Annotated in this window: 37 protein-coding genes; 23 read left to right on the forward strand and 14 right to left on the reverse strand. The window is 45.5% G+C overall.

The window, feature by feature from the left end; genetic code table 11:
- Positions 1-138: 138 nt before the first annotated feature.
- The 3 genes from BLV62_RS01425 to BLV62_RS01435 are packed head-to-tail and all read right to left on the reverse strand — an operon-like array spanning position 139 to position 2617.
- Positions 139-480 (reverse strand): hypothetical protein, encoded by a 342-nt coding sequence (locus BLV62_RS01425; RefSeq protein ID WP_089757890.1) that lies wholly within the window; start codon positions 478-480, stop codon positions 139-141.
- 42 nt (positions 481-522) lie between these two features.
- Complete coding sequence (locus BLV62_RS01430; protein WP_089757892.1) at positions 523-1065, reverse strand: TlpA family protein disulfide reductase; 543 nt, start codon at positions 1063-1065, stop codon at positions 523-525.
- Positions 1066-1075: 10 nt separating this feature from the next.
- Complete coding sequence (locus tag BLV62_RS01435; protein WP_089757894.1) at positions 1076-2617, reverse strand: hypothetical protein; 1542 nt, start codon at positions 2615-2617, stop codon at positions 1076-1078.
- 230 nt (positions 2618-2847) lie between these two features.
- On the opposite strand from BLV62_RS01435, the gene BLV62_RS01440 reads away from it, so the two are divergent.
- From BLV62_RS01440 to BLV62_RS01470, 7 genes are all read left to right on the forward strand, one after another.
- Positions 2848-6195 carry a SusC/RagA family TonB-linked outer membrane protein gene (locus BLV62_RS01440; protein WP_089757897.1) on the forward strand — a complete coding sequence of 1116 codons (3348 nt, stop codon included), beginning with the start codon at positions 2848-2850 and terminating at the stop codon, positions 6193-6195.
- Between the two features lie 37 nt (positions 6196-6232).
- Positions 6233-7675 (forward strand): RagB/SusD family nutrient uptake outer membrane protein, encoded by a 1443-nt coding sequence (locus tag BLV62_RS01445; protein ID WP_089757899.1) that lies wholly within the window; start codon positions 6233-6235, stop codon positions 7673-7675.
- Between the two features lie 45 nt (positions 7676-7720).
- Positions 7721-10384 carry a glycoside hydrolase family 2 protein gene (locus BLV62_RS01450; RefSeq protein ID WP_089757902.1) on the forward strand — a complete coding sequence of 888 codons (2664 nt, stop codon included), beginning with the start codon at positions 7721-7723 and terminating at the stop codon, positions 10382-10384.
- Positions 10385-10624: 240 nt separating this feature from the next.
- Complete coding sequence (locus BLV62_RS01455) at positions 10625-11626, forward strand: helix-turn-helix domain-containing protein (RefSeq protein ID WP_089757904.1); 1002 nt, start codon at positions 10625-10627, stop codon at positions 11624-11626.
- 164 nt (positions 11627-11790) lie between these two features.
- Positions 11791-12612 (forward strand): SDR family oxidoreductase, encoded by an 822-nt coding sequence (locus BLV62_RS01460; protein WP_089757906.1) that lies wholly within the window; start codon positions 11791-11793, stop codon positions 12610-12612.
- 403 nt (positions 12613-13015) lie between these two features.
- Positions 13016-16114, forward strand: coding sequence for a SusC/RagA family TonB-linked outer membrane protein (locus BLV62_RS01465; RefSeq protein WP_225889567.1), 3099 nt, complete (start codon positions 13016-13018; stop codon positions 16112-16114).
- Positions 16115-16124: 10 nt separating this feature from the next.
- Positions 16125-17906, forward strand: coding sequence for a RagB/SusD family nutrient uptake outer membrane protein (locus BLV62_RS01470; protein WP_089757910.1), 1782 nt, complete (start codon positions 16125-16127; stop codon positions 17904-17906).
- Positions 17907-18123: 217 nt separating this feature from the next.
- Here BLV62_RS01470 and BLV62_RS01475 read toward each other — a convergent pair whose 3' ends face one another.
- A complete protein-coding gene (locus BLV62_RS01475) occupies positions 18124-18897 on the reverse strand; it encodes a 3-keto-disaccharide hydrolase (protein WP_211117717.1) in 774 nt (257 codons plus the stop codon).
- 136 nt (positions 18898-19033) lie between these two features.
- On the opposite strand from BLV62_RS01475, the gene BLV62_RS01480 reads away from it, so the two are divergent.
- From BLV62_RS01480 to BLV62_RS01510, 7 genes are all read left to right on the forward strand, one after another.
- A complete protein-coding gene (locus BLV62_RS01480; RefSeq protein WP_089757914.1) occupies positions 19034-20581 on the forward strand; it encodes a tetratricopeptide repeat protein in 1548 nt (515 codons plus the stop codon).
- Positions 20582-20817: 236 nt separating this feature from the next.
- Positions 20818-23577 (forward strand): TonB-dependent receptor, encoded by a 2760-nt coding sequence (locus BLV62_RS01485; RefSeq protein WP_089757916.1) that lies wholly within the window; start codon positions 20818-20820, stop codon positions 23575-23577.
- Positions 23578-23589: 12 nt separating this feature from the next.
- Positions 23590-24852 carry a right-handed parallel beta-helix repeat-containing protein gene (locus BLV62_RS01490; RefSeq protein WP_089757918.1) on the forward strand — a complete coding sequence of 421 codons (1263 nt, stop codon included), beginning with the start codon at positions 23590-23592 and terminating at the stop codon, positions 24850-24852.
- Positions 24853-24861: 9 nt separating this feature from the next.
- Positions 24862-25911 (forward strand): phytase, encoded by a 1050-nt coding sequence (locus tag BLV62_RS01495; protein ID WP_089757921.1) that lies wholly within the window; start codon positions 24862-24864, stop codon positions 25909-25911.
- A 16-nt stretch (positions 25912-25927) separates the two neighbouring features.
- Positions 25928-27496 carry a purple acid phosphatase family protein gene (locus BLV62_RS01500; RefSeq protein WP_225889566.1) on the forward strand — a complete coding sequence of 523 codons (1569 nt, stop codon included), beginning with the start codon at positions 25928-25930 and terminating at the stop codon, positions 27494-27496.
- Positions 27483-29300, forward strand: coding sequence for a cytochrome-c peroxidase (locus BLV62_RS01505; protein ID WP_089757926.1), 1818 nt, complete (start codon positions 27483-27485; stop codon positions 29298-29300). Before BLV62_RS01500 ends, BLV62_RS01505 begins: the two co-directional genes overlap by 14 nt.
- Positions 29301-29402: 102 nt before the next feature.
- The gene (locus BLV62_RS01510; protein ID WP_089757928.1) at positions 29403-30464 is read left to right on the forward strand and encodes a hypothetical protein; all 1062 of its coding nucleotides are present in this window, start codon (positions 29403-29405) and stop codon (positions 30462-30464) included.
- A gap of 65 nt (positions 30465-30529) precedes the next feature.
- Here the strand turns inward: BLV62_RS01510 and BLV62_RS01515 are convergent, their stop codons facing one another.
- On the reverse strand, positions 30530-31450 hold the full coding sequence (locus tag BLV62_RS01515) for a hypothetical protein (RefSeq protein WP_139169880.1): 921 nt from the start codon (positions 31448-31450) through the stop codon (positions 30530-30532).
- 140 nt (positions 31451-31590) lie between these two features.
- Between BLV62_RS01515 and BLV62_RS01520 the strand changes: the two genes are divergently transcribed.
- Together BLV62_RS01520 and BLV62_RS01525 are read left to right on the forward strand one after the other, a co-directional pair.
- Entirely contained in the window at positions 31591-32391 is an 801-nt protein-coding gene (locus tag BLV62_RS01520; RefSeq protein WP_089757933.1) for a HipA family kinase, read from the forward strand.
- Positions 32369-32752, forward strand: coding sequence for a DUF3037 domain-containing protein (locus tag BLV62_RS01525; RefSeq protein ID WP_089757935.1), 384 nt, complete (start codon positions 32369-32371; stop codon positions 32750-32752). Before BLV62_RS01520 ends, BLV62_RS01525 begins: the two co-directional genes overlap by 23 nt.
- Positions 32753-32819: 67 nt before the next feature.
- Here the strand turns inward: BLV62_RS01525 and BLV62_RS01530 are convergent, their stop codons facing one another.
- The 6 genes from BLV62_RS01530 to BLV62_RS01555 all read right to left on the reverse strand — a co-directional run bounded on the left by BLV62_RS01530 (position 32820) and on the right by BLV62_RS01555 (position 44512).
- On the reverse strand, positions 32820-35294 hold the full coding sequence (locus BLV62_RS01530) for a glycoside hydrolase family 95 protein (protein ID WP_089757937.1): 2475 nt from the start codon (positions 35292-35294) through the stop codon (positions 32820-32822).
- 14 nt (positions 35295-35308) lie between these two features.
- Complete coding sequence (locus BLV62_RS01535) at positions 35309-37552, reverse strand: DUF7133 domain-containing protein (RefSeq protein ID WP_089757939.1); 2244 nt, start codon at positions 37550-37552, stop codon at positions 35309-35311.
- An 11-nt stretch (positions 37553-37563) separates the two neighbouring features.
- On the reverse strand, positions 37564-37971 hold the full coding sequence (locus BLV62_RS01540; RefSeq protein ID WP_089757941.1) for a c-type cytochrome: 408 nt from the start codon (positions 37969-37971) through the stop codon (positions 37564-37566).
- A 436-nt stretch (positions 37972-38407) separates the two neighbouring features.
- Positions 38408-40906 carry an AfsR/SARP family transcriptional regulator gene (locus BLV62_RS01545; protein ID WP_089757943.1) on the reverse strand — a complete coding sequence of 833 codons (2499 nt, stop codon included), beginning with the start codon at positions 40904-40906 and terminating at the stop codon, positions 38408-38410.
- Positions 40907-40993: 87 nt separating this feature from the next.
- Positions 40994-43375: an ABC transporter permease gene (locus BLV62_RS01550; protein ID WP_089758167.1), complete on the reverse strand. Its 2382-nt coding sequence runs from the start codon at positions 43373-43375 to the stop codon at positions 40994-40996.
- Between the two features lie 555 nt (positions 43376-43930).
- The gene (locus tag BLV62_RS01555; RefSeq protein ID WP_089757945.1) at positions 43931-44512 is read right to left on the reverse strand and encodes an RNA polymerase sigma factor; all 582 of its coding nucleotides are present in this window, start codon (positions 44510-44512) and stop codon (positions 43931-43933) included.
- Between the two features lie 158 nt (positions 44513-44670).
- Here BLV62_RS01555 and BLV62_RS01560 point away from each other — a divergent pair, with 158 nt between their 5' ends.
- From BLV62_RS01560 to BLV62_RS01590, 7 genes are all read left to right on the forward strand, one after another.
- Positions 44671-45255 (forward strand): RNA polymerase sigma factor, encoded by a 585-nt coding sequence (locus BLV62_RS01560; protein WP_089757948.1) that lies wholly within the window; start codon positions 44671-44673, stop codon positions 45253-45255.
- Between the two features lie 69 nt (positions 45256-45324).
- The gene (locus tag BLV62_RS01565; protein ID WP_089757950.1) at positions 45325-46344 is read left to right on the forward strand and encodes a FecR family protein; all 1020 of its coding nucleotides are present in this window, start codon (positions 45325-45327) and stop codon (positions 46342-46344) included.
- Positions 46345-46595: 251 nt separating this feature from the next.
- On the forward strand, positions 46596-49961 hold the full coding sequence (locus BLV62_RS01570; protein WP_225889565.1) for a SusC/RagA family TonB-linked outer membrane protein: 3366 nt from the start codon (positions 46596-46598) through the stop codon (positions 49959-49961).
- A gap of 16 nt (positions 49962-49977) precedes the next feature.
- Complete coding sequence (locus tag BLV62_RS01575; RefSeq protein ID WP_168927810.1) at positions 49978-51396, forward strand: RagB/SusD family nutrient uptake outer membrane protein; 1419 nt, start codon at positions 49978-49980, stop codon at positions 51394-51396.
- 18 nt (positions 51397-51414) lie between these two features.
- Positions 51415-52311, forward strand: coding sequence for a substrate import-associated zinc metallohydrolase lipoprotein (locus BLV62_RS01580; protein ID WP_089757957.1), 897 nt, complete (start codon positions 51415-51417; stop codon positions 52309-52311).
- A 26-nt stretch (positions 52312-52337) separates the two neighbouring features.
- Complete coding sequence (locus BLV62_RS01585; RefSeq protein WP_168927809.1) at positions 52338-53726, forward strand: DUF4302 domain-containing protein; 1389 nt, start codon at positions 52338-52340, stop codon at positions 53724-53726.
- An 11-nt stretch (positions 53727-53737) separates the two neighbouring features.
- The gene (locus BLV62_RS01590; protein WP_139169882.1) at positions 53738-54130 is read left to right on the forward strand and encodes a hypothetical protein; all 393 of its coding nucleotides are present in this window, start codon (positions 53738-53740) and stop codon (positions 54128-54130) included.
- Between the two features lie 47 nt (positions 54131-54177).
- Here BLV62_RS01590 and BLV62_RS01595 read toward each other — a convergent pair whose 3' ends face one another.
- From BLV62_RS01595 to BLV62_RS01605, 3 genes are all read right to left on the reverse strand, one after another.
- Complete coding sequence (locus BLV62_RS01595) at positions 54178-54729, reverse strand: YceI family protein (RefSeq protein WP_168927808.1); 552 nt, start codon at positions 54727-54729, stop codon at positions 54178-54180.
- A 128-nt stretch (positions 54730-54857) separates the two neighbouring features.
- Complete coding sequence (gene aspD / locus BLV62_RS01600; protein ID WP_089757965.1) at positions 54858-56501, reverse strand: aspartate 4-decarboxylase; 1644 nt, start codon at positions 56499-56501, stop codon at positions 54858-54860.
- Between the two features lie 20 nt (positions 56502-56521).
- Positions 56522-57568, reverse strand: a complete 1047-nt coding sequence (locus BLV62_RS01605) for a type II asparaginase (RefSeq protein ID WP_089757967.1) — start codon at positions 57566-57568, stop codon at positions 56522-56524.
- Between the last annotated feature and the right edge of the window lie 103 nt (positions 57569-57671).

A 57671-nucleotide genomic window follows, 5' to 3' on the forward strand; every position in this document is an offset into this window, starting at 1 on the left:
GGAGAAATACATAAATCATATAAATAATATACAATAAGTTGAAATAAACATCAATATAATACGAAGGGCTAGCCAACAAATTTTGGCTAACCCTTTAAAACCTGACAGAAGTTGTCAGGCTCCATTAGCAACATTATACTATTCGTTAGCAGTTTTGCTTACTCTTGTAGTAATAATGCAAGGACCAGAAACTGTTGCGTAAGACAGTAATGGAACTACGGTAGATGCTGCCGGATAAGTAGAGAATACACCTACTGATGGCACAGTACATGCTCCGCCAGCTTTAGTGAAGATTGTTTTCTGATTGCTACGAGCATTTAATGCTACTGCAGCGCCAACTACTGCCAGTACTGCTGTTGCAGTAAATACAAATTTTGCTTGTTTCATAATGATAGATGCTTTTTGATAAAAAGCTAACTTAATGATGAAAAAAACGCCTACTCTTTTATAATGGTTTTTGGCTCCCCCATTTGATTGCATGAATTACAAACAATCTGTGTTGCGCAACGAATTTTCGGTCGGTTAATACAATGATAGTAACTGCTCAAGTTTAACCAGACCCAAATAACTATCTTTCATAATCATATTTTTATCGTAAACCACTAGTAACGGAACTGAAGAAACTCCATAATAGTCGCCATATAAATGATCGTTATCTCTGCCAACCAAAATATTTTCATATCTGAGTAACGAAAATTCATTTATAGTCTTTGATATCTGATAAGATGGGTACGGAGATATAAATATGAAATAAATACTCTTGAGCTTTTGAATATTTGCGGTTATTTCCTGTATTTCTTTTTTGCAAGTTGGGCAATAGGGGTCGAAATACAAAACAACTGTATTACGCCCTCTTGCAAAATCAACCGGAACAACTTTGGCACTATCATTTTTCACCAGCAAAGGGAATGAGGGAAACTTCTTTCCTTTTGCCTTGTTAGGCAATGGCTTGTTATAGTTTTCAACTTCTGATTTCTTTTTAATTAATTCGCTTGTAGCCACATCAAGCATAAAAAAAATTGAAAAACTAATAACTACAATAATAAATACTTTACTATTCAACATAAAAAGACTATTAACACGCGTGTATTCCAATATTAGATGAATCTAAATTCATCACCGGTTGCTTTTTAAACGCAACAACAATAAGCTTTTCCATCAACAAAAAAACTAACGCCATGCTTATCAATATTGGAAACAGCTGAAATCGTAAGGCAATAGGTGCAGAAAAGACACTAAATCCAAAATTTATTAACCACACCACAAAAACTATGGAAATAAATTCTAATAACTCAGGAAACTGCCTGTTCATTTTTAGAACGAAGAAAGAAATTATGTTTAAAACGATTAATACATTCATTACCGCAACTAAAATAGGAAAGTAGTCGAGCATCCTGATTTCCAATCCCTTTACCCTATTCGTAACCTTACTTGATTTAAGATGAAACCATTTTTTTGCAATAGGGTTTACATATCCTACGCCCGAGTTATACACTTCCATAAACTCGACTGGCGGTGTATAATATTTAATACTATTCGGAATAATATAATATCGGAAAAACTCGGTTGGATAAGTTTTAATCAATTGTATCCCGTAATCGTTCATCATTGGCGCCGCAACCGCCCATGTCTTAAGTCCCCCGTCGGTTGTATCCTTTCGTACAAGTGTTCTTGCATAAATATTTAGCGGTGAATTGAGATCCCACATATATACGGTACTAGCTTGCAACTCCTGAAAGGGAAATCTTTTAATGTCCCTTGTAGTATCAAAATAATTTCTAACCATTTGGTCAATCAGCCTATACTTGACAGGTAATGTTTTCATCTTAGAGCTATCGACATATTTATATGCATATAGTGCATTATTTGCCAATTGCCAACCGCTAAATGGTGTAAACTGACGAACGCCAGATAATTTATAATATTCTTCTTTAGTATTTCTAATAAAAAATCCAATTAATATTAGACTTATTAGAAGACCAAATATCCTCACTTTGACATATGCTGGTTTAATAAATAAAACTATAACAGTAATTACTGGATAATAGAGTGCATTATATCTTATAGTAAACAGTATAAAAAGCAGAACAGCGTTGATGATTATCAAATTTAATGTCGGATTCCTTTTCATCCATATTAACTGTGCAAACCAAATAATACTTAAAGAAAGAAACAGGCAATCACTTGACACAAAATTGGCCAGGTTAAAGGATACCGGATTTACAATAAAAAAAATAAACATCATTATACGTGTGATCCTATTTGGCGTATAGAATAAAAATATTGTAAATAATAAATATAAAATAGAGAGCTGAAGCAATCCATATTGAATTGAAACAAGAACAGTATGCGAAGTAGAAAAAACACTCACCATTCGTAAAAACATCGGATACCCGATAGGATATGTATCAATGGATAAATTTTCAGCAGCCATCTTCAAATAAACAAACGAGTCTCCGTGTATAAAATTTGGATAAGGATAGTAATATTTGAACACGGCAAGCTGGATTACCGACAACACACAGGTTAATAGTATATAGATTTTACATTCATGTTCTTGATTTACATATTTTTTTAACGTTAAATTTTTTATTGAGTGTCTATTAATGGTATTCATAAAAAAGTGCTTCTTAGGATCTTCAATAACTTTCAGCTATAATATAATAGGCGTTAACACCACTTGTAGCAAAGTTTCTCAAAACTAATATAAGCGACTGCAATTTGCACACAGCAGCCAAAATATCTACTTGAGAAAAAAAATCAAGGCAGATAGTACCTTTTAAAATTGACTGGTGTATTTACTTATAGAGCAGTAAACAATCGTTCTATAAGATTAAAACTTCAGTTATGTCAAGAAAAATACTTTCAATATTGTTTAAGAAGTATTTGTCAATATTTATTGTTTTATGCATGTCATCCACTAGTATATATGGATTAGCAGCAGGTCAATCGTCAAAGGTCACTATAAATGGCAAAAATCTCTCGATCATAAGCATTTTATCTTCAATAAAAAAGCAAACTGGCAAGAAGATCAAAATCAATGTTGACAGCGATTTAATAAATAAAAAAGATGTCACCATCAATTTTGTCAATGCCGATCTGGATGAGGTCATTAAATATCTTAATAATATATTATCATCCTTTTACCTCAAACATACCAATAATACAATCCTTCTAAACTCATTAGAAAATACAACAGTAAGAATTGATTCTATTCCACAAATGGTAAGTGGATGGGTAAAAGACAATCAGGGTAATGCAATTCCTGGTGCAACCATTAAAATTAAGAACAGTATTAAAGGAACAACGACCGACGATAATGGAAAATTCACGCTAGCGAATGTTTCGACTGGTTCAAAACTAATCATCTCTTCTGTTGGATATCAAACAAAAGAGCTTATTGCTACTGAAAGAAATATTGTAACAGAACTGTACCCATTTGTTAACAACCTAAATGAAACCCAAATTATAGCTTATGGAACCAGAACAAAACGTCTAAATACAGGCAACGTAAGCACACTCAAGGCGTCACAAATTCAAGATATGCCTGTCAGTAATCCTTTATTAGCCATTCAGGGCCGCCTTCCGGGTGTCGAAATCACCCCTGCGAATGGATTGCCCGGTGCAGGTATCAAAGTTAGAGTACAAGGTACCAACAGCATATTAAACGGTAGTGATCCATTAATAATCATTGACAACGTTCCATTCCCTTCCCAATCTATAGCGTTCGGACCGTATGCAAACGATGCTGTATCAACGATACTGGGAACCAGTGGAGGCAGTTCCACGCAGCTTGGCAACCCATTGAGCTTTTTAAGTTCGGGCGACATTGAAAGTATTGATGTATTAAAAGGCGCAGATGCCACGTCAATTTATGGTTCCAGAGCAGCAAATGGGGCCATTCTCATCACTACAAGGAGAGGGAAAGGCGGCAGCAAGACGTCAGTCACTGTAAACATTCAGGCAGGCTTTACCGAAGTAGGGAGAAAGCTAAAGCTGCTAAATAGTTCCGAGTATCTAAATATGCGAAGAGAGGCTTTGAAAAATGAGGGAATAGCTGTCGGGCCGAGAGATTATGATTTAAACGGCTTCTATGATACTTCAATAGTTCACGATTGGCAAAAAGAACTTGTTGGAAACAAAGCGTTCAATAGCATTGCGTCTCTAAATATAGGAGGAGGTACCGACCTCATTTCATACCAATTAAGTGGAACATATATGCGGAATAATACAGTTTATCCCGAATATTTTCATCCACTCCATAATGATCAAGCCAGCCTGGCAACCAATATTTCCGGTAGCTCACCCAATAAAAGATTTAAGTTTAACTTTTCGTCGTATTATACCTACGGCTCCAACAAGCTACCGACTCTCGACTATATGTCTCCCGCGCTCAGCCTACTACCTGTAGGTGTAAACCTTCTTACTCCCGATGGAAAATTAAACTGGCTGCCTAACTCTTCAGGTACCGAAACCTGGAATAATCCGATCGTAAACAGCGTAAAAACATACGAAAGAACAACCAATGTGATATTAGAATCGTTGAGTTTATCTTTTGAAATACTACCCGGCCTTAAACTATCCAGCAATTTTGGATATAATAAGAATATAATCGAGGACATCGGTACCACACCACTGGCAGCGTTAAGCCCATCGCAGATAAGCCTCGGCCAGCAAAGTCAGCTAAAGATTCAGACCGGGACCAGTACTTCTATCAACATAGAACCAATGCTAACATATTACAAGACTTTCAAAAAAAGTACAATCGAAGCGTTAATAGGTGGAACTATAAATAGATCAAGTCAGATTTTCAGAGGTTACGTTGGTCAGGGATTCAGCACTGATCTACTGATTAAAGACATTCAATCTGCAAATTCTATAATAGGAGTTTTAACAAATGAATCAATCTACAAATATTTCGCCGGATTTGGACGGGTCAATTACAATTTTGACGGAAAATATATTATCCAATTGACCGGGCGGCGGGATGGAAGTTCAAGATTTGGTCCGGATAATAGATACCATTCCTTTGGATCCATTGGGGGAGCGTGGATTTTCTCTGAAGAACAGGCAATAAAAGAAAAACTGCCGTGGTTATTCTTTGGTAAATTGCGGGGCAGCTATGGTACAAGCGGAAATGATCAAATAGGAGACTACACCTATTTGACCTTATATGCACCAATACCCACAAGCCGCCCATATCAAGGTGTTATTGGATTATCCCCATCTGCGTTAACTAATTCGTCTTTACAATGGGAAGAAGTAAAAAAACTGGAAGTAGGTCTCGACGTTGGATTCCTCGAAAATAGAATATCTGTAAATGCGAATTATGCACAAAACAGATCATCAAATCAATTGCTTCCCCTAACCCTTCCTTCAATTTCTGGTTTCTCATCTGTCTATGTTAATTTCCCTGCAAAGGTCCAAAACAAATCGTGGGAGCTTACACTTAATACAATCAACATCAAAAAACCTAATCTATCCTGGTCAACCACCGCTACGCTAACTATTCCTAAAAATAAATTACTATCGTTCCCCGGCTTGGAGGAAAGTCCATTTTCAAACACCTATGAAGTCGGCCAACCAGTTGTAGGCTTTCAAAAAATATTCAAAACCGCTGGCATTAACGATACAACTGGCGTATTTCAGTTTTATGATAGCAAAGGAAATATAACTAGTAACCCAGATTACATAAAAGATGCAATCCATCCTGGAGTAGCAATTTCTAAGCTTAACGGCGCATTAGTAAACACCATTTCTTACAATAACTTTTCGTTTAGCATCCTTTTCACCTTTAACAAAGGAACTGTTCTTACTCCGGCAATAACTCCTATGCCTGGTACATTTGGAAAGAACTTTCCTCATTATTACTTGAATAGATGGCAAAAACCTGGAGACAAGGCAGAGTATCAGAAATATTCAATATATAGCAATTATACCCCATACTATTATTATCTGGCGCTTGGGGACAATGCATATATTAATCAATACTATTTGAGATGCGGTAACATATCTCTATATTATGAAATTCCATCAAAACTGAGGAAAAACTTATCCATGCAGGCTTGCAATATATATGCTCAAATAATGAACCCGTTTGTCATCACCAACAATAAAAAGGTATTAGATCCTGAGACATCTAATAGTCTTCCTCCGTTAAAAGCTTTTAATATTGGTATTAAAGCAACTTTTTAGCATCCAAAAACTTTAAGCGATTTAATCTCCTATTATCATGTTTAAACTGTCAATATATTTCAAAATAATTTTACTTTCAGCGCTCCTCCTCGTTGGCTGTAAGAAATTAGTAGACGTTAAAAATCCAAATAATCGGTTATTAAAGGAAGTCGTCTTTTCGACAGATCAAGCTGCTATCGGTGTACTCAATAACCTATTCATAGGTATTTCTACAGGACTTTATAGTGGCGAGTTAAGCAGTATTCCTTTAATAACCGGTTTATCTTCCGATGAACTGATCATATATGATTTCAATATAAATCAGGAATTTACCTGGTATTATCAAAACAATTTTACCCCACAACTTTTCCAAACCAATCCTTTAATATGGGGAAATGTATATAGTAAAATATATACTATCAATGATGCGATATCGGGTCTGTCTGAAGCCACTAAGCTCACGGCATCAGTTAGAAATCAACTTCTGGGAGAAGCAAAATTCTTAAGAGCCTTTTGTTATTTCTATTTGACGAATCTCTTTGGTGATGTCGCATTAGCCATCACTCCAGACTATAAAGTAACAGGACAATTATCAAGAATAAGCCAAGACGAAATCTTCAAACAGATCATAGATGATTTACTTGATGCCCAAAGTTTACTGAGTGACAAATTTCTGGATGGTACCTTATTAAAAGAGACGACCGAAAGAGTAAGACCGACTAAATGGGCTGCGACCGCATTACTCGCAAAAGTTTATCTATATACCAAAAAGTATGATCTGTCTGAACAAGAAGCAACTAAAGTTATTTCTAACAATACTTTATTTAGACTGGACAGCTTAAATATGACGTTCTTAAAAAACAGTAATGAGGCTATATGGCAGATACAACCAACACAGGATATATTTAATACTATGAATGGAAGCTTCTTTGTATTAAGCGATGGAATTGGACCTGAATTTTCCAAACCAACATATTTGAACAATAGGCTGGTAAAAAGCTTCGAGATTGGAGATAGAAGGAAAGCAGTATGGACCGGCGTAGCTAGGGATACAGCCAATGGCATTGACTATTATTATCCTTATAAGTACAAAGCCTACCTTCCTATCCAGCCTTCAGACCCACTGACAGAATATTATATGATGTTAAGACTCGGAGAACAGTTTTTGATTAGGTCGGAGGCCAGAGCAGAACAGAATAAGTTGTCCGATGCGCTTGAGGACCTAAAAAAAATCAGGAATAGAGCTTGGCTTCCTGATATCAAACCAACGAACAAATCTGAGTTACTTTCGGCGATTCAACATGAAAGACAAGTGGAATTATTTGTTGAATGGGGTGATAGATGGTTCGATTTGCGCCGGACGGGAAATATCGATAAAGTAATGAGTATTGTTACTCCCGAAAAAGGAAATTCACAATGGAGCAACTATAAAAAATATCTTCCGATTCCAGTGAGTGAGATACGAGCTAATGCACATTTGACTCAAACACAAGGCTACTAAGTACGTTTAATAGACGCTAATAATAGATAGTTTAAAATAATTTAAATGGACAGAATAATAAAAAAAGAGGTTCTATTTATATTAATGTTAGTTGTTACTTTCAGCAAAAGTACATATTCACAAAAGGAAGGCATGAAAACCAGATGGTTTGGTTTCGTTCCTTCAAATGATTTGTATCCTCGCCCTCAGTTGCAGAGAAGTAATTGGACCAACTTGAATGGCAAATGGCAATATGTAATAACTGATACTTTAACAACTCAACCAGTTTTTTCGAAAGATTCAATTATTGTCCCATTTCCAATTGAATCTATGTTGTCGGGAGTACAAAAAACGATATATCCTAATCAGTTATTATGGTATAGAAGAGTTTTTACAATTGACGACACAAACGAATCATATCTTTTAAACTTTGGTGCAGTTGACTATTTCAGTAGCGTTTTTATCAATGGCAAGTTTGTTGGATCCCACAGTGGCGGATATCTCCCATTTGGTTTTGACATTAGCAAATTTATCCATAAGGGAGAAAATGAAATTATAGTAAAAGTTGCTGATCCAACGGATACGGGAGTAAATCCCCATGGAAAGCAGGCCCTCTATCCAGAGAACATATATTATACATCCAGTACTGGTATCTGGCAGACAGTTTGGCTGGAACATGTAAGTAGAAACCATGTTAGATCAATTAAAACCACTCCCAATATTGATGAAGAATCTGTCGAAATAAATATTAATTTGACTACAACTGACAGAATAAATAACTTAAAAGTCCAAGCTGTTGTCCGGTCAGGATCTTTACAAATCGCAAAAAAAACCATAGCCATAGTCACGGGCGAAAATGAAAGTAAGTTCATCTTAAATATTCCAAATGCGCGTCTCTGGTCACCTGAAGATCCACATTTATATACATTATCGGTGACGCTGATAAGTAATGAAAAAACTTTAGACAATGTAGAAAGTTACTTCGGGATGCGAAAAATTGATATTCAGAAAGATGAAAAAGGAATGGATAGAATCTTTCTGAATAACCGGTATACATACAATCTTGGCACCTTGGACCAAGGATTTTGGCCAGACGGGTTATATACTGCTCCAAGCGACGATGCACTCTCATACGATATAAAGGCTATTAAGCAAATGGGGTTCAATACAATACGTAAACACATAAAAGTCGAGCCGGAACGATGGTATTATTATGCCGACAAACTTGGCATACTTGTATGGCAAGACTTTGTAAATCCACCTCATGGCTTACCAGAAGGATCAAGAGCTGTGTTTGAAAAAGAAATTAAAGAGACAGTTGACCATTTATATAATCATCCTTCAATCGTAACATGGGTGTTATTCAACGAGGGCTGGGGAGCTTATGACCAAAAAAGGCTCACAAAATGGATAAAAATTTACGACCCATCTCGTTTAGTAAATGGACACTCAGGAGAAATGCTGTTTACCGACAACCACTTAAGGAGTATGCCGAATGATCCCTGGGTTAATAGTGATATGGTTGATATTCACTCCTACCCATTCCCTAGAAACACACCAAGCCTCCCTGGAAAAGCTAAAGTTATAGGAGAATTTGGAGGTATAGGTGTATCCGTCAACAACCATGAATGGAACGATATGCAAGGCTGGGGATATGTTCAAGTAAATGCTCGTGACCTCATAACGCAATATAGAAGAATGACTGACTCACTTAAATATTTGGAGAGAAACGGTCTAAGTGCGTCGATTTATACACAGCCATTTGATGTAGAAGGTGAAGAAAATGGGTTAATCACTTATGATAGAGAAATTATAAAATTACCGTTAGATTCTATAAGGTTATTAAACCAAATATTAGCTCGTCCGACAAGAGAAATTACAGAACCCAATTTTTTTATTGCTCACAACTTAGATGTGAATGACAACGACGGAAAATTTGAGGAATTACTTGTAAAATATAAAAATGGAGATAGAGATTCTAGTATTCTTAGAAGATTAATACTAACAGCGTATAGACAGAAAAATCAAGAATTGGTGACTCAGATTGGTAAAGATTTTATATCCTGTATGTCCGCCCCCTTTAGTAAAAGTAATCTAATATTTATTAAATATATCACAAGAACTCCTCAAGACACAGGATTTCAATTATTCTTAAACAATGTTGAAAAAATTGACCTTGTGATGGGAAAAAATGTATCGCGAAATACAATTAAAGACATACTCAAAAAAAGTGTTGTTCCTGAGTATAAGATTGATACCACCAGAGTGTATGATTGGAATAAACTGGAAAAAGATATATCTGAAAAATATGGTGAGATAGGAGAAGAAACTATTCTTGGGCGCATTATGATCGAATACAGTGGGCTATTAGGCAATATACCTGATTGGGAAAAATTCGGCAAATATTATGTTTTATATTTTCAAAAAGCGCTCGAACACCCAGAATTTAATATAAATGCTATTTCTTGGCCACTTTTTGAACATGTGACAGATCCAACAGTTCTTACTTTTGCCACTAAAGTAGTAAAATACAGCATAGATAATTGGGACAGGTCCCCCGAAATTCTGGACACCTACGCCAATCTGCTCCACAAAACTCAGCAAACACAAAAAGCAATAGAATGGGAAAGCAAGGCATTAGAATTGACCAAAGGCACTCGTGACGAAAAACTTTTCGCTGAAACCCTCCAAAAAATGAAAGACAACAAACCTACCTGGCCTCAAAACTAACGCGGTTAGAACAAAGCCCATTTTGGGATTCCTACTTTGTTCTTCCATTTATAGATAGTCGCCAATATTCTTGTTGGCGACCTTTTTAAAAAAATTTTAAAACATCCTTAAAAAAATTTCTAAAAAAAACTTTAAAACTATGGTACCTTTTAAATTTCACAAGTGTATTTACTATAAACAAGAGTTCTTTTTTCTAAACAAAATAAAACTTCATTCATTAACCCTAAATTTTTTGGTAAAATGAAATCAAGAAGAAGAAGTCGAATAGATTTTCCGATTGAAGCTAAAGTAACCAAACTTAGCTCAATCGATGACCTTCCTGAGGAATTCAGTCATCTGTTGGTTGGCAACCCTGAAGTAATTAGCGTTTCCGACGAAGATGTTGAAATGGTACACCAGATCATGAGGCTCGAAAACATGACTGTATGGTATCATGATGTTTTCCCAAGAACAGCCCTAATCCTGGCCCCATACACCGACAGGAAGGTCATTTCTTTTAGGTTCCTCGCCCGGAACATTATCCTCGAAACCATGGAAGACGGTAAACCATACCGCGTAGCAGAAAGAGAAATTACCATCTACCAGGTAGAAAATACCGCTCCAGAAATCTATGTTGGAGATGTAGACGTACTCTTTATTTGCGCCATCAACATGGATCAAAGACAATTAGCAAACATCGTAGCCCAACACCCGGAACTCCAATGCTTCCTGGACCGCTACTCCAAAGATGAAGCCTATAAAGAAATGGTCGACCAACGATTTATCATCAGCAAATTTGCTGAATGGATGATGGAAGTAGTCAGCAAATTCAGAGGGTCGCTTCTCGCTACCACCCTCCTGAAACAAAAATGCGCCACCAACATGTTATTGAACGTAGCAGCACAGTTTCACCAGTCGCATAAATCAGCCCATGTGCCCAAACGCATGCAGAAAATCTTAATCCGCGCTGTAGAATACCTGGACGACCATCTCAGGGAACCTATAGACGTCGAAAAGATGGCCGCTGCCTTGGGCACTTTTCCTGGCCTGCTCGTCAACAACTTCATACGCAGAAACGCCATGACAATGGAAGAATTCCAGTTCCATCAAAGAATGATCAGAGCCTTTCATCTCGCCGCTAATACAAGCCTCTCTGCAGAAGTGATCAGCGACATCGTCGGCATCTTCGATGTCAATATCCTCTCAGAAAAGTTTACAGCATATTTCAACTGTTCCATCGAAAGCCTTAGAAGTGCGCAATGAAGAGGTATGTCCTTTCCAGGGGAAAGGTCGTAGACACATTGGGTTACAATTAAGTGGGGCTAGTCTTGGCCCTACATCTTCTTTCCCCTCAAAATAACCCTTCGCTTTTTCAGTTAAAAAGATTCAGTAAATTACTGTTCTTTCAAAACTAAAAAGCAAGGGTTATGTTATTTCAACAACGTACGGTTTTCATAACCGGAGCCAGCAGAGGCATAGGTAAAGCAATAGCACTACGATTAGCAGCCCAGGGCGCCAATATCGTAATAGCCGCAAAAAGCGTTACAGAAGATCCCCGCTTAGGCGGAACCATCTACTCCGCCGCCCAGGAAGTGATCGACGCCGGCGGACAAGCACTCGCCGTACAAGTCGATATCCGCGAAGAATCACAAATAGCTCAAGCCGTTCAACAAGCTGTCGACAAATTCGGCGGAATAGATATCCTGATCAACAACGCATCCGCCATCCAACTAACCAATACCGAAGAAACACCCGCCAAACGGTTCGACCTCATGTTCGATATCAACGTACGCGGCACCTTCCTCGTTACCCAACATTGCATCCCACATCTCAAAAAAGGCAATAACCCGCATATCCTTACCCTATCCCCTCCCCTTAACCTCGATCCCCGCTGGTTCGGCCCTCATGTTGCCTACACCATCAGTAAATACAATATGAGCATGCTCGCCATCGGATGGGCCAACGAACTGGAAAAATATAAAATCGCATCCAACGCCCTCTGGCCGGTCACCACCATCGCCACCGCCGCCGTTAAAAACCTCCTGGGCGGAGATACACTGATCAACAAAAGCCGTACAACCGATATATTAGCCGATGCCGCCGAATATATTCTCCAGCAACCCTCCCATACCTATACAGGCCATACCTTCCTCGACGAAGAAGTACTGCAGGCCGCAGGGATCACCAACTTCGATAAATATGCAGTAGTGCCAGGCGCCCAACTGCAACGCGACCTCTTTATTTCCTAACCCCTCCCATTTGCCTCCCTGGCAGCTGGCAGGCTGCCAGGATACCGCAGTCAACTCCCGTTCAATTTTCTAAAAAACTGTAGATCAAACAATAATAAAATTCCAGCAAGTCAATTAACTGTCATCTCAACACTTAATTTGTATATTAATTTTATTTGGGTAATTTTATATATCCACGATATACATATTTACACCCACGATGGCATAACATACCAGGAATTTGTGCAGGAAAAACAATTTCGAATCATTAATCACTCTAAAACCACGGCTTTAATTATGACATAAATGGTGTTCTGCACAAAACACTAATTTTTCTCACCTCTTATCATTCCATGTTATGCAAAAATCGACGCATTGGTGCGCTGAACGCAGTCGCACGCCCTTACTTTTGCTCACGCTATTTATGGTACTATTTAGCTGGCAAAGGTCAAAGGCCCATCCTTTCCAGGCTTCGCCTGTTTCCGGTACCGTTAGGAACGAAAAGAATGAACCGCTGATCGGCGTATCTGTAAAAGTGCAGGGCGGCAACACCGGTACTGTTACAAATCAAAGCGGGCATTTCGAACTGAATGTTCCCGCAGGCGCTACCCTGGTGTTTACCTATGTCGGATACGAACAGCTTACTCAAAAGATCACAGACCGGAATCCTTTAACCATCACCCTGAAAGAAAGCGCCAGCGGCTTAAACGAAGTAGTGGTAGTAGGATACGGCACCCAGAAGAAAACTTCCTCTACTGCTGCTGTTGCCGCCGTTCAGGGTAAAGAACTGGCCAAATCGCCTGTGGCCAATATCTCCAATGCCCTGGCAGGTAATATCTCCGGCGTCAGCATGCGCCCTAACGGAGGACAGCCGGGCCGCGATAACCCGGATATTCATATCCGCGGTATCGCCACCACCGGCAGCAACGCCCCGCTTATCGTAGTAGACGGTATTATCAGGAATAACATCAACGATATTCCTCCCGACGCTATCGCTACGGTTACTGTTTTGAAAGACGCCGCCGCCGTTGCCCCATATGGATTGGGAGGCGCCAACGGGGTTATTCTCATCACCACTAAAAAGGGTCAATCCGGCGTTCCTACCCTCTCCCTGAATGCCTACTACGGCATTCAAACGCCTACCTACTACCCTCGCATGCTGAATGCACAGGACTATATGCGGCTGAGGAATGAAGCCTATCTTAACGAGAATCCCGGCGGTACTCAACTTCCTTTTGCCCAGGACCTGATAGATAATTATGCCGCCAAAAACGCGGAAGACCCGGATAAGTATCCCATCAGCAATACGAAAGACCTGGTTCGCATGCACGCTCCTATGCAGCATTACGATATGCAGCTGTCGGGCGGTAATAAAACAGCGCGTTACTATGCGGGTTTAGGTTACCTGCGGCAAGACGGGATGTTTGAACCCATCAATTACCAACGGTATAACTACAACGTAAACCTGGATGTAAGCGCTACGCCCACTACTACAGTCAATCTTTCGCTGCTGGGAGCGATCGGTAAAACAAACAGCGTAGATGCTGCTACCACGCCCGGGCAATTGTTCAGGGCGGCTTATAAACTGATCCCCATCACGAACCTGTACTATAGTAATGGGCTCTGGGGCGAGTTTGCAGGAAACTCTCCTGTCGGCATCCTCAAAGCAGGATATTCGCACCGTACCGATAATAACCTGCTTACTACTTTAAGCATAGAACAGCAATTGCCATTTATAAAAGGATTAAGCATTAAAGGAACGTTCAGCTACGATCCTAACGAATCGACCGTTAAAGGCTGGCATACTCCTTTTTATTTCTACTCTCAAAATACTTCTACCACTCCTTATACTTATACCAAACAGATATCTACTTCCGAAGGAAACGCCGCTGCCTACACCTGGTTGAACCAGGAATATGCTAAACGGCAATACTTCACCTACCAGGGATTTATCAACTATCATAATACCTTCGGGAACCATGATATTTCTGCGTTGGTGGTAGCAGAAGCCAGAACCACCGACTCTACCGGCTTCTCGGCCCGCCGCAACAACTTCGCTGTAAATATTGATGAATTGGGAATGGGTAGTTCCAACAAGAACGATTTTGACAACAACGGCTCTACCCTCACCGGCAGCCAACTTGGCTTCGTTTACAGGTTTGGTTATATCTATAAGAACAAATACCTCCTGGAAGCGGCAGGACGTTATGACGGGCATTACTACTTCGCACCGGGCAAACGATGGGGTTACTTCCCCGCTTTCTCCGCCGGCTGGGTAATATCTGAAGAACCTTTCCTCAAAGCCCAGGGTACTGCATTGAATTACCTGAAAATAAGAGGTTCCTGGGGTAAATCGGGTAACCTGGCAGGTACGGCTTTCCAATACCTGAACGGCTATAACCTCTATGGTAACGCTTACGCATATGGGAATGGCAGTATGGTACAGGGCTCCAATATCACCACCGAAGCCAATCCCAACATCACCTGGGAAATTTCCACGAAAACAGATGTGGGTATCGACGCTACCTTCTGGCAAGGCCTGCTGAACTTCTCTGCCGACTACTTCCACGAACGCAGAACCGGTATGTTGCTGCCTCCTGCAGTTACAGTACCGCTGGAATATGGCCTCGGCCTTTCCGACGAGAACGCCGGTATAATGGAAAACAACGGTATTGAGATCAGCGCCGGCACCCAGCACCGTTTCAGCAACGGCTTACGTGTAGCCCTGAACGGTAACTTCAGCTATGCGAAAAACAAAATGGTACAGGTATTTGAAACAGCGGCCACCCGCAACAATCCTAACCGCAGCAGAACCGGCCGCCCTATGGGCACTCCTTTCGGTTACCATGCGCTAGGCCTGTTCACCACCGCCGATGATAAGAACGGCGACGGCATCATTGACGCCCAGGATGGCTATAATGTAACCCAATTCGGTACCCTGCACCCGGGCGACATCAAATATGCTGATATCGGGGGGCCTGACGGCAAACCGGATGGTAAAATAGACGCGTACGACGAAGTGGCCATCGGTAACCCCGTATACCCGTTCATTACCTACGGCTTCACTCCTACTGCTTCCTGGAAAGGATTTGATCTGAGCCTGTTCTTCCAGGGTTCTGCACTGGCCGGCCTCACGATCCGTGGCTTCCAGACCATTCCTTTCAACAACAACAACAGCAACTCGGCCTACGAATATTTCAACAACCACTGGACGCCTCAAAAACAGGATGCAAAATATCCAAGGGCTAACCAGTCGCCATATGCCAACAATACCCAGAACAGCGATTTCTGGATAATGAAAACAGGATACCTGAGATTAAAGACCATCGTATTCGGCTATTCGCTGCCGGCAAAGGTGATCAAAGCGCTTCGTATGCAGCAGCTGAGAGTGTACTTCTCCGGTCAGAACCTGCTTACTTTCAGCAAGCTGAAGTTCATGGACCCAGAAGTAGGCTATACAGATCTTGAAACCGCCTACCCGAATCAACGTAATGTCACTTTTGGCTTAAACCTGACCTTTTAATCTTACTATCATGATCCGTATCAAACATATTATCATAACATGCCTGGTCTGCGTTTGTATGGCCTGCAACAAAGATTTCCTGGAAAATACCAATAAGAGTAAACTGACAGATGATATGCAGTGGTCTGGCGAAGGCAATGCAGACCTCTTCCTGAACGACATCTACAGTGCGCTGCCAAATTATTGGAACCAGCCGGAAAACCTCGACAATTTCACGGACGACAACGACGCCGGTTTTTATTATACTTCCTACAACTGGAAACAAGGTATTGTATCGCCTGCCTCCAGCGATTACACTGTATGGGGCGGTATCACCGGGTCGGCCGACCTTACCAACTGGCCAACTACCTTCAACAACATCCGCAAGTGCAACACGTTCATTGCCGCAGTACAGCAATACGCTTCCAATTTTTCAGAAGCCTGGAGAAATAAACGCCTGGATGAAGCCCGTTTCCTCAGGGCCTTTTTCTACAGCGAATTATGGCAGCATGTTGGCGGATTGCCCATCATCACCGAACCGATGGACAGGCGCAAAGACGACAGCACAGAGATCTATAAAGCAAGGAACACTTTCGCCGAAACTGCAGATTTCATAACCTCCGAATTAGACGCTATTGTAAAAGGCCAGCACCTGAATGTAAAATACAATCATGGCGATGCAGATGCAGGAAGGGCTACCCTGGGCGCTGCGCTGGCCCTGAAAGGCTGGGTGGAACTATATGCCGCCAGCCCCGCATTTAACGCCGCTACGCCGGCTGCAGGCATCGATCCTAACAAAGTTGCCGGCTACAACAACTACGACCCGCAACGCTGGGCTAAAGCTGCCGCTTCTTTTAAACTGTTCATTGATAACTACGGCAACGGCAAACCTTATGAACTGTTCCCTAACCAGGCAACGTTGTGGTATGAAGCGAACGAGTATAATTCAGAAGTGGTATGGGACAGGCAGGTAGTGGCCAATATTATGGGTTCTTCCTTCGAACAATACGGAGGTCCCGTGTGGATCCTGGGTAACTATTATACCTGGGGTAACTACAATCCTACCCAGGAACTGGTAGACCAGTTCCAGATGGCTAATGGTAAATCCATCACCGATCCGGCTTCCGGCTACGACAAACAGCAACCCTATAAGAACCGGGAAAAACGGTTTTACGACTGGATCGTTTACGACGGGGCGCCTTACAAAATGGATTGGATGGATAGAACAGACACTATTTTTACCCGCATCGATAAAGTACGTCCTTCTAAAAACCAGATAGATTTCGGAACAGATGATGTAAGCAATACAGGGTATTATTTTAAGAAGAAACTGAATCCCCTGGTTCGTCCGGGCGGCGGTGCAGTAAGCGGCGCAAACTTCATTTATTTCAGGTATGTGGAAGTATTGCTGGGATATGCAGAAGCGCAGAACGAAGTTGCCGGTCCTGACGGTACTGTTTACAATGCCATGCACCTGGTAAGACAACGGGCAGGGCTACCCGATCTGCCTGCGGGTTTATCGAAAGATGAAATGAGAGAAGCCATCCTGCATGAAAGAAGAGTAGAACTTTGTTTCGAGCAAAAACGCTTCTACGACATCGTACGGCATAAGATCGCCAACACGGTAATGAACGTGGACAAACATGGTATGATGATCACCAATACCTCGCCTAACGACAACAAAGGCGTATGGAAGTATGAACCGGTACCATTAAACCACCCCCACGTATTCAAACCCCACATGTACCTGAACCCTATCCCCCAGGACGTGATAGACCGTAACCGAAAAATCGTCCAGAATCCTGGCTATTAATAGTCACGCAGAATGTTTCACGCAGAGAGGCATAAGGAGCAAAGAAGCATAAGATTTTTTGACCGAAGCGGATTTTAAGAAGCAAAGGAAGGGAGATTATGTTATACATTGTGTTATATAACATAATCTCCCTTCCTTTGCTTTCTTATTTTCCTTAAAATATATCTTATGCTTCTTTGCTCCTTATGCCTCTCTGCGTGAAACATTCTGCGTGATACTACAACTCGCGGATCCAGATGTTGCGGAAGCTCAGCGGTTCGCTCTTATCGCCGTGCGATTGCAGTTTGATAGGGCTTGCACCATGCGCCTGGCGGTAAGCCGGAGTACCGATATACTGGGTAGGTCCTTTCAGTTCTGTATCGTTCTGTACCAGTACGCCGTTGAACAATACGGTCACTTTTGCAGGTTTCACCAGGGAACCGTCGGTACCGAATACCGGGGCTGTCCAGATCACGTCGTAAGTTTGCCATTCGCCTGGTTTGTTGGTAGGGTTGGCGAGCGGAACTGCTTGTTTATATACGCTGGCTGCCTGGCCGTTCGTATAGGTTTTGTTTTCGTAAGAATCCAGGATCTGCAACTCATACCCTGCATCCCCTTTACCCAGGGAAGCCAGGAAAAGACCGCTGTTGCCGCGACCCTGGCCGGTACCTGTGATGTTTGCAGGCACTCGCCATTCGATATGCAGCTGGTAGTTAGTGAAACTGCGTTTAGTTTCGATATTGCCGTATTTTTTGTCTACGGTCAGTAAACCGTCTTTCACTGTCCATTTAGCAGGCGTGTTGCGGTCATCTGCCATTACCCACTCATTCAGGTTGCTGCCATCAAATAATACGATAGCATCTGAAGGCGCTTCTCCGCACTTTTTACCAGGTTTAACCACCGGGGGAACGGGAGTATATACTTCTGTATCTTCAGGTTTCGCTTTATCCTGTGCTGATACTGCCAGTGCTCCACCGGCTAAAAGCATAGTAACTAGGAATTTTCTTTTCATAATCTGATTTTAACTGGAATGAATCCCCTTATGGCAGGGTTAAGCCACAATAATAGAGAAAATAGTATATCAACGCAAGCATTTTTGTATCAACGGTGGTAACATACAGTTAACAATTAATTCACTTCTTTGCAAAATGAAAAGAGTTATACTGTTATTGCTATGCCTTATCCAGGGCCTGACAAACATTAAAGCTTCCGAACCTGTCGCCATCGTCATATCCGCGCCCGATACCACTTTCCTCGCTTTGCGCCAGGCGCACGACCAGGCCGTTGCCAGGCAGGATATGCAAACAGCCGGCAAATGCCTGCAGGAAATGGGAAAGATCTGCTATACCCTCGGCCACTATGCCAGTTCTCTGGATTATTACCAACAGGCCATGCAGGCTTTTGAAGCGGCAGGAAATAAAAAGGAACAGGCCGGCTTATTGAATGATATAGGAGAATTATATTATAGGAATATCAATAAAACCGCTGCTAAAAAACAGTTCGACAAAGCCCTGCAGCTGTTTCAAACAATGAAAAACATTCCCGGGATGGCCGAAACCTACGGGCATATAGGTCATTATTATGAAAAACAGCAGCAATACGATAGTGCGCATTATTTCCAGCACTCGGCCCTGGCATTATACCAGCAATTAAAAGATACTGTTGGCATTGCACGGATATACGAACACCTGGGTACCATACATGAAGACCTTTCCCAATACGATACCGCCCTCTCCTATTTCAATAAAGCGCTGGCGCTGTACGAACAAAGAGGTAACAAACCGGAAGGGTTGGAAGTGACCAATAATATAGGGGATATTTTAAGGAAAACAGGCCGCTATGCCGCCGGCATCAGCTGGTCGTTGCGCGCCCTTAACCTTGCCCTGCAAAGCAACAACAAATACCAGGAAGGGGCAGCCTGTAAAGACCTGGCAAAAGCTTACAACCTCCTGGGGAAAAATGACAGCGCCTTTTATTATATGGAATGGAGCCGCAAATGCCTCAGCGAGATATACTCGGCGCAGAATAACCAGCAGATGAGCTTTCTGCAGGTCTTATACGATACCAATAAAAAATCAGAAGAGATCAACCGGTTGGAAAACAGTCACCGGGTGAACCGTGTCATTTACATTGCCATCGGCATCGTAGTGGCGTTGCTGGTAGCCCTGGCCCTGGCCATCATTTCCCGCCAGAAGCTGAAGATCAGCCAGGCCCAGGCCCTTTCGGAACAGAATGCCGCTATCAACAAGGTGCAAAAAGACCAGCTGGAGCTGAAAAGCCGGCAACTGGCCAATCATACCCTCGACATCATTCAACGGAACCAGTTCCTGGAAGAACTACGTCATAGTCTTACCCAACTGGTACAGGACGAGAAAAGGGACCAGAAAAAACAATTGCAGCAGCTGGTAGTGAAGATCAACCAGAATGTGAGCCATGAAAAACAATGGAAAGAATTCACAGATGTTTTTGAACAGGTACACCAGGTGTTTTTTGATAAACTGAATGCCAGGTTCGGCGATCTGACAAACAACGATATACGCCTGCTTGCATTGCATAAAATGAATATCGATTCAAAAGACATGGCTACGATCTTAGGCATTTCACCGGATAGTTTAAGAGTGGCCAGGTATCGCCTGAGAAAAAAATTAAACATACAGGAAGGAGATACGCTCACCACTTTTGTGCAGAATCTCTAGTGTTAACATTCCGGTAATATTACGCTAACATAATGGTAATGGAGGATCGCGTTACAAACAACACATTGACAAACAATAAATTACAACACACTTGTATACGCTGCTTACGCTTTGTTTACGGTGCTGTTAACGTTGTTCACAATTTGCTTACGCCCGGTTTTCCGTTTTCTTCTTTCCTAAAATGAGTTTTGCGATATGGTTTTGCCATGCAATCAACTATATCAAATTCATCTCAAATGAAAACAACTTTAATCACCTTCTTTTGCCTGATCTCCAGCGTTGCAGTGGTCAAAGCTGACGGATTAAAAGGACATGTATACGACCAGCAGACGGGCGAGCCCCTGGTTGGCGTAACCATTGTGCTGGATCAGTCAAAAACTGTTGCAGTAACCGGCCTCGATGGATCATTCGAGTTCAAGAACCTCCATGCAGGGAAGTTTGTGCTGCAGGTTTCGCACCTTAGCTACAAGCCGCTGCGTAGGGAAGTAAACCTGGGCGATAAAGACAACCCGCCCCTCAACATTTACATGAGTGAACGCAGCAGTAAAAGCCTGGGCGAAGTAGTAGTGGCTGCCGGCAACAAGGCAGGAACAGAAAAAACTGCCAGGAAACTGGAACAACGTTCTATCCAGCAGTTGAATGTAATGTCGGGAGCCGCCATTGAAGTATCCCCCGACCTTACCGTTGCCAACGTAGTACAACGTATTTCAGGGGTATCCGTAGAACGCAGCAGCAATGGCGATGGGCAGTATGCGATCCTCCGCGGTATGGATAAACGCTATAACTACACTACCGTTAACGGTATCAAGATCCCCAGCCCCGATAATAAATACAGGTATGTGCCGTTGGATATCTTCCCTTCCGACATGCTGGAAAGACTGGAAGTATACAAATCGCTTACTCCCAACATGGAAGGTGATGCTGTAGGAGGCGTGGTGAATATGGTGATGAAAGATGCGCCGGACAGGCTGCAGATCAATGCCAACCTGGCTACAGGCTATAGCCAGATGGTACTGGATAAAGGCTTCCTGGGATTCGATGCCGGCAGCATGAATGCAAGATCGCCCTACGAAATAAACGGTAAGAACTACGACGCTAAAGCAAGCGATTTCGGTAAAGGCACCCTCGACTACCGCAATAAAAGCTTTGCACCAAATGTAGTAGCAGGGTTATCGCTGGGCCAACGCTTCTTCAATAATAAACTGGGAGTAATGGTGGCCGGCAGTTTCCAGAACACCTACCGCGGCACTACCAGCACTTATTATAACAACGGCATGGTGGATACAGCTAAATATACTGTCATCACCAGTATGCAAAACCGCCAGTATAGCGAACAACAGCAAAGAACCGGTTTGCATAACAAGATCGATTATACGATCAACGACCATAACAAGATCGCCTTCTACCAGGCTTATATGCAGTTGTTGAGCTTCCAGACACGAGATATGGTGACCACCAACTTCTCGAACGGCGACTACAATCCTGCCGCCGGAAACGCCCAACTGACCTATAACATGCGCTCCCGTAAAACCAACCAGCAAATCTATACCGCTAACCTGACGGGAGATCATAAAATACTGCCAGGTATCCTGAAAGTACACTGGGCTACTGCTTTCTCTTCTGCCCGCAATGCAGTACCCGATTACACCAGCCTCTCCATCGATGGCGTGAGAAAGAACTTTACAGACACCAAAACCACACCGGGAGAAAGCACCCGCAGATGGGAAAGAAATACGGATAACGACATCACCGGCCTGGCCGATATCACTTATACCGCTAACATAGGCGGTCGCGATGTGGATTTCATAGCCGGCGGATTGTACAGGGATAAACAACGCAGCAGCTTCTTTAACAACTACGTGCTGCGCCCAGCCAATATCAGCGCGCTGTATGGCAAAGATTACAACAACTATACAGACCTCGACTGGGAAGTACAGAACCCTAAAGGCGCCGTTGCCAACGCCCTGACCTACGACGCTTCTGAAAAGATCGCCGCCGGTTACGGTATGTTCAATTACAGGTCTGACAGGTGGGAGATCGTAGGAGGAGTACGCATAGAGCATACCAACCAGGGTTATCATATGCTGTTTCCACAGGGAGAAAGCAAGCCGGTTAACAACCAGGTATATACAGATGTATTGCCCAGCCTGAACCTGAAATACCAGTTCGCAAAGCATCAGCAGATCCGCGGCTCCTACTTCCGCTCTGTAAACCGCCCCGGCTTCTTTGAAATAGTTCCCGGCAAAAGCTTCCAGGACGAGTACTGGGAATGGGGAAATGCCGACCTGAAACGCGCCATCGCCGATAACCTCGACCTGCGTTACGAATTATTCCCTAACCACAGCGATCAACTCCTTGTCGGCATCTTCTACAAAAAAATTAAAGACCCCATAGAGCAGACCATTACAGCAGATGCCGTCCGCGGACAGGATGTTTACTACCGCCCGGGCAACTTCGGTAATGCTACCAACTATGGCCTGGAAGTCGACTATATCAAATTCTTTCACAACTTCGGTATCAAAGCCAATTATACCTATACCCATTCCAGTATCACTACGGATAAAAGCAGCCGCCTGAGAGATAAAGACGGCAACCTCCGTACCATCGTTGTGCAACAGACAAGACCGCTGTATGGGCAGTCAGAACACATCGGCAACCTCTCCCTGCTCTACAAAGACGTTCGCAGGGGCTGGGATGCACAACTGGCAGCCGCGTATACTGGTCCGCGCATCAACACAATTTCACAGTTCGTAGATAATGACCTTTGGCAGAAAGGGTTTGTGCAGATGGACTTCTCCATAGAAAAAAGAATAGGCAGCCATTTTAGTGTGTATGGAAAAGCTAACAACCTGCTGAACACTCCTGCAACCATTTTCATCAAAGGGGTAAATCCTGAAAACGCCGATCTGCCCGGACAGGGAAGCAACAATGAAACCCTTATCAGGAAAGAATATTACAAACAGAATTACCTGGTCGGCGTACGTTATAAACTCTAAAAACCTATAATCATGAACTTCAGATATTTTTCTCTTATCATAGCCCTGGCGGCAATATTTTCAGTTGGATGCAAGAAAGCGAACAGCGATGTGGACATCACTAAAGAAGTAGCCGGATCGGGTACTGTTAAAGGCGATGTATCCGGCATCTGGCCTAAAGGAAGCATCCAGCGCGTATCCGGCGATATTATTATCCCTGAAGGCAAATCGCTGGTGATAGAAGAAGGCGTACTGGTAATAATGGATACCCTGGCAAAACCGGAGATCATTGTAAAAGGAGACCTTTATGCAATGGGTACTGCCGAAAACCCTATCCGTTTTACCATTGAAGAGAACTTCCGTACAGAAAGCAAGAAGTTCGGTAAACAGTGGGGCGGTATCCTGGCTGCGCCAACCTGTAAGGAACTGTTGCTGGATAATGCGATTGTAGAATATGGCGGCGCTACGACCACCGAATCTTCCACCTCCGTTAAACTGGGCCTGTATAAAGCAGTAAGCGGTGAGAATACGCCGGCTATCTGGTTCAGTAATGTAAACGGCAAGCTGGTTGTGACCAATTCCACTTTCCGTTTCTTCCAGGACGATTGTACCTATATCGAAGGCGGCAAGATCATCTTCTCTTACAATAAATTCTATACTACCGGTTTAGTGGGCGGAGAAGGTATCAATATCAAATCAGGTTGCCTGGCAGACGTGGGTTTCAACTTCTTCTACGCTACCAATACCAATGCGCTGAAACTTTCTAACTCCGGCGACCGTACGCCGCAGGCGCATGTTGTTGCGTATAACAACACTATCCTGAATACCGGCTGGAGAAGGCCTACCGTTAAAGGCGGCGGCGTTTGGCTGGAAGCGACGGTGTATGCAGAACTCTATAACAACCTGTTTGCAAATGCAAGGTTTGGCATTAAACGCGACACCAAGAAACCGGAAGACAAACGTTCTGCATTTGGCCACAACTTATACTATGGCTATGACCAGCAGACAGTAGACCAGTTCCAGCCGGTATCTGATATTATTGGCGGGAAAGATGACGTAATAGGTACAAAAGCAGGCGAGAATAATCCCCTGTTTGTGAGTTATCCATTAGAAACAGCTACCAATAACGCCGACTATATGAGCAGCTGGGATTTCCATCTGAAAGCAGGATCGCCTGCCCTGGGGAAAGGAACTACTTCATTTACCCGTAACTTCCCTAATGGTATCGAGATCAAGGGAATTACCTACCCTTCTCCGGCTCCTGAAACTTATATTGGTGCGTTTGGCTTAAAATAATCCTGGATAATGAACCTTAATAATATATTTCTCAACACAGCAGCCGGTTCCCTGCTGCTGTGTTTCTCCGCCTGCGCTACCAGCGCAAATACGGATACTTCCGTAATAAAACCGGTGATCATTACAGAACCGGTTAAATACGATGCAGACGATCCTGCTATCTGGATCAATCCTAAAGACCCGGCCAAAAGCCTGGTGATCGGTACCGACAAAGATGCCAATGGCGCCCTGTATGTATTTGATCTGAAAGGGAAGATCGTAAAAGTAGTAGATAGCCTGCAACGGCCTAACAATGTAGACATTGCCTATGGCCTGATGTTGAACGGCCAACCCACAGATTTTGCAGTAACAACAGAACGTTATACGCACAAGCTCCGTTTCTTCTCCCTGCCCGATATGCAGCCGATCGACAATGGCGGCATCCCGGTGTTTGAAGGAGAGAACGAGCCCCAGTTCAGGGACCTGATGGGCATTGCCGTATACACCGCTCCCGATGGTAAGCATTACGCCATTGTTGGCCGTAAAACCGGCCCTTCGGGATCTTATCTCTGGCAATATTTGCTGCAAGATAACGGCCAGGGGAAAGTGAAAGCTACCCTGGTGCGCAAATTCGGCAACTATAGCGGTAAAAAGGAGATCGAAGCAATTGCCGTCGATAACGAAGCGGGTTACGTCTACTATTCAGACGAGCAATTTGGCGTACGCCAGTACTATGCCGATCCGGCAAAAGGCAACGAGGAACTGGCCGTTTTCGGTAAAACAGGTTTTTCTGAAGATCATGAGGGCATTTCCATTTATAAAGGCTCTAATATAGATGGGTATATCCTGGTTTCTGACCAGGGCGCCAACCAGTTTCACCTGTTCAGCCGGGCCGGCCTGGATCATAAACCCGTGAAAGTGGTGAAAGTAGCGGCGTCGCACAGCGATGGTTCCGACATTGTAAGCCAGCCGCTGGATTCCACTTTCAAACATGGGCTGTTTGTAGTGATGAGCGACGACAGGACTTTCCATTATTACCGATGGGAAGATATAGCAGGGCAGCCGGAAACAAAGCGTTAATAACCTAAAAGCATATATGAGACTAACGTTTATGGCAGTAGCATTACTGCTGGCCGGTTTGGGCACTTCGCAGGCCCAAACCGGTATTACCAAGCCGGATAATATCAAGCCCACGCTGATACGCGGGCCCTATTTGCAGGCAGCTACCAGCAACAGCATCGTAGTTCGCTGGCGTACGGATGTTTACACCCGCAGCAGGGTACAGTATGGAGAAACTCCCGGCAAACTCGACAAACAGGTACAGGACGCCGGACTGGTAACAGAACATAAGATCAAGCTGGAAAACCTGCAGCCAAATACCCGCTACTACTACAATATCGGCGGTTACCAGTACATACTGCAGGGCGATAGCAACAACCGCTTTACTACCCTGCCGGTTGCCGGCGCCAAAGGACTGTACCGCGTTGCCGCCCTGGGCGACTGCGGCAACAACTCCGTTAACCAGCGCCAGGTAAAAGACGCCCTGCTGAAATACCTGGATGGTAAAGAACTGAATGCCTGGATATTGCTGGGAGATAACGCCTATCCTAATGGTAAGGATGCCGAATTCCAGACCAATTTCTTTAACGTGTATAAAGATGATATCCTGAGATTTTCTCCGCTCTTTCCTGCACCGGGCAACCACGACTACCGCGATAACGATATCTCGTCTCAATATGCCGCAATAACGCACCAAACGGCTTACTACCAGAGCTTCACCATGCCAACCGAAGGGGAATCAGGCGGCTTGCCTTCCCATAACCAGGCCTTTTACTCTTTCGATATCGGTAATATTCACTTCCTGTCGTTAGATAGCTATGGTATTGAAGACAGCCTGTATCACATGTGGGATACTACCGGTCCGCAGGCCCAGTGGGTACTGAAAGACCTGGCGGCCAACAAGAACAAAGACTGGGTGGTAGCATACTGGCATCATCCGCCTTATACCAAAGGCTCTCATGATTCTGATACGGAAGATGACCTGCAAAAGATCAGGGAAAACTTCATACAACTGCTGGAACGCAACGGGGTTGATCTGGTATTGAACGGGCATAGCCATGTATACGAAAGATCAAGGCTGATGCAGAACCATTTCGGGAAAGCCGAAACCTTTGATGCGAAGAAAAATAACCTGAGCCAGTCTACCGCCCGTTATGATGGCGCGCCGGTTTCTGCCCCGTATATCAAAGACAGTTTACATACGCTTGGTACGGTTTACGTTGTGAGCGGGTCGGCCGGTCAGCTGGGCGGGAAACATCCCGGGTGGCCCCACAAAGCTATGTACTTCTCCGACAACGAACATGGAGGAAGCTGCCTGCTGGAAGTACAGGAAAACAGGCTGGATCTGAAATGGGTATGTGCAGATGGCGTAGTGCGCGACCAGTTCACCATGATGAAGAACGTGAACAAACATCACGATATTCATATCAAAAAGAATGAGCAGGCAACATTGACCGCTTCTTTCATCGGCCAATACAAATGGAACAAGAGCGCTGCCAACACACGCAGCATCACTGTAACGCCTGCAGCCGCCGTTACCAAATACACTGTTACCGATCCATATAACAATCTTAAAGATACTTTCACCGTGTATGTATCGAAATAAGATGAAGCCGCTGGTGTGGTCGTTGTTTGCCTGCCTGGCGGTTATGGCAGCCTGGGGTTTCAAACAAACAGACCATAACAGGGGATTCGATAACTTACTGGTTGTTTTCAAAGCCGGAGCTGCGGAGTTTTCCGCAGCTTCAGCCCATTTATACACCGCACTGCAGCAGCTCGACAGTACTGATAACACCAGCCTGCAAACGGCAAAGAATGAGCTGATCAGGTGCCGGCTGGCTTACAAACGCATAGAGTGGTTCATGGACTATTTCTTCTTCACTTCGGCCCAGGCCTATAACAGGCCAGCCAAAGCTGAAGTAGAAGAACCTTTCATGGAATACCAGGATGCCCGGGGCCTGCAGCAGATCGCGGTATTGCTATTTGATGATCATCCTTTCAGGCAGAAAAATGAATTGTTATTACAGGGAGAGCTGATCAGGTCATCGGCCGCCGATCTTCCCTCCCTTCTCTACCAGTTCAGCGCAAAGGACGAAGAGATCCTGGAAGGCATCCGGCTTGAATTCGTCAGGCTCTATACAGGCGGTATTACCGGCTACGATGCACAGGAGCTTAAAACAGGCATCAGCGAAACGCAAGCCGCTATGAAGAGCATTCATGCAACGCTCGCCCCCTGGCTGGGCGAATACCCGGAAGTAGAACAGCTCCTGGCAAAATGTATTAACTACCTGGGCAGATCGCAGGATTTTGAGCATTTCGACAGGCTGGAATTCCTGTCGTCCTATGCTTTGCCATTGCAGGCTGCTTACGGGAAGATGATCAAGTCGCTGGATCTTTCCATTCACACCCGCAGCGCCATCAACTACGATGCGCCGCATCTCTTCAGCCGGAACTTTTTCAATTCAGGCGCTTTTGCCAACACCACGATAAAAGACAGCGCTATACTGAACCTGGGCAAGCAATTGTTCTATGATCCGAAGCTATCCGGCAATATGCAGCGCAGCTGCGCTACCTGCCATCAACCCGAAAAATGGTTTACAGACGGGCTTGCAACCAGCGCGTCTCTCGACCGGCAGAAACCTATTCTCCGGAATGCACCCAGCCTCTATTATTCAGCCTACCAGCATGCACAATTCTGGGATGGAAGGGCAGGCAAACTGGTGCAGCAGATAGCCACCGTAATTAAAAATCCACAGGAAATGAATGCCGATCCTGCTGTTGTATTAGATCGTTTGCAGAAAGAAGAAAAATATGTGCAGGCGTTCCGTAAAGCCTATGCCGACAGCGCCGCTCCCCTGAGCCTGGCCACCATTTATGATGCGCTGGCTACCTATGTGGGCAGCCTGGCTCCCATGCAATCGGCCATGGACGATTACTTCAATGGAGATCATACTGCCATGAATGCCGCGCAGAAAAGAGGCTTCAATCTTTTTATGGGTAAAGGGCTTTGCGCCACCTGCCATTTTGCTCCGCTATTCAATGGTTTAACGCCCCCGCTTTTTGAGCTGACAGAATACGAAAGTCTTGGCATGACTGCTACCAGTAACCTGAAACAGCCGGTATTGGATAAAGATGAGGGAAGATACGGTTACTTTCCTATGCATTTTTACAAAGGCGCTTTTAAAACACCTACTGTCAGGAACACCGCTATGACAGCGCCTTACATGCACAACGGCGCATTTACAGACCTCAACCAGGTGATGGAGTTCTACAATGCCGGCGGTGGGCAGGGAGTGGGTTTAACCGCCCCCTATCAAACCCTTTCCGCGAAGCCTTTGGAGCTTACCAATGAAGAGATGCAGGACATCATCGCATTCCTTGGTGCGCTCACCGACAAGGCTAAGTATTAATACTGATTTTTAATCTACCCGGGAACTACTGACAATTTTCAACCTGGCGACCGCTAGTTTTGCACTAAATATTTGTTTCCCCCGAAATGCAAAACACCAGGTATGAGAAAGTTTATTTTATCAGTTGGTATGCTGTGCATTACCTGTTCGATAGTAGAATCCCAGACTCCTATAAAAGCCAGGCTTACTCCGATAGTAGCAGGTATTCCTGATCCTCCCAAATCCATGGATGAAGCGTATAACATTGCTCATGTGAACGGCGGCGGCAACCCGTATACTATTGCAACCCCGCAATCTTTATACCCCGCTGCAAAAGCACAGATAGAAAAAGCCGTTGCGCAGCTGGAACCGGAGAAGACCAAGACCGAAGAAGAAGCAGCCGATGAAGCCGTAGCCGTGGCAGCAGCCGGCAATGCGTTTGTAAGGCAAAGCCCTGAAATGCAAAATGCAATGCGCGAACTCCAGATCAGGTTCCAGACAGATCCCAAATTCGCCGAATCATTTGAGAAGATGACAGAACAGGAAAAAGTAGCTTTCCTGCAAAAATGGAACAACGATCACCGGGTAAAAGCGCCTTCAGGCCCGTTGGATAACAGCAAGGACGCTAATATCGGCAAAGAGATACAGGAGTTCCAGGCGCTGTCAAAAAAAATGCAGATCTGGCAACAGATGCTTAAGTCCCGGTTTTACAACCAGATCATGCAAAGCGATGCAGACGCCCACAGGCACATCGACGAGCAGGAACAACAAGCGCTTGCAGCCCTGCCCGACATTACCAGTGGAGAATATACCGGACCCGATCCTGTTAAAACAAAAGAAATTCAAACCAGGTACCTGAATGCACACCTGCAACAAGCGAAGCTGAAACTGGAAAAAGATGCAAAAACATTGCGGGAGTACAGGACTGAATATATCACCGGGCTGGCAAACTTCGACAACGAGTTGGCTGGTATAAAGTATGGAGATAAATACCATGTTCCTGCTTTGAAATCAGGTGTTGGAGGTCTGCAAAAAGCATTGCTGGAAATTGCGAACGACCTTATTTATTGCAACCAGCAAATAACTGTTAACGCTGCCAACTGGCATGTTAAATCATTGGATCAACCTACTACTGTTAAGAACGGGAAAAGCAATCTTATTTCCCTCTTATACATTTCTTTCTAATAAACAGTCAGATTTTCATCGTAAAACATGAATTTGGAAAAAAGGCAGGTCTCTACCTGCCTTAATTATTTTACAGAGACGGTAGCTGCGCCCTGCTGCGTGTAGTAGCGACCGTTATAAACAAATTTTTGTATCGCGGTAAATTGACCTTTCGCTTTTCCTTTTACCAGTGGTAGCAGTTCTTTAGGCAATACCTCTGCATCGTCCTGCACCCAGGTGCCTTTGATAGTTATAACAATATCCCTGAATTGCTTCTTATCGCCGTCTGTAGCAATGGAATAGGTCCAGCCGGAAGCCGGATCGTTTGCTTTTTCTACATCGGGAGCCGACATAATTACTTTATACACGCCGTTGATCCCTGCCACCAGGTAACTGGTAGCATAGTAGGCGTCGCCGCCTGCGCCATTCGAGTGGCGTACCACGAATGCATACTGGTCTTCCCCGATCTGCAAAGGCTTAGGTGCAGGCGCCTGCGAGAAGGAACCAAACCCGCCGATCACGGGTGTGAACATACGCAGTTTCCATCCTTCGTCTGTCAACACAAATTTTGCAAGACCCAGTACGCCTCCCTGGAACCTTACCATTTGCAAACCGTCAGCATCAAATTCCGAATGGTTAAAGCTGATCACTTTATAAGCCTTTCCGCTTGCATCCCTGAAATCCATTTCGTTGATCAGCCTCGTTGCCACACCGTTTTCGAAAGGGAATTTCGGATCTGTCATGTCTCCGTTCGCATCCTCGTAGGCGATTGCTTTGCAGGAGCTGCAGGTCCAGTTGATCACCAGTTTCTTATCCCGTTGGTAAAACCGGCCCGGGAACAGCTGTATCAATGCCCTTTCTGCATTAAAGGTGCCGGGAACAACGAGGTTGCGGGCTTGCAGGATGGAATCGTTTACTTCTTTGGTTTTCATTTCCTCGTCGGTGGATTGGGCAATTGTTCCTAACGAAAGCGTAAGCGAAAGAAGGCTTAACAACAAGTACTTCATCTGATTTAATCATTCTGTTGACAGCCTCAAAGCTAAGAAGTTTCGGGAAGAAAACGCCTGTTGCACTATTACTGCCTTTCGGTGCGCTTTCCGGATTCTGACCATTATTTCTTTACTTTGCCGGTAGAATGACTGATCAAATGGCTAATAACACGCGGTTAGAGTTAAGAACGGTACATGTGACCCGTTACGTCACCCCTCTCAGGGAAGGCGGTTCGCTGCCCGCTATTTCCGAGGCTGACGACGGCTTTTTATATGCCCTGAAATTCAGGGGAGCCGGTCAGGGTATCAAAGCCCTGATAGCAGAACTGATAGGAGGAGAAATAGCAAGAACACTGGGGCTGAAAGTTCCTGAACTGGTATTTGCAGAAATAGATACCGCTTTTGGCCGCACAGAACCGGACGAAGAAATACAGGACCTGCTGAAAAAAAGCGTGGGCCTTAACCTGGCCTTGCATTATTTGTCGGGCGCTACTACCTACGATCCTGCCGTTACGCTGCTCCCGGCTACCTTGGCATCTGAAATAGTGTGGCTGGATTGCTTGCTGACAAACGTCGACAGAACAGCAAGGAACACCAATATGCTGATGTGGAAAAATGAGCTGTGGCTGATCGATCACGGCGCGTCCCTCTATTTCCATCATTCCTGGCAGAACTGGCAGGAACAATCTGTTAAGCCGTTCATGCAGGTAAAGGATCATGTGCTGTTGCCGCAGGCCAGTGAACTGGAAAAAGTAAATGCCGCTTTCAGGCTGATACTAACGCCGGCGCGTATACGAGCGGTGGTTGATCTCATCCCTGAAGAATGGCTGGTTAGCGAAACAGGATTGGAAACGCCGGCAGAACGGAGAGATATTTATTTTGAATTCCTGCATAACAGGGTTCAGCACTCACAAATTTTTGTAAAAGAAGCCATACATGCCAGACAAGCACTTATATGAGTACGCGGTCATACGCGTTGTTCCCAGGGTTGAAAGGGAAGAGTTTATAAATGTTGGTGTTGTGCTGTTTTGCAAACAACAGAGATATTTAAAAGCCCGCTTCAGGCTGGACGAACATAAACTAAAAACATTATCCCCCGGGTCTGACGCCGCCTGCATCTATCCTTACCTGGAGGCTTTTGCGGCTATCAGCGCGGGAGTTCCCAACGGCAGTCCTATTGCCCTGCTCGACCCTGCCAGCAGGTTCAGATGGCTCACCGCCACACGCAGCAGCGTTATACAAACTTCCAAGGTTCATCCGGGCTTTAGCAACGACCTTGATAAAACGCTCGATAAACTATTCGAAAGCCTCGTGCTGTAAACAGAAAATAAAGAGGGCGGGTTAATCATCAAACCCCGCCCTTCCTTATATCCATAGAACACTCACGCTACAACGCATTCAAAGTTATCAATTCACCTTTCCTGGTAGGAATATCATAAACAATGGTAGGCTTTAATACCGGCGTCTCCACTTTCACTTTTTCATTCACTATTGCCGGTTTACCAGGGTTAGGCTGGTAATAGATGTTAACAGGATCGCCCTGCGCTTCTTTCAATGCAACCGAAGATCTCAGCGCATTAGGTACCCGCAGCCTGCAGTTTCCGCCAAGGGTAGAACGGATCACTACCTTACTTACCTTACCATCTTTCCATTCCATATTCACCAGTTCAAACCCTCCTCTTGCCCTCAAACCGCTTACACTGCCGGAAGGCCATACATCAGGCAAAGCCGGCAGCAGGTGAATGGCTTCATCCTGGCTTTGCAACAACATTTCTGTAATACCTGCCGTGCAACCAAAGTTACCGTCGATCTGGAAAGGCGGATGCGCATCAAACAGGTTGGGATAAGTGCCTCCCCCGCTGTTTTCTTTTCCACGGTTTTTACCTGCCGGCGTCAACTGGTTCCTGATCAGCTGGTAAGCGCGGTTGCCGTCTTGCAGCCTGGCCCACCAGTTCACTTTCCAACCCATAGACCAGCCGGTAGAAATATCGCCCCGCTGCTCCAGCGTTACACGCGCCGCCTGGAATAAGGCAGGCGTATGGTAAGGAGAGATCTGGTTGGCAGGATACAAACCGAAGAGATGGGAAATATGACGATGCTTGTCGTCCGGGTTGTCCAGGTCCTGCAGCCATTCCTGCAACTGCCCGTACTGGCCTACCTGCATTGGCGGCAGCCTGTCGCGCGCCGCCTCAATTCGTTTAACCAGTTCTGCATCTACCTGTAAAGCATTGGCAGCATGGATTACGTTCGAGAACAGGTCAAATACGATCTGGTTGTCCATGGTTGCGCCAGCGGTAATAGAAACGCCGGGATAAATTTTAGGACTGTTCTCCGGCGAGATGGATGGAGATACTACCAACCAGTGATGAGTAGGTTCTTCTACCAGGAAATCCAGGAAGAAGAGCGCGGCCCCTTTCAGGGCAGGATACACATCTTTCAGGTAGGCTTTATCGCCGCTGAAAGTATATTTCTCCCATAAATGCCTGCTTAACCATGCACCCCCCATTGGCCACATCCCATAATAAATAGGATCAACAGGCCCTGTTATCCGCCACAGGTCAGTGTTGTGATGCGCTAACCACCCGTTGGCGCCGTACATCACCTTAGCCGTTTGCTGCCCGGTTACCGACAGTTCTTTCACCATTTGGACCAGCGGTTCATGCATTTCCGTGAGGTTGGTCACTTCCGCCGGCCAGTAGTTCATTTCCGTATTGATATTGATGGTATACTTGCTTCCCCAGGGTGGGTTCATCAGCGGGTTCCAGATACCCTGCAGGTTCGCAGGCTGGCCTCCGGGCTGAGAAGCAGCGATCAGCAAATACCTTCCAAACTGGAAGTACAGCGATACAAACTGGGGATCATTTCCTTCGGCAAAAGCGTCGAGGCGCTTATCCGTAGGCAGTTTCACCGCATCGGTAGCGCCCAGGTCAAGTTTTACGCGATTGAAATATTTCTGGTATGAAGCAATATGTTCTTTCAGGTGTGCATCAAATTTCTTCTTCAGTGCATTTTGCAGGTAGGTAGTTGTGCGCTTCACTTCATCGGCGCTCAGGTCTGCATAGTTCACAAAGTTCGTAGCTATGGAAATATAGGCGGTTACCGCATTGGCGCCTGCAATGCTTACAAGGCTGTCTGAAGTTTTGATAGTACCTCCTTCGGTAACAAAAAGGACCTGCGACTGGAATTTTACTTTACCTGGTACTCCATCTTTATCTCCGCTGATCCCCGATAATACCAGTTCATTTCCCCCTTTGGTAACAACGCCGGATCGCTGCGGACTTTTCATGCCTGCATCGAAAGTGATGCTGCCAGGTTTATCGGCAGTCAGGCGAACCAGTATCACCTGCCCGGGAATAGATGCAATAACCTGTCTTTTGAACTTAGTATTATTAACCGTATAAGTGGTTGTGGCTACCGCTGTTTCCAGGTCCAGTTCCCTGTAATAATCCGTATACTGTTCATGCCCGGGGAAACTCAGTTTCAGGTCGCCAACCGGTTGGTAACACATCCCGTTGATCCGGGTTGATTGTATGTTCTTTTCGGCCAGTTGGGCCGCCTCCCTCATTTTACCATCGAAGATCAGTTTCCGGATCTCCGGCAATGCTGCCAGCGCGTTGGGATTTTCATTGCGGTTAGGGCTGCCGGCCCATACGGTACTTTCGTTCAGGCGTATCAGTTCTGCATCCGGGTTGCCGTAAACCATGGCGGCCAGCCGGCCGTTACCCAGTGGCAATGCAGCTTCCCAGACTTTGCCGGCAGGGTGATCGTACCATAATTTCAGGTTGCCCTGCTGGGCAAAGCCGGATCGGAATCCGGCCAGCACCACCAGGGCGGTAATGGATATTTTGAATATTCTTTGCATTAAAAATGGTTTTGTTATTTCTCCAATTCTTCCAATGTCCAGAATTTATCGCGCCCTCTCACCGTTTCACGAACTTTCTTCACCGTTTCAATATCTACGACCGGCGATTTGCCTCTTTCAAACCTGCCGAAGTTGTATCTCACGTAACTTAATACAGAAGCCACCCATTCGTCGGAGTTCACAGCGCCCAGCGGAGCCATTACATCTGTATATGTTTTACCATCGATAGGACCGGTTAAGCCGTTAAGAAGGATCTTGGTCAGCAATTCTTTATCTCCGCTTACTCTTTTTGAACCAACAAACGGAGGCGCCGCGGCTGATCCGCCGCCTACTACGATCCCTTTACCATCAGGGCCATGGCAGGTAGAACAGAGTTGCTTGTAGATATTCGCCCCGTTCAGGATCATATTGCGCTGGTGGGCAGGCATGTTAGCCAGGCGGCTGCCAAACAGTTTGGTATTATGATTCACTTCCGTAGCATTGGCAACGCTGTGCAGGGCGTCGGAATAAACGCTGTTGTTCACCAACGCAGTTTGCGCTGCTTTTGCTTCGGGCGCATCGCTTACAGATAATGATAAAGCTGCCTGGATCTGCACTGCGGCAACATCATTTTTCATGGCTGCCAGTTTGCTGATCACTTCCTTATCATTTTGCTTCAGGAATAATTCGCTGATCCATACCGCCGTTTTCCTGACCTGCGGATCTGTATCAGCAAGGGCCGTAAAGAGCGTAGGTTTATCGATCGCTTTCAGGCCTTCCAGCGTCCACAGGGCATGGATGCGGGCCAGTGCGCCGTTGCTTTTGCCGATCGTGGCATGTTTGCCCGCCGCGATCTCTTTCAGCGCCGGCACTACCGACATATCGCCTTTCGCGATGATCTCTTTCTGTGCATTATCTCTCCACCAGCCGTTCGGATGATCGAGGTAGGTAAGCAGCGTAGCGGAAGACACATCCAGCATATGCGGCTTGGGACCAGGCTTGTAACCTTCGTGTACCAGGCGGTAGATCCTTCCGCGCTGGATGTTTTTGTCCAGGCCTTTTGCGAGGATGCGCGGGCGGAGGAAACTTCCTTCAGCCGTCCACGTAGCTTCCTGGATAATGCCGCGGTACATATCTACAATATACAAACAACCGTCGGGACCTGTAGTAGTATTTACAGGACGGAAGTTCATATCGTAAGATGTAATGAATTCTTTTTTATCGTAAGCATTCCGGAGAAAGACCTTACCATCTTTTTCAGAAACCTTGGCCCGCCTGATCAACCTTCCTACCGGTTCGCAGATCAGCAGGTCGCCTTTCATGTCTTCCGGCAATGCGTTACCGCGGAAGATGGACTGGCCGCAACTGGCGGTGAAATGGTTCAGGGTTGTATCGGGGCGCAGGCGGTTCATACCTCCCTGTACATCAGGGGTAGCAATGATCGGCCATACAGCCAGGAAATCCTGGTTGTACTGGTCGTTAGGGTTCCAGAAACCATAGGCGGGGTTCACCTGGAAGCCCAGTGCAGGGATTTCTGCGCCGGCGCTGGAAAAATACAGGCGGCCATAGTCGTCGTTCCCCAGTCCCCATTGACCGCCCGGCGAGTTCGTCAGGCTGTCGGGCGCCAGTTTGCCTCCAACATATTTGTACCGTACAGGATCGCAGCTTACATAGATCCAGTTATCCAGGTTCCAGACCAGGCCGCTTTTCTGGTGTTCCAGGTTCCTGGTGTCCGGCTTATTGTTTTCATAAACCAGCTCTTTTGTATCCGCTTTACCATCGCCGTTGGTGTCGGAATACGCATGGATGTTATAAGTCCATGTTTCATTCACCAGCAGTTTATGCCCTACGCATAACATCATGCGGGGAAGCACCAGGCTGTCGATGAATACGGTGCTTTTATCCATGGTTCCGTCGCCGTTGGTATCTTCCAGCAGGGAGATACGGCAAACAGGTTTATGCTGGCCGGTGCCATTGATATCCTGCATGTAGGTGCTCATTTCCGCTACATACATTCTTGCCTCTCCATCCCAGACGATGGCTACAGGCTCTTTGATCATTGGTTCGCTGGCAACCAGCTGCAGTTTGTAGCCTTCAGGCACCTGGATGGATTTCAGGCCTTCTTTGGGCGAAAGGTAAGCAGGTGAAGGATGCGGGTTGACAATAATATTGCCTGCCGCATCTTTTTTAACACCTTCTGAAGGTTTGGTAACCTTGCATTGATAAATAAACAGGCTTAATGAACCTAATACGAGTGCCAGTGTGGAATTTCTTTTCATGAACGTGGACTTTATTTTGCTTTCAAAGAGAGGATGTATGCCACCATCTTCTTTGCATCGTTTGCGGCCAGGGCAGGGTGCGGCGACATGGCCACTTCACCCCAGTTACCGGCGCCGCCATTAATGATCTTAGTAGACAGCAGCGAAACATTGGCTGCAGAGTAAGGATATTTCTTTGCAACATCATTATAAGCCGGGCCTACTACTTTCATATCAACTTTATGGCAGGCCAGGCAGTCGGATTGTGAGATCAATACTTTTCCTTCTTCAACATCTTTTGGATCAGGCGCTGCGGACTTTGACTTTGCAGCAACAGGTTTTGCCGCAGGTTTCTTTGCGCCGGCAGCAGGCTTCGTTTGAGCATTTGCAGTAAATGTCAGTGCGGTGATCACTCCAAAGAGAATAGCTAAACGTTTCATAATCTTTTTTACTCAATTAATTTAATTCAACAGGACACTATTTGTTATGATAGTCTTTTCCATTCCAAAATATAAAAGTGCCGGGACCTTTGGAAGTAATTATGTCAACTGGTCAATTTTGTTCCAGATCGGTTGCCAGCATATCGGAACGGTTCTACCCCGCTGTTCACCCGATATACTGGTGACCCGCTCTGTAAATCTGGCTACGGATCGTCTGATCACCCGGGTAGCCACAACGTGGAAAGCAATATATATTTCATCAAATCTTAAAGCGTTAAATACGTGGTTTATTTTGACTGCAAGTAAGCGGGGAGCGAATAATAATTAATTAATAATCGATTAATCCGGAAGATTGGGGCAATTTATTCTGCAAAAAAATGCAGCGCGGGTTAACAAAGCACTAATAACAGCCATAATAAAGGCAAACAAGACAAGTTTATGAAATAACCTGCTGGAAGTCTGCCTGATAAGCCTCGGCGTAGAGTTTGAAATATTCTTTTACAAACAGCTCATAAGTGGTCTTGGCAAGAGAGTGTTTCCCCAGGCTGACCAACGCCTTGCATTTCAGGCGCAGCAACTCTTCATTTACCGGGTCAAAAACATAAAGGCAATCCGCCAGTTTAATTATTAATGCGGCATCTTCTTTAATATCTGCCTGGCGGGCATAGGCCAGGAAATAGTCTGTAATATCGTTGGAGCTTTCAGATTTAAAGGTATCCAGCCAGTCGTGTTCATCTCCGGGCAGGAAGCTTCCCCGTTGCAGGATGCTCACCAGTTTGCTTACCTGGTTCGGGTCGGGCGCTCTGCCACTCTGCCTGGCTTCCTGGTAAGCCAGGTAATCGACATACCCGGGCGGGTGGATATTGATCTTCCAATAACCGGTTTCTTTGGATAGTTCGCAGCCCCGGAGTTTGTCGAGCAGCCCTTTCAGTTTGGCGATGTTCACCGCCAGGTTGTTCCTTGCGCTTTCAGGGGTTTTGTCAAACCACAACATCTCTTTTAATTTCTCCGCACTGATACCTCTTTCATATTTAATACTATGTACTAATATGATCAAACATAATTCCCTCAACAAGGGCGTGAACAGGCGGGTAATGTTTTCGCCCCCCGCATCGTTCACCTGGAATTCGCCGAACAGGAAGATGCTGTTCCCTCTTGGCGCTTCCGCAACCGGCGGCGCCGTCTCCTCCGGTTTTTTTACCGGGGCGCTGGCAGGCGTCGATCCCTTCAGCAATAACCCTATCGCCATCAGTCCCGTAAGGATACCGATCGCCGATAACCACCGCCTGTCCACCTTTTTAAAAGGAGGCTGTGATGATCTTTCCGGAAAAGGTGGAGAGTAAATACTGTATAACCTTGCCATAGTACTGGCATGCGCTCCGGGGCTATACAACGTAACCGCCAGGAAACGCTGCAGGGAAGGGCAATAGAAAAGGTCGGCGTACGAATCAACATCCTGGAAAAGGTAAGGGATCTTGTCGCCCACCTCCGTGGTAACGGGTTGGTGCAATGAGCCTTTTACCAGTTGCAGGGAAGAATTAAAACGGTGTTTAGGGAAAGAAAGTGCATACCACGACTGTTCTGCCGAATCTATGATCATGCTGTTTGCAAACACGAACTCTTCCCCCTCCTGCTTCAGTTCATAGATTTTCCGGTAGGTATTGGTACGGGCATCGTAATAATCCAGGTCGTACAAATTCTTTGGATTCAATACCTGTTTCCCTGAGGCGTTTCCATAACCGCCCAGGAGGTAAACACCATTCCTGTCGGCGCCGGCGGCAGCAAGATAACGGGGGGTGATATTGCTGGTGCCGGAATCTACCTGCCCAACAGGATGTACTAAATTTGCGCTATATACCTCATTTTTATACAGGAAATAGCCATATCCGTTAAATGTATAGAGCAGGCTGTCGCCCCACAGGAACTTATTAAAGTGGCCGAACCCCGAAGATCTGTCGGGAGGCGAGAGTTGTTTGTTCCATTTTCCGGAGTCTACAGACAAGGCTGCCAGTCGTTGCAGGTCTTTTGAAAAAGTAAAGATCTGCCGGGAGGGTGCATGAAAAACAGATTGATAAGTGCTGGAAATATCCTGGCTGCCGTTGATGTATGCAACTGCATTAACTTTATTGGATGCCAGGTTATAAGAGAAAAGGGAATCTCTTGTCACCAGGTAAAGAATGCCGTTTTTTGCATCAAAAGCGGTGCTTGCAGGGCCTTTCAGTACCAATTGTTGTAAAGGCTGCCAGTTATGATGCATCTTCGCGATCCAGATAGGATTGATCACTTTACCGGTAAGGCGGCCCTGCGCCTCATTAGCGGCATTGCCTGCCCGCTCGTTCAGCGGCCAGTTAAATCGTTGCCGTTCTCCTTCCGCCAGCCGGATGTTCCGGATCTTCATCGGGGGAACATCGGCATTTTTAAAAGTTTTAAAATCGTTTGCGCCGAAGAAAATGCTGTAGCAATTCTTTGCCGGCAGTTTCACCTTTTCTTTATACACCTCGTTATCCCTCGTCAGGGTGATCGACTGCTCTGCGGGGTCTAAACGGAGTTTGAGGGTATGCCAGTCAGATGATGTACCCATACCAGGGATATTGAAAGAGATATTTGAATACGTTTCGCCGATAATTAACCGGAAATGTTTATCTCCGAATTTAGGATCATAATCATACAAGATATCAATATTGATATCCTGGCTATTGATCAGCCGGACGATGTACCCGAAATAATTTGTTTGTTGGGGAAGGAAGGAAAGATCAAACGACAGTTCAAGCGGATCGTGAAAGCAGATAGGCTTATCTTCTCCGAAAGATAAGCCTGTCCTGTTATCCTGTACCACTTCGTGGCTATGAAATGCGAGACCGTCTGTTTGCGCTTTTGCGTCGAACAGGTTGCAGCATAAAAAGCAGCATAGCCAAAACCAGTGGAATTTTATCATTTATTACCCGCCTATCTTAAAAACACTCCCTTTGCGGGAGCCAGAAGGCGGGAAATTAACAAATATTTCCGTATTAAACCTGGTTCGTTATTCTGTGCGCATACTTTCTACAGGGTCGGCCAGCGCCGCTTTCACTGCCTGCAGGCTGATAGTAAGCATGGCAATGAACAGGGCCAGGGCCCCTGAAACCGCAAATATCCACCAGGAAATGGATGAATGGTAAGCGAAGGTATTTATCCATTTGTGCATGCAGAACCAGGCTATAGGTGTGGCAATAATAAAGGCGATCATCACCTGTTTAAGGAAATCCACAGACAGCAGTCCTACGATGTTGGAAACTGAAGCGCCCATTACCTTCCGGATACCTATCTCCCTTGTTCTCTGCAAAGCGCTGTAAGAAGCCAGTCCCAGGAGCCCCAGGCAGGAAATGGCAATTGCCAGGATAGCGAAATAGAAAAAGAGCTTTCCAAACCGCTCTTCCGACCTGTACTGCCGGTCGAAGAATTCATCCATAAAGAAATAATCGAATGGCCGGTTAGGCATAATTTCCTTCCATTTGCTTTCGATAGCTTTAATAGTGGCGGTCATATTGCCTGGTTCAATATTTACAGAGATCAGCTTCGCTTCTCTCGGTTCCATTCTCATGGTTAAAGGAGCAATATTTTGCTGTAAAGAGCGGAAATGGAAATCCTGTACTACGCCAATAATAGTTCCCTGCCTGCCCCACTGGCTGAATTTTCTGCCTATGGCATCTTGGGGGTTCGCATATCCAAACTGCCTGGCGGCGGTTTCGTTTATCACCATCGCCTGTGTGGTATCGGTAGCAAATTCTTTAGAAAACCCACGGCCTGCCAATACCTTCATTTTATACTGGTTAATAAAATCATAGTCCACGAAATAAAGATCCAGGTTAGCCACCTGCATTTCTCCCTGCTTGTTCTGGATCTCGGAATAGGCGCCGGCGTTAGCGCCTCCCGGAACAGTGGACGAAACGCTTAACGATTTCACCTGGGGTATTGCCTGCAGCGCGTCGCGCAACGCGGTGGTATTGGGGTCTGCTTCCGTATTCAGTACCAGCATCTGGTTCTTGTTGAAACCAAGATCTTTGTGTTTCATGAAATACATCTGCTTGTATACTACCAGCGTACCGATGATCAATGCAATAGAGATAGTGAATTGCGCCACTACAAGTCCTTTGCGCAGGGATACACCTCCTTTTGCGTTGGCAAAACGTCCTTTCAGTACAACGATCGGTTTGAACGCCGACAATACAAAGGCCGGGTAGGCGCCTGCCAGCAAACCAATACTAACGGCGGTGGCAAATAAGATGAGGAGAGACGACCAGCCGGGAAGTAAACCTGAAGAAATTGTTTTGCCTGCCAGTAAATTAAATGTTGGCAACAGGCCTGAAAATAACAGTACCGAGCATACGAAAGCCAGCAAACACATGATCACGCATTCGCCGATGAACTGGCGAACCAGTTCCGACCTGCTGGCGCCTACCACCTTGCGTATGCCAATTTCTTTGGCGCGTTCTACAGACCTGGCAGTAGTGAGGTTTACAAAGTTGATCCCCGCGATCACCAGGATGAATACAGCGATCACAGAAAAGATATAAACATTGGATATATTGCCGGATTCGAAAGAAGCATATTTTCCACCATGCAAATAAGAACTCTTGAAGGGGGCCAGCTTCAGCGTATAAAGCATCTGCGCTTTTCTTCTTTCTTCTCCGTTATGACGCTCTATGAAATCAGCAAACTTTGCTTCCAGCTTTGCCGGGTCTGTACCTGGTTTCAATAACAAATAGGTTGTAGCTCCAAAGTTGCCCCACTGGGTTTCCAGGTATGGTACATCCTTCAGCAAAGTGGTCATAGACACGAATATATCCGGCTTGAACTGGGAGTTTTCAGGGATATCTTCCATTACGCCTGTAACGGTAGCCGGAGTCTGGTCCTGTCCCAGCAAAACCACCTGACCTATCGGATCATTGTCTCCAAACCACTTCTTCGCCGTTTTCCGGGAAACAACGATGGTAAAAGGTGCAGCTAATGCAGTACGTTTATTACCTGCCAGCAGCTTGAAATCAAAAACGTCAAACAGCGTGCTGTCTGCGAAGAGCGTATTTTCTTCTTTGAAAGTGGCATCTTTATACTTTACCAGCCAAACGCCCTTTGTAAGCCTGGCAGTAGTGGCAATTTCAGGGAAATCTTTTTGCATGTTGGGCGCAAAGGGCCAGGGGTTGCTTCCGCTGTTGATTGTTTCGCTTGGGGTTTTAATATCGCAGATTACCTGGTAGATATTATCTTTTTTGGAGTGATATTGATCGTAGCTTAACTCGAACCTGACATAAAGGAAGATGAAGAAGCAGGCTGTTAGTCCTATGGTTAATCCTAAAACGTTAATGGCAGAGAAAACTTTACTTCTCCATAAGTTGCGCCAGGCAATTTTCAGGTAGTTTTTAAACATGGTATAGCTTTTCAATTAAGGGATAGCATATACGAAGGAAATGCCACATAGCAATTAATTGTGATCAAGCCACAAACAAATTAAACAAAATAACACTTTGTTCGCTTTTTATGAAATGGTTGTCCGGAAATGAACAGCTGTAGCGGTTGTAGAGGCATACCGTATAAATACGCAATTTTAATTTATGGGAATTTCACTCTTGTCTGGCCTTCTGAAAGGGCGCAATTTTGTACCAGCATATAATCATCATTGGTTATTTGACCCCGAAAAATTAACCCTGCAACTGTCCGGAGTTGCATCTAGTGCATTAACAATAAAGTCTCACCGGGACAGGGGACTTTTAAAGAGTAAGGGCCTGCTTATTTGAGCGGGCCTTTTTTCATAGAAAAGTGGCGCCTGGGGTAATTCATAAAAGAGAAAGAGCGAAGATAATGATACTACAACATTCTCTTGCCCTGCATTGCAAATTGGCAATAGAGGAAAGTCAGCCTAAAACAAAAGACCAGTCCACTTCCGACCGGTCTTTTTAAATTTATAAAATATCTCTTTACGGCGTTATCTCCGTTTTAAGACATAGAGCAGCGACAACAAAGTGAAATCATGCAGTTTATTACGGAAGTATTCAATCGCCTGGTAAAGCAATCTCCGCGCTGAATTCATGCTCATATGCATGATATCGGCGATCTGCTCATACGAAAGCTCTTCATAAAACTTCAGGAACAAGGCTTCCCGCTGCCGGTTGGAAAGACTGGGGAGCAGGTGGCCGGCTTTGTTGGCCAGGGCCAGCATCCGTTCTTTAGCGACCCAGGGGTGGTCGTCGTTCAATTCGATGTTGAACGGAATGTGTTCTTCGTTTTGGGCCTCTCCATAACGGGGTAGTCCATACTCCAGTCGTTGGAGCAACGAGCGTCTGAAGGTCAGATACAAATACTGTTTGATAACTGCCGGTTTGGCTATCCATTCCCGTTGTTGCCACAACCTAAGGAACAATTCTTCCAGGGTTTCCTCAATACAGGCATAATCGGGGGTGAATCGAAAACCGTAATTACTTAACGGGGTTTGATATCTTTCGTACAAACTCTCCAATGCTTTTACATCCCCTTCTTTATAGAAGTGCCATAATTCATTTTCATGCATGACTTGGAATAATTGGATTGTTAGGGTTCAGGATTAAAGGACAAGCAAAATACTTTAAATTTTATTGCCAGCCAAAAGCTTTTACCGCATTTCAGGGCAAAAAAGGTGAAAATCTTAAAATAAATTAATAAATTCGGAATGTTACCATCTTTCAAACTATGCAATCCAATACTTGTGATGAACAATGGCTGCTCAGACTGTTACAGCAAGACAGTGAGGACGCTTTTGCCCGCATATTTGAAAGATACCACCGTAAAGTATTTCATACGGCCATCAGCTTCCTGAAATCCGCAGACCATGCAGAAGAAATTGTCCAGGAAGTATTCCTGAAGATCTGGTTAAAAAGAAACGACGCCTCCCGCATCCAGAACCTGGATGCCTACTTAAGCAGCATGACCCGTAACTGCATCCTCGACCGGCTGAAGAAAGCCGCCTATGAATCCGACGGCCTGAGATCCTTCACCGCTATTCAGTCATACAGCACCTCCAACACCGATCACCGGCTCCGCAACCGTCAATGCGAAACCTGGCTGGCCGCCGCCATCCGGCAGCTACCTGAAAGGCAGCAACAGGTCTATCATTTAGCCCGTACAGAAGGTTGGTCTCACGACCTCATCGCCCTGCAGCTGGGCATCTCCCGTCTTACCGTAAAAAAACATATGGCGGAAGCCCTGCAGTCTATCCGCCGCACCCTGCAGGGGTATATCAGCGCCTGTTTCCTGCTCGCATTTTTAATTCCCTGATTTTTTTTACCTGCCACTACTCCCTCCCCTTTTTCCATTCGTCTTATTATTGGATCAATATACCTGTGAATGGATAGAATTATACTACTGCTGAACAAACATCTGAACGCCACTATCACTTCAGAAGAGGAACAGGAACTATTGTACTATATCAAAACCGGGGAATACGACGAAATTATCAGGGAGCGTATCCAGGACGAGTGGCAAAAGAATGCAGGATTCACCGCCTATCCTGATGACCAAATACCGGCCATCCTCCATAAAATACTTCAATCAGAAAAAGAAAGTTCCCGGGTACTGAATAGCGCCTCCCGGAAATCATATGCACTTTATTACAGGTCGGGCGTAGTGGTCATATTATTGCTCGCCATTTGCCTGCGTTCCTGGTTTGTACAACGTGCAGCTGCTCCGGGCGCCCAGGATCAGCCATCAGGCAAACCCGACGCCCAGCTGGCCCCGGCCGGTGAAGCGCCAGGCAGCACGCTAAACAGCGTACTGCCACCTGTCGGACACCCCCAGCTTATCAAGCAAGGCAATCAATCAATAGTCACTAACCGCACAGCCGCCTGGAACACTGTTACCACTTTCATAGGTAACCACTATACCCTGGCGCTGCCGGATGGATCACGGGTATGGCTAAACGCCGGGTCGACACTCCAATACCCGCAACAATTCAGCACGAACGGCGACCGGGAAGTGATACTTGCCGGCGAAGCCTATTTTGAAACTGTAACAGATCCCAACCGGCCCTTCAAAGTCAGCATTGCCTCGAACCATCTGCAGGAAGCAGCTGTTAAAGCATTGGGTACAAGTTTTCACATCATAGCATTCCCCGGTAAAACAAATATCCGGGCAATGTTATTCGAAGGAGCGGTTATCGTATCTTTGCCCGGAACGGAAAAAAAATTACTCCCGGGCCAACAAGCCATCTTTCCTCAGACAGTTGATGGAAAAATTTACATAGATAATATTGATACTGCTGTTGCCATTGCATGGAAAAAAGGTTCTTTTAGCTTCGATCAATGTGCATCACCTATGATAATACCGCAATTTTCCAATGGTACGATGTTGATGTCGCCTATGAAATGAAAGCGCCGGAGCGCAGGTTGAAAACGAGAGCTGAAACAACCGCCTGGCTCCTGAGATCCTTGGACCTATAGGCTGCAGTTTGAATTTAATTGTAAGAAATAAACTTAAAAGCAAAATAAATTACAGATCTGGTTTTATACAAAACCCTAACATGCTAGCTTATGCATTCAACCAAAAAAAGCAAAGGGAAAATGGTTCCGATACGGAGATCCGTCCTTTCTCCGAAACGATCAACCAAAATATCGTTGGCTATGAAATCACTATCTGTCTGCCTGCTGTTCTGTTGCGTGCAGGCTAATGCAGGAGAACTTTACATGAAAGAGCTCCCGGCAGTTGTTTTCCCATCCAACACCCTGGCCGATCCTCCGGTTAAAGGAGTTATCCGGACGGCCAAAGGAGAGCCGATACCCGCCGCCTCCGTAAAGATCAAAGGAACTACCAAAGGCGCTATCACCGACGCAGCCGGCGCATTTCAGCTGGAAGCCCCGGAAGGAGCCACACTGGAAGTTTCCGCCGTCGGGTTCAAAACGCTGGAAGTAAAGGCAAAAAGCAACCTGGTCATTACCCTCGAAGAAAACGTAACAGAACTCGGAGGTATAGTAGTTACCGGGTTCCAGAACATCGACAGGAAAAAATTCACAGGATCGGCAGTCACCCTGAAAGCCGATAACGTGAAGATCGATGGCGTGCAGGATGTGAGCCGCATGCTGGAAGGACGAGCCGCCGGGGTAAGCGTACAAAATGTTTCCGGTACCTTTGGGTCCGCTCCCAAGATCCGCATCCGCGGCGCTACCTCCATCACCGGCGAAAACAAGCCTCTCTGGGTGGTAGATGGTGTGGTGCTGGAAGATATCGTAAACGTATCCAACGAACAGCTTACCAACGGTAACGCCACTACGTTACTTGGATCTGCGGTTGCCGGCCTCAATGCAAACGATATAGAAACATTTGACGTACTGAAAGATGCCGCCGCCACTGCATTGTATGGCGCCCGCGCCATGAACGGGGTGATCGTGATCACCACCAAAAAAGGTAAGGCCGGCAAACCCGTTATATCCTATACCGGCAACTTCGGCGTACAACTGAAGCCATCCTACAGGAATTACGATATAATGAATTCCGCCGACCAGATGTCGGTATATGCAGAACTGGAAAGAAAAAGGCTGCTGCAATACGCTGATCTCATCAATCAACCTACCACCGGTATCTATGGCAAACTGGCGGAACTGCTGCAAACTCCTAATGCCAACGGCGAATTTGAGGTACTGAACGACCCGGCCGCCAGGCAGAAATGGCTGATGCAATATGCCTCCGCCAATACCGACTGGTTTGATGTACTTTTCCGCAACTCGCTTACCCAGGAACATTCCCTGAGCATTTCTTCCGGTAGCGATAAATCACAACTTTATCTTTCTACCAGCTTCTACAACGACAATGGCTGGACGGTAGCGGATAACGTGAAACGCTATACGGCAAACCTGAGAGCCAATTATACACCAAACAGCAAACTTAGCTACGGCTTCCTGGTTAACGGGAACGTACGCCAGCAAAGAGCGCCCGGAACGGAAGACAGGGTAACAGATGTTGTGGAAGGCACTTACAGCCGCGATTTCGACATCAATCCTTTTACCTATGCACTCAGTACCAGCAGGGCCATGAAGGCTTATGACAAGAATGGCAATCCCGAATTTTATAAGCGCAACTATGCTCCTTTCAACATCCTGGAAGAAACAAAACTGAACTATGTAAACCTCAGTATTGCAGATCTGAAACTCCAGGGCAACCTGAATTATAAATTCAGTAAATATTTTTCCTACGATTTTACCGGCGCTATCCGCTATGCCAAAACAAGCATAGAACATAAGGTCAACGAAAACTCCAACGAGGCCAATGCATACCGCGCTGCAGGTACTACCATCATACAACAACGAAATAAATTCCTGTATAAAGATCCCAACAACCCGGATGCGCTGCCGATCGTAGTGCTGCCGGAAGGAGGATTCTATAAACGGAAAGATATAGAACTGAAGAACTATACTTTCAGGAACCAATTTAACTTCAGCCGCTCGTTCAATGATGATGTACACCAGGTTTCTGCATTGTTAGGACAGGAAGTTAAATATGCCGACAGGCAAACGTCTTTCAGCAATGGCGTAGGATACCAGTATAACAGCGGAGGTACCCCGTTCATTAATTACCTGTTCTTTAAGAAGATGGCAGAGAACAACGACCCCTACTTCGGGATGGGTACAGAATACGACAGGTTTGTAGCCTTCTATGGCAACGCCAGCTATACTTATAAAAACAAGTATACGTTTACAGGAACAGTACGTGAAGATGGTTCCAACCGGCTGGGCAAGTCACCCAAAGCCCGCTGGCTGCCCACCTGGACAGTGGCCGGCGCCTGGAACATGGAAGAAGAAGATTTCCTGAAAAACAGCAACACAGTCAACCACCTGATGCTGAAAGCCAGCTACGGTCTGAACGCCAGCGTGGGTAGCGCTACCAACACTACGGCAATATTCAGGTCTATGATCACCAACCGGCCGCTCACACAAGACCAGCAAACAGCCATCTACCTGGCGGCGTTGGAAAACTCCGACCTGACCTGGGAGAAAAAATATGAGCTGGACCTGGGCGCCGACATTGGTTTGCTTAATGAACGACTGGGCTTCACGTTCGATTACTACAACCGCCGGAGCTTCGATCTTATCGGATTGATCAGAACTTCAGGCATTGGCGGGCAGGTATACCAGTTTGCCAACTACGCCGATATGAAATCCAACGGCGTGGATGTAAGCATCAATGGCAAGATCATCGCGAATAAAAATGTTGGCCTGACAAGTACCCTGGTCTTCAGCTTTAATAAAACCCTGATCACCAACGCGAAGAATAACCCTACGATGATGGACCTGATAGGAGAAGGCGGCGGCGCATTGGAAGGCTTTCCTGTAAGAGGTTTGTTCTCGCTCCGGAACGCGGGTTTAGACCCTGCTACCGGCGTTGCCCGTTTCATCAACGACACAGGTTCAGTATCTTCCGCAGTATTCCTGCAGAGTCATAATGTCAATAACCTGGTATATGAAGGCCCTTCAGATCCGACCATTACGGGAGGCTGGAGCAATACATTCAGGTACAAAGACTTTTCTGTCAGCGCCCTGATCACTTACCAGGCAGGCAATAAGATCAGGCTGACGCCTGTATACAGTACCGACTATACGGATTTCAATGCGTTGCCAAACGAGTTTAAAGGCCGTTGGTCGTTACCGGGGGATGAGAACAAAACGAACATCCCATCGGTAGCGGACATCTACACCCAGACAGACCTTTATATCAAAACCGCGTTTCCTTACAACAACTACAACTTTTCGCACGACCGGGTAGCGGATGGAGGATTTGTAAGATTAAAGTCTGTAACCCTCAGTTACCAGTTGCCTCCTTCTATTTTAAACAGGATTGGTTTCAGGGGCGGGTCAATAACCGCTACAGGAAATAACCTGTGGCTGATCTATTCAGATAAAAGGTTGCATGGACAGGATCCTGAGTTTTATAACACCGGCGGCGTAGCATTGCCTGTTAACAAGCAAGTGACTTTTTCATTGAGAGTAAGCCTCTAATTAAAAATGTATGATCATGAGAAAACTAATTTCATATATCGGGTTGATGGCGGCGGTGATCTCGGGAGCCGGCTGCAAAAAATACCTGGAAACGTTGCCGGATAACAGAACGGTGATCAGTACGCCAAAGCAGGTAAGCCAGTTGCTGACCAGCGCTTACCCGCATGGCTCGTATATGCTTTTCTGCGAGGCCATGAGCGATAACGTGGAAGACAAGGGAAATGCGGGGATCAACGTTGATCCGCAAACCTTCCTCATCAATATACAGGCATATAAGTACCAGGATGTGGAAAACGTAAACCAGGATTCGCCTGTCGCCTACTGGGACTCTGCCTATGCCGCCATTGCGGTGGCCAACCAGGCATTGGAATATTGCAACGGGCCCGATTCAGCCAATTACAGGGCGCAAAAAGGAGAAGCATTGCTTTGCAGGGCTTACGCGCATTTCATGCTGGTAACCTTGTTTGCAAAAGCTTATGATCCGGCCACTGCAGCATCCGACCCGGGTATTCCTTACGTCACCTGGGTAAGTAAAAATGTTTTTGCGAAATATGAAAGAGGCACCGTTGCCAGCGTATACCAGCATATTGAAGACGACCTGACAACCGGGTTGCAGCTCATACAGGATAAAGTGTACGACAACGCGCCTTTATTCCATTTCAACATTGTTGCCGCGCATGCCTTTGCTACCAGGTTCTATCTCTTTAAACGCGATTACAACAAAGTGATATTGCATGCCGGTGCAGCTATGGGAAATGCAGACCCGGCAACTTTGATACTGGATAAAGTAGCTTTTTATAACCAGACATATACCAATATGTCTTACTATTACTTCAGTTCCGGCAACAAGAACAATCTTCTGCTCCAGGAAGTTAAAAGCCTGTATAATAACAATTATTATAACTATCGCTTTGGCCTGGGTACCGAGGTCAATAACTATTTTTTCCTGGCCAGGAATGTAACAGGCGGTGATTATGCAATGACTACCTATGGTTCCAGCCCCCAGTATTTTAACTTCCCTAAAATGACAACCAATGTGATCGGCCTGTTGTCGATGGAAGAAGTGTTATTCAACAGGGCCGAGGCATACGCCAGGTTGCAGAATAATGCAGCAGCGATAAAAGACCTCAATTCCTGGATCAGCAAAAGCATTAAGGACTACGATCCTAACAGTCATAACCTGACAGAAGCCAAGCTGACCAGCTACTACGGGCTGGATGCAAATCGCTCTGTCATTGAGGCCACCCTGGAGTTTAAACAGGTCACCTTTATGCAGGAGGGACTGAGATGGTTTGATATCTTAAGGCTCAACATTCCCGTTACTCATACTGCCTTTCCCGACTTCAGCACTACCCTGGTAGCCGGCGATAAAAGGAGACTGTTACAACTGCCGGCAGAAGTAGTGAATGAAGGCATGGCCCTGAATCCCAGATAACTTATAAAAAACTGTTTTATGAAAATAAAGATATTCACATCTCTCCTCCTGCTGGCGATAATGGCCCTCGGCTGGAGTGCGTGTAAAAAAGAAACGCTGGATGTTTCTGAACCGCCGGTAGGCCTGGGAGGCGACTCCACAGCCCGGAACACGACCGACCAGTTTATCTATGATAGCCTGACAGTACCGTATAACGTCGCCGTCTATTATAAATGGCTACCTGGTATGCTGGATTTCCCTTTCGACATCGTACCTCCTAAAGAATCGCAGGTGATACCGGCGCTGAAAGCGCTGCTGGCTGTCGCCTTCCGGCCATATAACGCAGAAACGGGAAGTACTGATTTCCTGAGAAGATACCTGCCTAAAACATTTAAAATGGCAGGAAGCGCACAGTATGAAAGCAACGGTACTATGATACTGGGGCAGGCAGAAGGCGGTACAGCCATGCTGCTTTACCAGATCAATTACATTTCCAACCTGGCAAAGGACTCGAACAACATCAAACAGATGTTCCATACCATGCATCATGAGTTTGGACATATACTGAACCAGAATGTCATGTTCCCGGTAGCTTTCCGAACTATCTCCACCGGCTATACGGGTAACTGGTACAACGAAACGGATAAAAACGCCAGGAGGAAAGGATTTATTACAGCTTATGCGATGTCCGACCCGGCAGAAGATTTCGTTGAAATGGTAGCATCCATGCTGGCCGGCTGCGATGGCGGTACTTATGGATACGACGATTATGAAACAGTACTGGCCACTCAAACAGATGGTCCGGGTACGCCGGGCTACGATCAGATCAAAGCCAAGGAAGCAATGGTAGTAGACTATTTTGCCAAAATATGGCATATCGACTTCTATTCCTTACAACGAAGATGTCGCAGGGCATTTGCCGCGTACATTCAATAATATCTCATCAATGCATAAATAATTTTATGAAAAAGATATTAACAACATTATTGTGGATACCGCTACTGTTTACCGCCTGCTATAAGAAGTCGGATCTGAACATTGATGGCAAGACCACTGACGAACGCCTGAAGGAAGCGCTCAGGAAGTATAATGAAATACTTGTAAGCGCACCTTATGGCTGGATAATGACAGAGTACACCACCGGGTCGGCGATAAACGGAGGGGTTACGCAAACCGGCCCCAAAGCCATTTTCACCTACTATATGAAGTTTGAAAAGGATAATAAAGTATCGATGCTTTCAGATTTCGCACCGGGAATGGCCAATACCTTTAATACCAGCTCTTTTGATATCAAAGCTACACAGCGGCCAACCCTGGTGTTTGATACCTACAGTTATGTGCATGTACCCTGCGACCCTGATGGCAATATTAACAACAGTCCTTTCAGCGGAGGATATGGATTTGGATGGGGGGCCGACTTCGAATTCGGGTTCGAACAAAACCCTGATGAATTGGGAGATACTATCCGTTTAAAAGGAAACCTGAACAGCACTACTGTAACACTGATCAGGGCAACCAAAGAAGAGCAGGATATATTTAACGCCTCAGGCTTCAGCGCCATGATCAACTGGAATAAGATACTGACCTATTTCAAGCAGTTCAATTATAACGGCATCACTTTCCAGTTATCGCCGGGTATTGCCGGTAAAAGCCTTAATGTGAAATATACGGGGCATCCGGAGATCCTGAATGTACGGCACCAGTTCGTTGCCGATAAATTAATATTCACAACGCCATTGCCAGCGGGTAACAGCTCCATCCAGAGCCTGACAATTACTGGTTTTAACAGCAATAATCAAACTATCAGTGCGAAAGTGAATGGCACTACCGACATCACTATTTCCGGCGCCAGAAGGCCTTATTTACCTGATCTGACGGCCGCCACCAGGTTTTTCAACGGTGGGCTGAATAACCCGTGGGTCTCCACTGCCGGCTTGCACGTTGCAGGCGTTGATGATGCGTATAACATAAGAAGCCTCACATATGGCGCCGGCGCCTTCTTCGCATTCGTCTATTACCCGCAGGTTGTAAGAGGAGGCGGAAACACCTGGTTCGACGTCTTATCTCCGGTTCTCACAGGACTCGACGATAGTTATCCTTATCTATATAACAATGGAGTTGTTCAAACATATATCCAGGGCAACCTTATAGGCTTTTTCCCGCTGGATCTTGACGGACCGTCGGGTCAACCATCGCTGGATCAGACCAACGATGTGCTGGCATCGGGCACCATACCGCCGGAACCGGGAAAGAACTATGGATTTTATGTTGTTCCGCTGGAAGACGGAAAAACATTTGATATCGTTGATGCAGGCACCGCTACTGCATGGATGAATTGGAGACACTTATAAAGCTAATTTTTATGAAAAAAATCGTTCTCATATTTGCGATACTTCTTTCTGCTCATCAACTATTGCATGCGCAGCAAAACATTAAGCCAACAGCACAACAATTGCAGGCTGGCGTAAAAACAAGTCTTGCACGTGCCGATTATTCCAGGCTGCTTCTTAAAAATCTTAATATCACTGCTAATCAAAAGCCGGAGGTAAATAAACTGGTACAGGAATATATGGCGGCCAAACAGGATCTGAACAGGCTTGACTCGGCAACCTATGTGACCAGGCAGGCCGTGTTGTTCAACAACCTGAAAAACAACCTGGCAACGGTATTAACCAAAGAACAAATGGCTGCCTTCATGGCTGCCAAACCCAAAACAACAGATAAACCATCCTTCCTGATGGTTTTATATTATTAAGCATTCACCTGAAAAAAACAAGGGCGGAAGTAATTTTCCGCCCTTCGTTATTTTGTAGCCAACGCACTTAGCGTAACCGTTACCTTGTCGTCTATCGGGTTATCCGGCCCCACGTTAAAATCCTTCCTGTTAATAGCAAAAGTGGCATTTAACTGGCAACCTGGCGGGGTTAGCACAGCTGTAAACGGGAAGCTGATATTTTTACTGATCCCTTTTATTGTAAGCGCAGCCGTCATTTGATAAGTATTAGGTTTGTCGGTTGCCGTGACCTTCAGCGAACGAAGTTCCATAGTCGGATACTTTGCAGCATTGAAGTAGTCTTCGTCCTGCAGGTCCCTGTCGCGTTTCCCGATACCTGTACTGATAGTAGAAACATTTACCGTAGCATGAACAGACGCACTTGATAACTGTTTGGGATCAAAGGCCACAGTGCCTTTAAGTCCCTTAAAGTAGCCATTGACGGTAGTTTTGAAAATCAGGTGATTGACAACCGTGAACTGAACTTTGGAATGATCGTCTGATAGCTTATATTGTTGCGCATGCAAAGAGGCGGTTAATAAAACAGCCACACAAAGCAGTAAAAGGCGGGGTGTTTTCATATCTGTACTTGTTATAACCTGTATTTGCAAAAAGCCTGCCGCTCTGATCAATTTAACCCGTTGACAAAAAAACGGGGCGCCCTTGCATTTGCGCCCCGCGATCAGACCTATCATTATGAAAAAAAAGCCTATTTTTTGCCCGTCTCTTCTTTATATGCACTCACATATTCGTGCATGATCTCCGTCATACTCTCCCCTATCAGCTTGTAAGACTCGGTAGGTAAATTGGCCAGCGATACCCGCACCGACCAGTCAGGGCCAGCAAAACCACCCCCATTCAATAACACAATCGCCGTTTTCTCCGCCAGGCGGAAAAGGATATCCGTTGGCTGCATTTTCTTCTTCAACCATTTCAAAAAGTCTTCTCCATAGATCTTTTCCGCCCATAGGGCAATATCCACTTCGGAATAATATCCTGTATTCAACGGGTCCTGCATCTGTGTAAGTTCTATCTGGTCCCACAGGAGTTTCAGCCGCTTGTGGATCAATGCCTGTGCGGTCTGTTTATAGTTATTCTCTTTATCCAGTAACGCAAACATGGAAAAGAGGAACATCTGCGTTTGCTGGGGTGTGGATAAACCGGCAGTATGGTTAAGGGCAACCTGCCGGCTGTCGGCCACCAGGCGGTCAATGAATTTCAATCTCTCAGGGTGCAAAGTGAGAGAGCTGTAACGCTTCGCCAGGTCTTTTCTCGCAGCAGCCGGCAATTCGGCCAGCATCTTATCAAAAATATTATGCTCATGCACCGTGATCACTCCTAAACGCCAACCGGTGCAACCAAAATATTTAGAGAAAGAATATACGCAGATGGTATTTGCCGGGAGTTTCGACATCAGCGAGTGAAAGTTATTTACAAACGTTCCGTATACATCATCGGTTACGATCATCAGGTGAGGATTGTGTTTCTTTACAATGCCCGCGATCTTCGCCATCCCTTCCGGCGCTATAGCCCTGGAAGGAGGGTTGCTGGGATTAACGGCAAACAGCACTCTGATCTTCGGGTCACCCAGCTTCTCCAATTCCTCATCCGGGTATTGCCAGGTATGCCTGCCATCGGTATTATGCCCCACGGCATGAATATATACTACATCAAATTTATACCTGTCGAGCTGCGGTATTTCCAGGTAAGGCGTGAACACCGGCACCATTAAAGCGATCTTATCACCCGGCTTTACCAGCTTGTTTTCGATGAGTGAATCGAAGATGTAGCACATGGCTGCAGTACCGCCTTCTACCGCGAAAAGATCAAACTTTCCTGTGCCTTTATCATTGTTGCACATCTCCTGGATGATGTAATCATGCACTACTGTTTCTATATGTTTCAGCATCCTGGGAGGTACGGGGTATTCGTTTCCCATTACAGCTTCCGCCAGTTCAAAAATGTATTCGTCTTCATTGAAATTATGCTGTTGGATACCATAGAGGTAGGTTTGCTGCAACAAGGCAGCGCCGGGAGCTTCCTTATGCAGGGCGAGGAAACTTTTAAACCGTTCGCCGATCCCGCTTCTTTCGGGCACGCCCGCCAGGCCTTCTGCATCGTACATATTACGTTTGCATTCAGTGATGGCGAACTGCCCCAGCAGGAAAAATGCTTCACGAGGTACAGAAGCCGTCCAGTTCGGGTTACCGCGGCCCGCGTTCAGCATGATCTCCGTGCTTTTCTCGGCTCTTGTCTGGGCCAGGGAGATCAGTGTATCTTTTAATTCAAAAGGACTTAATTTCTGCAAAGCCTTTTGTTCAGCGGGGGTTGTCTGGATGTAGGATAATGACATAATCTCTACTTTTGAGGAGGTCAGTATTTGAAGAAATCATTCTGCAATGCTTCTTTATTATTCGTTTGGGTAAGCCCCAGCATCAGCAATATGCGGGCTTTCTGGGGATTCAGGTCGTCGCTTACAATTGTGCCTAATGCTTTGTCATCTATCTCATCATACAAGGTTACGCGGCCGATAGGAATACGACTGGCCCTCACTACCACCACGCCTTTTTTTATTGCATCTGCTATAGCGTCGTGAAATGCCTTGTTAAAATTTCCGTTGCCTACGCCGGCGATAATGATCCCTTTATAACCTTCACGCACAAACGTATTAATAGCATCAGGTCTTGCATCGGCATACATATATGCAATGCCAACCTTGGGCAACTCTTTATCATTCCTGATATCAAAAGGGGTATTTTTTGTTGAACTCCTTAGCGGACGCATATAATACATCACTTTGCCATCGTATACCTGCCCTATCGGGCCTGTATTGGGCGCATGAAAAGCATCCACGTTCGTAGTGTTCATCTTCGCCACATCCCGGCCATCAAACACTCTTTCATCAAACACTACCATTACGCCGTTGCCGTTGGATTGAGGGTCGGCGGCCACGGTTACCGCATCAAAGAGGTTCTTAGGTCCATCTGCGCTGATAGCGGTAGAAGGGCGCATAGACCCGGTAATAACAACGGGTTTATCATACCTGACGGTTAACGCAAGAAAGTATGCAGTTTCTTCCTGTGTATCGGTTCCGTGTGTGATCACAATTCCATCCGCCTCATTATTAGCAAAGATCTCGTTGATCCTTTTATCCAGTTTTTGCCAGATCCCGATGGTCATATCCTGGCTGCCTACATTTGAGATCTGTTCCCCTTTCAGGTCGGCGATATTATCAATACCCGGCACCGCTTTGATCAATGCTTCTATCGGTACTTTACCTGCGGTATACGCCGCACGGTCGGCCGAAGCGCCTTCTCCTGCAATAGTTCCTCCTGTTGCCAAAATGATTATACGGGGTTTCTGTGCGGAACTTGCTATACCCAATAGCAGCACAACAAACAAAGTACATAAAGATCTCATATGTATTGCTTTTAATACCTAAAGATTGTTTTGGTAGAAATTGTCAGGAATTATTAGAACAACAGAAAATAACAGATTGTTCGGAGGAGAATTATGAGCGGAA

The sequence above is a fragment of the Chitinophaga terrae (ex Kim and Jung 2007) genome, assembly GCF_900107795.1.
Classification (GTDB): domain Bacteria; phylum Bacteroidota; class Bacteroidia; order Chitinophagales; family Chitinophagaceae; genus Chitinophaga; species Chitinophaga terrae.

What these genes read in the sequence shown, in the direction of transcription:
- BLV62_RS01425 (WP_089757890.1), bottom strand. Translation starts at nt 480, where the DNA reads ATGCAATCAAATGGGGGAGCCAAAAACCATTATAAAAGAGTAGGCGTT.
- BLV62_RS01430 (WP_089757892.1), bottom strand. Translation starts at nt 1,065, where the DNA reads ATGTTGAATAGTAAAGTATTTATTATTGTAGTTATTAGTTTTTCAATT.
- BLV62_RS01435 (WP_089757894.1), bottom strand. Translation starts at nt 2,617, where the DNA reads ATGAATACCATTAATAGACACTCAATAAAAAATTTAACGTTAAAAAAA.
- BLV62_RS01440 (WP_089757897.1), top strand. Translation starts at nt 2,848, where the DNA reads ATGTCAAGAAAAATACTTTCAATATTGTTTAAGAAGTATTTGTCAATA.
- BLV62_RS01445 (WP_089757899.1), top strand. Translation starts at nt 6,233, where the DNA reads ATGTTTAAACTGTCAATATATTTCAAAATAATTTTACTTTCAGCGCTC.
- BLV62_RS01450 (WP_089757902.1), top strand. Translation starts at nt 7,721, where the DNA reads ATGGACAGAATAATAAAAAAAGAGGTTCTATTTATATTAATGTTAGTT.
- BLV62_RS01455 (WP_089757904.1), top strand. Translation starts at nt 10,625, where the DNA reads ATGAAATCAAGAAGAAGAAGTCGAATAGATTTTCCGATTGAAGCTAAA.
- BLV62_RS01460 (WP_089757906.1), top strand. Translation starts at nt 11,791, where the DNA reads ATGTTATTTCAACAACGTACGGTTTTCATAACCGGAGCCAGCAGAGGC.
- BLV62_RS01465 (WP_225889567.1), top strand. Translation starts at nt 13,016, where the DNA reads ATGGTACTATTTAGCTGGCAAAGGTCAAAGGCCCATCCTTTCCAGGCT.
- BLV62_RS01470 (WP_089757910.1), top strand. Translation starts at nt 16,125, where the DNA reads ATGATCCGTATCAAACATATTATCATAACATGCCTGGTCTGCGTTTGT.
- BLV62_RS01475 (WP_211117717.1), bottom strand. Translation starts at nt 18,897, where the DNA reads ATGAAAAGAAAATTCCTAGTTACTATGCTTTTAGCCGGTGGAGCACTG.
- BLV62_RS01480 (WP_089757914.1), top strand. Translation starts at nt 19,034, where the DNA reads ATGAAAAGAGTTATACTGTTATTGCTATGCCTTATCCAGGGCCTGACA.
- BLV62_RS01485 (WP_089757916.1), top strand. Translation starts at nt 20,818, where the DNA reads ATGAAAACAACTTTAATCACCTTCTTTTGCCTGATCTCCAGCGTTGCA.
- BLV62_RS01490 (WP_089757918.1), top strand. Translation starts at nt 23,590, where the DNA reads ATGAACTTCAGATATTTTTCTCTTATCATAGCCCTGGCGGCAATATTT.
- BLV62_RS01495 (WP_089757921.1), top strand. Translation starts at nt 24,862, where the DNA reads ATGAACCTTAATAATATATTTCTCAACACAGCAGCCGGTTCCCTGCTG.
- BLV62_RS01500 (WP_225889566.1), top strand. Translation starts at nt 25,928, where the DNA reads ATGAGACTAACGTTTATGGCAGTAGCATTACTGCTGGCCGGTTTGGGC.
- BLV62_RS01505 (WP_089757926.1), top strand. Translation starts at nt 27,483, where the DNA reads ATGTATCGAAATAAGATGAAGCCGCTGGTGTGGTCGTTGTTTGCCTGC.
- BLV62_RS01510 (WP_089757928.1), top strand. Translation starts at nt 29,403, where the DNA reads ATGAGAAAGTTTATTTTATCAGTTGGTATGCTGTGCATTACCTGTTCG.
- BLV62_RS01515 (WP_139169880.1), bottom strand. Translation starts at nt 31,450, where the DNA reads ATGAAGTACTTGTTGTTAAGCCTTCTTTCGCTTACGCTTTCGTTAGGA.
- BLV62_RS01520 (WP_089757933.1), top strand. Translation starts at nt 31,591, where the DNA reads ATGGCTAATAACACGCGGTTAGAGTTAAGAACGGTACATGTGACCCGT.
- BLV62_RS01525 (WP_089757935.1), top strand. Translation starts at nt 32,369, where the DNA reads ATGCCAGACAAGCACTTATATGAGTACGCGGTCATACGCGTTGTTCCC.
- BLV62_RS01530 (WP_089757937.1), bottom strand. Translation starts at nt 35,294, where the DNA reads ATGCAAAGAATATTCAAAATATCCATTACCGCCCTGGTGGTGCTGGCC.
- BLV62_RS01535 (WP_089757939.1), bottom strand. Translation starts at nt 37,552, where the DNA reads ATGAAAAGAAATTCCACACTGGCACTCGTATTAGGTTCATTAAGCCTG.
- BLV62_RS01540 (WP_089757941.1), bottom strand. Translation starts at nt 37,971, where the DNA reads ATGAAACGTTTAGCTATTCTCTTTGGAGTGATCACCGCACTGACATTT.
- BLV62_RS01545 (WP_089757943.1), bottom strand. Translation starts at nt 40,906, where the DNA reads ATGATAAAATTCCACTGGTTTTGGCTATGCTGCTTTTTATGCTGCAAC.
- BLV62_RS01550 (WP_089758167.1), bottom strand. Translation starts at nt 43,375, where the DNA reads ATGTTTAAAAACTACCTGAAAATTGCCTGGCGCAACTTATGGAGAAGT.
- BLV62_RS01555 (WP_089757945.1), bottom strand. Translation starts at nt 44,512, where the DNA reads ATGCATGAAAATGAATTATGGCACTTCTATAAAGAAGGGGATGTAAAA.
- BLV62_RS01560 (WP_089757948.1), top strand. Translation starts at nt 44,671, where the DNA reads ATGCAATCCAATACTTGTGATGAACAATGGCTGCTCAGACTGTTACAG.
- BLV62_RS01565 (WP_089757950.1), top strand. Translation starts at nt 45,325, where the DNA reads ATGGATAGAATTATACTACTGCTGAACAAACATCTGAACGCCACTATC.
- BLV62_RS01570 (WP_225889565.1), top strand. Translation starts at nt 46,596, where the DNA reads ATGAAATCACTATCTGTCTGCCTGCTGTTCTGTTGCGTGCAGGCTAAT.
- BLV62_RS01575 (WP_168927810.1), top strand. Translation starts at nt 49,978, where the DNA reads ATGAGAAAACTAATTTCATATATCGGGTTGATGGCGGCGGTGATCTCG.
- BLV62_RS01580 (WP_089757957.1), top strand. Translation starts at nt 51,415, where the DNA reads ATGAAAATAAAGATATTCACATCTCTCCTCCTGCTGGCGATAATGGCC.
- BLV62_RS01585 (WP_168927809.1), top strand. Translation starts at nt 52,338, where the DNA reads ATGAAAAAGATATTAACAACATTATTGTGGATACCGCTACTGTTTACC.
- BLV62_RS01590 (WP_139169882.1), top strand. Translation starts at nt 53,738, where the DNA reads ATGAAAAAAATCGTTCTCATATTTGCGATACTTCTTTCTGCTCATCAA.
- BLV62_RS01595 (WP_168927808.1), bottom strand. Translation starts at nt 54,729, where the DNA reads ATGAAAACACCCCGCCTTTTACTGCTTTGTGTGGCTGTTTTATTAACC.
- aspD (WP_089757965.1), bottom strand. Translation starts at nt 56,501, where the DNA reads ATGTCATTATCCTACATCCAGACAACCCCCGCTGAACAAAAGGCTTTG.
- BLV62_RS01605 (WP_089757967.1), bottom strand. Translation starts at nt 57,568, where the DNA reads ATGAGATCTTTATGTACTTTGTTTGTTGTGCTGCTATTGGGTATAGCA.